Annotated in this window: 48 protein-coding genes, 2 tRNA genes and 1 other RNA gene (1 of these 51 running past the window's edge); 16 read left to right on the forward strand and 35 right to left on the reverse strand. The window is 44.1% G+C overall.

Features of this window, described 5'->3' with window-relative positions:
* Nucleotides 1-585 (forward strand): IS3 family transposase (locus B4240_RS09740; RefSeq protein WP_296238774.1); only part of this gene is annotated, 585 nt, incomplete at its 5' end.
* Between the two features lie 250 nt (nucleotides 586-835).
* On the opposite strand, the gene B4240_RS09745 is transcribed toward B4240_RS09740, so the two are convergent.
* The 4 genes from B4240_RS09745 to msrB all read right to left on the reverse strand — a co-directional run bounded on the left by B4240_RS09745 (nucleotide 836) and on the right by msrB (nucleotide 2,235).
* A tRNA-Asp gene (locus B4240_RS09745) sits at nucleotides 836-912 on the reverse strand.
* A 50-nt stretch (nucleotides 913-962) separates the two neighbouring features.
* A tRNA-Val gene (locus B4240_RS09750) sits at nucleotides 963-1,038 on the reverse strand.
* A gap of 159 nt (nucleotides 1,039-1,197) precedes the next feature.
* Nucleotides 1,198-1,683, reverse strand: a complete 486-nt coding sequence (locus B4240_RS09755; RefSeq protein ID WP_296238776.1) for a glutathione peroxidase — start codon at nucleotides 1,681-1,683, stop codon at nucleotides 1,198-1,200.
* 126 nt (nucleotides 1,684-1,809) lie between these two features.
* Entirely contained in the window at nucleotides 1,810-2,235 is a 426-nt protein-coding gene (msrB, locus tag B4240_RS09760) for a peptide-methionine (R)-S-oxide reductase MsrB (RefSeq protein ID WP_200663254.1), read from the reverse strand.
* Nucleotides 2,236-2,723: 488 nt separating this feature from the next.
* Between msrB and B4240_RS09765 the strand changes: the two genes are divergently transcribed.
* Complete coding sequence (locus B4240_RS09765) at nucleotides 2,724-4,355, forward strand: aminotransferase class I/II-fold pyridoxal phosphate-dependent enzyme (RefSeq protein ID WP_296238778.1); 1,632 nt, start codon at nucleotides 2,724-2,726, stop codon at nucleotides 4,353-4,355.
* Between the two features lie 145 nt (nucleotides 4,356-4,500).
* Here B4240_RS09765 and B4240_RS09770 read toward each other — a convergent pair whose 3' ends face one another.
* The 3 genes from B4240_RS09770 to B4240_RS09780 all read right to left on the reverse strand — a co-directional run bounded on the left by B4240_RS09770 (nucleotide 4,501) and on the right by B4240_RS09780 (nucleotide 8,705).
* Nucleotides 4,501-6,108 carry an inorganic phosphate transporter gene (locus B4240_RS09770; RefSeq protein ID WP_296238780.1) on the reverse strand — a complete coding sequence of 536 codons (1,608 nt, stop codon included), beginning with the start codon at nucleotides 6,106-6,108 and terminating at the stop codon, nucleotides 4,501-4,503.
* Nucleotides 6,109-6,800: 692 nt separating this feature from the next.
* Complete coding sequence (locus B4240_RS09775; RefSeq protein WP_296238782.1) at nucleotides 6,801-8,423, reverse strand: ATPase; 1,623 nt, start codon at nucleotides 8,421-8,423, stop codon at nucleotides 6,801-6,803.
* 117 nt (nucleotides 8,424-8,540) lie between these two features.
* Entirely contained in the window at nucleotides 8,541-8,705 is a 165-nt protein-coding gene (locus B4240_RS09780) for a hypothetical protein (RefSeq protein WP_296238784.1), read from the reverse strand.
* Between B4240_RS09780 and B4240_RS09785 the strand changes: the two genes are divergently transcribed.
* The 4 genes from B4240_RS09785 to B4240_RS09800 all read left to right on the forward strand — a co-directional run bounded on the left by B4240_RS09785 (nucleotide 8,704) and on the right by B4240_RS09800 (nucleotide 13,262).
* Nucleotides 8,704-9,414: an FFLEELY motif protein gene (locus tag B4240_RS09785; RefSeq protein WP_296238785.1), complete on the forward strand. Its 711-nt coding sequence runs from the start codon at nucleotides 8,704-8,706 to the stop codon at nucleotides 9,412-9,414. The two genes, B4240_RS09780 and B4240_RS09785, sit on opposite strands and share 2 nt — an antisense overlap.
* A 117-nt stretch (nucleotides 9,415-9,531) precedes the next feature.
* A complete protein-coding gene (gene ubiE, locus B4240_RS09790; RefSeq protein ID WP_296238787.1) occupies nucleotides 9,532-10,671 on the forward strand; it encodes a bifunctional demethylmenaquinone methyltransferase/2-methoxy-6-polyprenyl-1,4-benzoquinol methylase UbiE in 1,140 nt (379 codons plus the stop codon).
* Nucleotides 10,672-10,816: 145 nt separating this feature from the next.
* Nucleotides 10,817-11,512: a ubiquinone biosynthesis accessory factor UbiJ gene (locus tag B4240_RS09795; RefSeq protein ID WP_296238790.1), complete on the forward strand. Its 696-nt coding sequence runs from the start codon at nucleotides 10,817-10,819 to the stop codon at nucleotides 11,510-11,512.
* A 91-nt stretch (nucleotides 11,513-11,603) separates the two neighbouring features.
* Nucleotides 11,604-13,262: an ABC1 kinase family protein gene (locus B4240_RS09800; RefSeq protein ID WP_296238792.1), complete on the forward strand. Its 1,659-nt coding sequence runs from the start codon at nucleotides 11,604-11,606 to the stop codon at nucleotides 13,260-13,262.
* Between the two features lie 35 nt (nucleotides 13,263-13,297).
* On the opposite strand, the gene ruvB is transcribed toward B4240_RS09800, so the two are convergent.
* The 5 genes from ruvB to B4240_RS09825 all read right to left on the reverse strand — a co-directional run bounded on the left by ruvB (nucleotide 13,298) and on the right by B4240_RS09825 (nucleotide 18,713).
* Nucleotides 13,298-14,278, reverse strand: coding sequence for a Holliday junction branch migration DNA helicase RuvB (gene ruvB / locus B4240_RS09805; RefSeq protein ID WP_296238915.1), 981 nt, complete (start codon nucleotides 14,276-14,278; stop codon nucleotides 13,298-13,300).
* 334 nt (nucleotides 14,279-14,612) lie between these two features.
* Nucleotides 14,613-15,233 carry a Holliday junction branch migration protein RuvA gene (gene ruvA, locus B4240_RS09810; RefSeq protein WP_296238917.1) on the reverse strand — a complete coding sequence of 207 codons (621 nt, stop codon included), beginning with the start codon at nucleotides 15,231-15,233 and terminating at the stop codon, nucleotides 14,613-14,615.
* 102 nt (nucleotides 15,234-15,335) lie between these two features.
* On the reverse strand, nucleotides 15,336-16,373 hold the full coding sequence (gene fba, locus B4240_RS09815; protein ID WP_296238794.1) for a class II fructose-bisphosphate aldolase: 1,038 nt from the start codon (nucleotides 16,371-16,373) through the stop codon (nucleotides 15,336-15,338).
* Between the two features lie 451 nt (nucleotides 16,374-16,824).
* Nucleotides 16,825-17,211: a hypothetical protein gene (locus tag B4240_RS09820; RefSeq protein ID WP_296238796.1), complete on the reverse strand. Its 387-nt coding sequence runs from the start codon at nucleotides 17,209-17,211 to the stop codon at nucleotides 16,825-16,827.
* Nucleotides 17,212-17,510: 299 nt separating this feature from the next.
* Nucleotides 17,511-18,713, reverse strand: a complete 1,203-nt coding sequence (locus B4240_RS09825) for a phosphoglycerate kinase (protein WP_296238798.1) — start codon at nucleotides 18,711-18,713, stop codon at nucleotides 17,511-17,513.
* A gap of 438 nt (nucleotides 18,714-19,151) precedes the next feature.
* Here B4240_RS09825 and B4240_RS09830 point away from each other — a divergent pair, with 438 nt between their 5' ends.
* The gene (locus B4240_RS09830; RefSeq protein WP_296238800.1) at nucleotides 19,152-19,481 is read left to right on the forward strand and encodes a TraR/DksA family transcriptional regulator; all 330 of its coding nucleotides are present in this window, start codon (nucleotides 19,152-19,154) and stop codon (nucleotides 19,479-19,481) included.
* Between the two features lie 90 nt (nucleotides 19,482-19,571).
* Here the strand turns inward: B4240_RS09830 and B4240_RS09835 are convergent, their stop codons facing one another.
* Both B4240_RS09835 and B4240_RS09840 read right to left on the reverse strand, forming a co-directional pair.
* Entirely contained in the window at nucleotides 19,572-20,228 is a 657-nt protein-coding gene (locus B4240_RS09835; RefSeq protein WP_296238801.1) for a thiamine phosphate synthase, read from the reverse strand.
* An 80-nt stretch (nucleotides 20,229-20,308) separates the two neighbouring features.
* The gene (locus B4240_RS09840; protein ID WP_296238803.1) at nucleotides 20,309-21,400 is read right to left on the reverse strand and encodes a serine hydrolase; all 1,092 of its coding nucleotides are present in this window, start codon (nucleotides 21,398-21,400) and stop codon (nucleotides 20,309-20,311) included.
* A 453-nt stretch (nucleotides 21,401-21,853) separates the two neighbouring features.
* On the opposite strand from B4240_RS09840, the gene B4240_RS09845 reads away from it, so the two are divergent.
* The 3 genes from B4240_RS09845 to B4240_RS09855 all read left to right on the forward strand — a co-directional run bounded on the left by B4240_RS09845 (nucleotide 21,854) and on the right by B4240_RS09855 (nucleotide 26,321).
* The gene (locus B4240_RS09845) at nucleotides 21,854-22,489 is read left to right on the forward strand and encodes a response regulator (RefSeq protein WP_296238805.1); all 636 of its coding nucleotides are present in this window, start codon (nucleotides 21,854-21,856) and stop codon (nucleotides 22,487-22,489) included.
* Between the two features lie 115 nt (nucleotides 22,490-22,604).
* Nucleotides 22,605-24,440, forward strand: a complete 1,836-nt coding sequence (locus tag B4240_RS09850) for a sensor histidine kinase (RefSeq protein ID WP_296238807.1) — start codon at nucleotides 22,605-22,607, stop codon at nucleotides 24,438-24,440.
* Nucleotides 24,441-24,560: 120 nt separating this feature from the next.
* Entirely contained in the window at nucleotides 24,561-26,321 is a 1,761-nt protein-coding gene (locus tag B4240_RS09855) for a sigma 54-interacting transcriptional regulator (protein ID WP_296238809.1), read from the forward strand.
* Nucleotides 26,322-26,388: 67 nt separating this feature from the next.
* On the opposite strand, the gene B4240_RS09860 is transcribed toward B4240_RS09855, so the two are convergent.
* Nucleotides 26,389-27,948 carry a S41 family peptidase gene (locus B4240_RS09860; RefSeq protein ID WP_296238811.1) on the reverse strand — a complete coding sequence of 520 codons (1,560 nt, stop codon included), beginning with the start codon at nucleotides 27,946-27,948 and terminating at the stop codon, nucleotides 26,389-26,391.
* A gap of 352 nt (nucleotides 27,949-28,300) precedes the next feature.
* Nucleotides 28,301-29,959: a 2,3-bisphosphoglycerate-independent phosphoglycerate mutase gene (gene gpmI / locus B4240_RS09865; RefSeq protein WP_296238813.1), complete on the reverse strand. Its 1,659-nt coding sequence runs from the start codon at nucleotides 29,957-29,959 to the stop codon at nucleotides 28,301-28,303.
* Between the two features lie 261 nt (nucleotides 29,960-30,220).
* On the opposite strand from gpmI, the gene ssrS reads away from it, so the two are divergent.
* Nucleotides 30,221-30,416, forward strand: a non-coding RNA gene (gene ssrS, locus B4240_RS09870) — 6S RNA.
* Nucleotides 30,417-30,561: 145 nt separating this feature from the next.
* Here ssrS and B4240_RS09875 read toward each other — a convergent pair.
* On the reverse strand, nucleotides 30,562-31,182 hold the full coding sequence (locus tag B4240_RS09875; RefSeq protein WP_296238815.1) for an FxsA family protein: 621 nt from the start codon (nucleotides 31,180-31,182) through the stop codon (nucleotides 30,562-30,564).
* 153 nt (nucleotides 31,183-31,335) lie between these two features.
* Between B4240_RS09875 and ruvC the strand changes: the two genes are divergently transcribed.
* Nucleotides 31,336-31,920, forward strand: a complete 585-nt coding sequence (ruvC, locus tag B4240_RS09880; RefSeq protein ID WP_296238817.1) for a crossover junction endodeoxyribonuclease RuvC — start codon at nucleotides 31,336-31,338, stop codon at nucleotides 31,918-31,920.
* 154 nt (nucleotides 31,921-32,074) lie between these two features.
* Here ruvC and B4240_RS09885 read toward each other — a convergent pair whose 3' ends face one another.
* From B4240_RS09885 to B4240_RS09915, 7 genes are all read right to left on the reverse strand, one after another.
* Nucleotides 32,075-33,121: an META domain-containing protein gene (locus B4240_RS09885; RefSeq protein ID WP_296238819.1), complete on the reverse strand. Its 1,047-nt coding sequence runs from the start codon at nucleotides 33,119-33,121 to the stop codon at nucleotides 32,075-32,077.
* A 285-nt stretch (nucleotides 33,122-33,406) separates the two neighbouring features.
* Nucleotides 33,407-34,069, reverse strand: a complete 663-nt coding sequence (locus B4240_RS09890; RefSeq protein WP_296238820.1) for a glutathione S-transferase family protein — start codon at nucleotides 34,067-34,069, stop codon at nucleotides 33,407-33,409.
* Between the two features lie 275 nt (nucleotides 34,070-34,344).
* Entirely contained in the window at nucleotides 34,345-34,983 is a 639-nt protein-coding gene (locus B4240_RS09895) for a peroxiredoxin (protein ID WP_296238822.1), read from the reverse strand.
* 307 nt (nucleotides 34,984-35,290) lie between these two features.
* Entirely contained in the window at nucleotides 35,291-36,040 is a 750-nt protein-coding gene (locus B4240_RS09900) for a phospholipase D family protein (RefSeq protein WP_296238824.1), read from the reverse strand.
* A gap of 174 nt (nucleotides 36,041-36,214) precedes the next feature.
* A complete protein-coding gene (locus B4240_RS09905; RefSeq protein WP_296238826.1) occupies nucleotides 36,215-37,369 on the reverse strand; it encodes an RNA-guided endonuclease InsQ/TnpB family protein in 1,155 nt (384 codons plus the stop codon).
* Entirely contained in the window at nucleotides 37,366-37,977 is a 612-nt protein-coding gene (locus tag B4240_RS09910; RefSeq protein WP_296238827.1) for an IS607 family transposase, read from the reverse strand. The genes B4240_RS09905 and B4240_RS09910 overlap by 4 nt, the downstream gene beginning before the upstream one ends.
* A 347-nt stretch (nucleotides 37,978-38,324) precedes the next feature.
* Complete coding sequence (locus B4240_RS09915) at nucleotides 38,325-40,064, reverse strand: glutamine--tRNA ligase/YqeY domain fusion protein (protein WP_296238829.1); 1,740 nt, start codon at nucleotides 40,062-40,064, stop codon at nucleotides 38,325-38,327.
* 282 nt (nucleotides 40,065-40,346) lie between these two features.
* On the opposite strand from B4240_RS09915, the gene B4240_RS09920 reads away from it, so the two are divergent.
* Both B4240_RS09920 and B4240_RS09925 read left to right on the forward strand, forming a co-directional pair.
* Nucleotides 40,347-40,853, forward strand: a complete 507-nt coding sequence (locus B4240_RS09920; RefSeq protein WP_296238918.1) for a peptidylprolyl isomerase — start codon at nucleotides 40,347-40,349, stop codon at nucleotides 40,851-40,853.
* Between the two features lie 77 nt (nucleotides 40,854-40,930).
* Entirely contained in the window at nucleotides 40,931-41,773 is an 843-nt protein-coding gene (locus tag B4240_RS09925; RefSeq protein ID WP_296238831.1) for a UDP-2,3-diacylglucosamine diphosphatase, read from the forward strand.
* Between the two features lie 133 nt (nucleotides 41,774-41,906).
* Here B4240_RS09925 and B4240_RS09930 read toward each other — a convergent pair whose 3' ends face one another.
* From B4240_RS09930 to surE, 5 genes are all read right to left on the reverse strand, one after another.
* Entirely contained in the window at nucleotides 41,907-43,223 is a 1,317-nt protein-coding gene (locus B4240_RS09930; RefSeq protein ID WP_296238832.1) for a lytic murein transglycosylase, read from the reverse strand.
* A 174-nt stretch (nucleotides 43,224-43,397) separates the two neighbouring features.
* Entirely contained in the window at nucleotides 43,398-44,552 is a 1,155-nt protein-coding gene (gene tnpB, locus B4240_RS09935) for an IS200/IS605 family element RNA-guided endonuclease TnpB (protein ID WP_296238835.1), read from the reverse strand.
* On the reverse strand, nucleotides 44,552-44,947 hold the full coding sequence (gene tnpA / locus B4240_RS09940; protein WP_296238837.1) for an IS200/IS605 family transposase: 396 nt from the start codon (nucleotides 44,945-44,947) through the stop codon (nucleotides 44,552-44,554). The genes tnpB and tnpA overlap by 1 nt, the downstream gene beginning before the upstream one ends.
* 128 nt (nucleotides 44,948-45,075) lie before the next feature.
* Nucleotides 45,076-45,882: a peptidoglycan DD-metalloendopeptidase family protein gene (locus B4240_RS09945; protein WP_296238838.1), complete on the reverse strand. Its 807-nt coding sequence runs from the start codon at nucleotides 45,880-45,882 to the stop codon at nucleotides 45,076-45,078.
* A gap of 217 nt (nucleotides 45,883-46,099) precedes the next feature.
* Entirely contained in the window at nucleotides 46,100-46,912 is an 813-nt protein-coding gene (gene surE / locus B4240_RS09950) for a 5'/3'-nucleotidase SurE (RefSeq protein ID WP_296238840.1), read from the reverse strand.
* 545 nt (nucleotides 46,913-47,457) lie between these two features.
* Here surE and B4240_RS09955 point away from each other — a divergent pair.
* Both B4240_RS09955 and B4240_RS09960 read left to right on the forward strand, forming a co-directional pair.
* Nucleotides 47,458-47,805 (forward strand): MCR_0457 family protein, encoded by a 348-nt coding sequence (locus B4240_RS09955; protein WP_296238842.1) that lies wholly within the window; start codon nucleotides 47,458-47,460, stop codon nucleotides 47,803-47,805.
* 468 nt (nucleotides 47,806-48,273) lie between these two features.
* Nucleotides 48,274-49,440, forward strand: a complete 1,167-nt coding sequence (locus B4240_RS09960; protein WP_296238844.1) for a D-alanyl-D-alanine carboxypeptidase family protein — start codon at nucleotides 48,274-48,276, stop codon at nucleotides 49,438-49,440.
* A gap of 98 nt (nucleotides 49,441-49,538) precedes the next feature.
* Here B4240_RS09960 and B4240_RS09965 read toward each other — a convergent pair whose 3' ends face one another.
* From B4240_RS09965 to B4240_RS09990, 6 genes are all read right to left on the reverse strand, one after another.
* A complete protein-coding gene (locus B4240_RS09965) occupies nucleotides 49,539-51,497 on the reverse strand; it encodes a sensor histidine kinase (RefSeq protein WP_296238846.1) in 1,959 nt (652 codons plus the stop codon).
* Between the two features lie 236 nt (nucleotides 51,498-51,733).
* Nucleotides 51,734-53,152, reverse strand: coding sequence for a ribosome biogenesis GTPase Der (gene der / locus B4240_RS09970; RefSeq protein WP_296238847.1), 1,419 nt, complete (start codon nucleotides 53,150-53,152; stop codon nucleotides 51,734-51,736).
* A gap of 449 nt (nucleotides 53,153-53,601) precedes the next feature.
* Nucleotides 53,602-54,810, reverse strand: a complete 1,209-nt coding sequence (gene bamB / locus B4240_RS09975; RefSeq protein ID WP_296238849.1) for an outer membrane protein assembly factor BamB — start codon at nucleotides 54,808-54,810, stop codon at nucleotides 53,602-53,604.
* A gap of 247 nt (nucleotides 54,811-55,057) precedes the next feature.
* The gene (locus B4240_RS09980; RefSeq protein ID WP_296238851.1) at nucleotides 55,058-55,846 is read right to left on the reverse strand and encodes a YfgM family protein; all 789 of its coding nucleotides are present in this window, start codon (nucleotides 55,844-55,846) and stop codon (nucleotides 55,058-55,060) included.
* Between the two features lie 58 nt (nucleotides 55,847-55,904).
* Nucleotides 55,905-57,191, reverse strand: coding sequence for a histidine--tRNA ligase (gene hisS / locus B4240_RS09985; protein ID WP_296238852.1), 1,287 nt, complete (start codon nucleotides 57,189-57,191; stop codon nucleotides 55,905-55,907).
* Between the two features lie 72 nt (nucleotides 57,192-57,263).
* On the reverse strand, nucleotides 57,264-57,671 hold the 3' portion of the coding sequence (locus tag B4240_RS09990; RefSeq protein ID WP_296238854.1) for an IS30 family transposase. The gene runs 519 nt beyond the window's last position; only the last 408 of its 927 coding nucleotides appear in the window; its start codon lies beyond the right edge, outside the window; it ends in the stop codon at nucleotides 57,264-57,266.

Raw genomic sequence — 57,671 nt, forward strand, 5'->3', positions numbered from 1 at the left:
ACCACCAACAGCCGTGACGATCAAAAGGGCGCTGATGACTTGGTCAATTGTAACTTTAGCGCTCATCGTCCTAATCAGCTGTGGGTTGCAGATTTTACCTATATCAAGACGACAAGCGGTTGGGTTTATACCGCTTTTATCATTGATGTGTTTGCCCGCGCTATTGTGGGCTGGAAAGTCTCTAATCGCATGAATACTGATATGGTAATGGCGGCATTGAACCAAGCAATAGCAGATAGAAATAATCCCAAAGATGTGATTCATCACAGTGATCGAGGGGTTCAGTACTTATCCATTCGCTATACTGATAAGATGGCTGACAGCGGTGTTATTGCTTCTGTTGGTACAACAGGCGATTCATACGACAACGCATTGGCTGAAACAGTCAATGGACTCTATAAGTCTGAGGTGATTGAGTATCTAAAGGAGAGCTGGACTGGCGTTAATGATGTTGAACTGGCAACCCTTGAGTGGGTAGATTGGTTCAATAAAACACGACTGCATAGCACGATTGGATATGTGTCACCCTTTGAGTTTGAAAAGCGGTACTATGATAATTTAATCCTGTCAGGCATTGTTGCCTGACTCAAGTAAATCACTCTCCGATAAAGTCGGGGCGGTTCACCGATTTTCAAAAGATAGAGCTTATGCGCAAAAAATTATCATTCATGCATTGTTAAAGAGCAGACTATCTGATAAAGATGAATAGAGAGAAAGTATCCAGCCCTTATAAAGAAAGGGTTTAATAGGAAGATTAGACACAAAAAAACCTCAAGTAAACGAATACTTGAGGCAAAACTTGCTTAAACTCGAAAGTTTAAATTCGTTTTAAATATGGCGCAGCGGACGGGACTCGAACCCGCGACCCCCGGCGTGACAGGCCGGTATTCTAACCAACTGAACTACCGCTGCTTAGGTCGTTTTTAGCATTTCATCTTCTAAAAGACTCACTCGCTAATAAGTGGTGGGTGATGACGGATTCGAACCGCCGACATTCTGCGTGTAAGGCAGACGCTCTACCAACTGAGCTAATCACCCTTGCTGTGGGTGTGTATTATATACATTTACACATGGCTGTCAAACCCTATTTGCCGTTTTCTTGCGTATTTTTTCTTAATTTAGCCACAATTTATGCAAACCTATGTTTTTATTGGCTTTATATTTTCTTCAAAACCAATAATTTTTTTAGCTTATCGTTTATTTAGCTACTAGCGCGCGCTCGATGTCCGCTTTAAGGGCGTCAGGCTTGGTGGTTGGCGCATAACGGTCAATGACTTGCCCATCTGGTCCAATCAAAAACTTAGTAAAATTCCATTTAATACCGTCTGTCAGCAGTCCGCTCTTTTGGTTTTTTAGCCAAGCAAAAATTGGATGGGCATCCTTACCGTTGACATCAACTTTTGCCATCATCGGAAAGCTAACGCCATAATTCTTTTGGCAAAATGCCCCAATCTCATCATTAGTCCCCGGGTCTTGCGCGCCGAACTGATTACAAGGAAAGCCAATCACAACGAGTCCTTGCTCCTTATATTGTTGATACAGCGCCTCGAGCCCTTCAAACTGCGGCGTAAAGCCACATTTGCTGGCGGTATTGACGATTAATAATACTTTACCTTTATAATCGCTAAAGGCTTGCGAGGTGCCATCCATACGTTCAGCGGTAAAATCGTAAATAGTGCTCATATTCATCCTTAAATTGATTGTCTTGTTATTTTTATCATAAATTTACATGCTTATAAGAAAAAAGGAAGCACCATGTACTTCCTTTTATCAGCCTAACTTTAACTAAAATACTGACTATATTGATACTTACTCTTCAGCTTTATCCAAATCGATAGACACTGAGTTGATGCAGTAGCGCATACCTGTGGTCTCACGCGGTCCATCGGGGAATACATGGCCTAAATGCGCGCCACAATTGCTGCACGTCACTTCGGTACGGCGCATGCCAAGCGAGTTATCTTCGTGCTCATCGATAGCGCTATTATCGATACTTTGATCAAAGCTTGGCCAGCCACAACCTGCATCGAACTTGTTGTCCGACTCAAACAAACTTGCCCCGCAGCCTTTACAGCGATAGATACCTTTATCATTGACATCGTTATAGACACCGGTAAATGGGCGCTCAGTGCCCTTCTCACGCATCACATGGTACTCATCTGCAGTCAGGCGCTCTTTCCAATCCGCTTCGGTCAATTGGCTGATTTCTTCTTTGCTTAATTGATTGTCTTGCATTTTTTATCCTTATTAAATGATTGGTTATCTCATTTGCTGTATGCCATCTACTCACAAAATTTATCGTTCGTTTTTATAAAACGATAGGCTTTATCTGCTGCTTATCGGCTAACTATTCAAGGCAGTGCTTATAAAAGTAGTAAATCTACTAGCTTAAAGCCCAAGAATTTGAGACATGACATCAGAGATAGAAAAGTAAAATATAGCAAATTATGCCGCTAACCAAATGAGTAAAGTTGTAATTTTATTAAACGAGGACACTGTTCGCTTTATTTTATTAGTGAATTATTTAACGTAAAAATAGTTTTTAAACGGCAGAAAGGATTTCAAGCACTCAATCAACGATGATAATGCAAGTTATTCTTACAAATTAATATAGTTGTTAGATAAATATCATTATACTTATATCTTTACTTGCATTAAAAGACTATATGCAATAATATCTTGCATTATTACAAGATTATATTTAATAAAGGGTTTAAATAACAATGGCTGATAGCGAATTTCCACAAGCTCCTCAAAGCACGCAAGCCGAACGGCTGATACAGCTGCGCCGTGACAAAGGCATGACCGCCGAGCAATTGGCGCAAGCAATGACCGCAGCAGGCGCAAAGGTCAGTCGCGGTGCTATATCCAACTGGGAGCGCGGCACCAATGGTATTGTGTCATCGAAGCTGCCGACGCTCGCTCGCATCTTAGGCTGCAGCGAAGGTTACCTATTGCGCGGCGAGCTGGAACATGAAATGAATAACGGTACAGATTCAACCAAGAGCGTGTCTTCTAATAATAAAAATAAAACGCCCGCCAATCAAACACCAGAGATTACGGCAGCCTCAACCCCTACCCCCGTAACAAATTCACCAAACAACCCGATGAGTGGTCACTCTATGAATCCAATTAAAAAATCCGATAAATTACAAAACGTTTGCTACGACATTCGTGGCCCGCTTTTGCAGACAGCCAATAAAATGGAAGCTGAAGGTAAGCGCATTTTAAAGCTGAATATTGGTAACCCTGCGCCGTTTGGCCTAGAAGCGCCGCACGAGATTTTGCGCGATGTGGCGATGAATTTGCCAGAAGCGACGGGTTATTCAGACTCACAAGGGATTTTTGCAGCGCGTAAAGCGGTCTTGCAGTATTATCAGTCAAAGGGCTTACTCTCGGCTGTTGATGTGCGCGATGTGTATTTGGGCAACGGCGTCTCTGAGCTGATTGTGATGACCATGCAGGCCTTGATGAATGATGGCGATGAAGTCCTTGTGCCCATGCCCGACTACCCGCTGTGGACGGCAGCGGCCAACTTAGCAGGCGGTACAGCGGTGCATTATCGCTGTAATGAAGCCGACAATTGGCATCCTGATATTGAAGACATTAAAGCTAAAATTACCCCTAAAACCAAAGGCATCGTGGTTATTAACCCCAATAACCCAACGGGCGCACTGTATAGTGATGAGGTATTACTACAAATTACTGAGGTCGCAAAAGAGCATGATTTAATCATCATGGCTGATGAGATTTATGACCGTATTCTCTATGATGACATGGAGCATACGCCGATGAGCACCTTGACCGATGATGTGCTGGTACTGTCTTATAATGGTTTATCAAAGTCGCACCGAATCGCAGGTTTTCGAGCGGGCTGGATGATGGTTTCGGGTAAAAAAGACCATGCTGCCGACTTTATTGAAGGTTTAGACATGCTGGCATCTATGCGCCTATGTTCCAACGTTCAAGGTCAATATGCCATTCAAACGGCGATGGGCGGCTATCAAAGCATGAAGGATTTGACCTCTAAAACAGGACGTCTCTATAAGCAGCGCGAAATGGCGGTCACACGCTTAAACGCTATTAAAGGCATTTCTTGCACCATGCCACAAGGGGCGTTTTATTGCTTTCCAAAGATGGATCCTGAGGTTTATCCTATCAAAGATGACATGCAGTTTATGATGGATTTATTGATAGAAGAAAACGTCTTAATGGTCCAAGGCACCGGCTTTAACTGGGACGCACCTGACCACTTCCGTCTGGTATTTTTACCAAACTTGCATGATTTAGAAAATGCAATGGATCGCTTAGATCGCTTCTTTGCTAAAAAACGTAAGCAATTTGGTACCGATTAAGTTTTTCCAATTAAGATTTTCTTGGACATAAAAAAACGCTTATCGGCATCATGCTGATAAGCGTTTTTTGTTATAAAAGTAAACCGTAAGTTTTAGCGTTAACTTCTTAATTAAGAGCTATAAAGCTTTAATTTTACAAGTTGTTTTAGAAAATATTACTTAACACAACATAACTAATGGCCGACATCGAGGCGGCAGCAGGCAAGGTAATCACCCATGCTAGACCGATAGGCTTCATAAGCGCCCAGTTGGTATCTCGATTGACCATACCGATACCCAGTACCGCACCAACTAGCGTATGCGTGCTTGATACAGGTAGACCCATGGTAGAGGCGCCCATAACGACAGCAGCAGCAGCCAGTTCCGCTGAAAAGCCTGACGCAGGATGCATTTTTGCCAAATTGGTGCCAACGGTTTGGATAACTTCTTTACCGATAAACCAAAGACCGACGATAAGTGCGACGCCAAAGGTCAACATTACCGCAGGTGGTACCGCCGCTTCGGTCGCTATGCTATTGGTACGGATAACATCCATAATGGCGGCAAAGGGACCGACGGCGTTGGCGATATCGTTTGAGCCATGACTAAAAGCAAAGGCTGACGCGGTAAAGACCTGCATCCAGCTAAACATAATAAAGGTTGCTTTGGTCAAATCCTCTTTATGCTTACCGCGGATACTCTTGGTATAAATAAAGGTCGCAAGCCACACCAGCGCCGCTATCATGCCCATGATAAAAAAGCCTTGCAGCGTTGTCATGTTACTGTTGACATTCTTTAGGCCCTTAAAGACGACCAATGACGTCATGACCGCACCGCCAGCACCAGCGATGAGCGGTACCCACTGTTTAAGGGCTTTTAGGGTGTCAAGGCTACTACGTTCGTGCTCAATTTCATAAAGCTGTTTGTAATAATCGGTCTCTAAATCCTCAACATCGCAATCATCGTCTTTGTAGATTTCTTGATCACGCAGCATTGCTGATGTATACGCCAGTTGCTCTGACTCTGTCAGACTTTCCAAATACTCTTTGTGATTGTGCTTTAAGGTTTTTTTCTCGCCTTTTAGCGTTGCAATATGCGCCTCGGTTCTATCATTATATTCAATGATATTTTTCTTAATCTGTCCGTATAAAAAGTAAGAAAAAAAGCCACCTAGTAGCGGCGATATGACCCAAGAGATAGCAATTGTCCCAATCGTACCCCAATTCACGGCAGACAATGCCATGTCGGTACCACCTAAGGTGACACCTAGCACAATGGAGCTACCAACAACGCCGCCGATAATAGCATGCGTGGTCGAAACCGGCAGACCTTTTTTGGTGGCAAACAGCAACCAAAACGCCGCTGCGATGAGCGCTGAGAGCATCACATAAATAAACTGGTTGGGTGATACCGACAAGCCATCTAAATCAACAATGCCGCTGCGAATGGTATCGGTGACTTCACCGCCTGCCAGCACCGCGCCTGATACCTCAAATATCGCCGCGATACCTAGGGCTTGCGGCACCGTCAACGTCCCTGCCCCCACTGAGGTACCAAAGGAGTTGGCGACGTCGTTACCACCGATATTGAATGCCATAAAGACACCAAAAGCCGTCGCTACAATAAATAGCGCTGTCTGCTGATGCAACGTGTAATCTAGACCCCACCATAAAAAGTAAGCGGTCATCGCAATCAGTAAAATGGCAAAAAATAGATTGATTCTCATAGAACCGACGGCTTTGGTTGGTCCTCTAGAACTGCTGCTAATACCCATACGTTGATACGTCCTGCGTAAGCTGATTGAAATTATAGGTGATTGATAACATTGCGGCGCTATTGATGGTGTTGTTTTCACCACCCAACATTGTGATAGCGGGTACGCAACGTGTTTTTGAAATAACGGTTTGAAAATTGGCTTGAATGTCTTTCTTAAATTACTGTTTTAATCTACTGCTTTGAACTATTGCTTTAAAGAACTGATTTAAAAAACTGGTTTAATAACGGCCTTGCAATATATTATTAATATAGCGACCTGCTAGTTTGTATGGTTATTGCTTCCTCACGTAGCTTGCTCACAATAAATACAGCAGATAAAAACCATCACGCAAAATGTCATAAAGCCGCAAGTGATATTGCCAAATCGTCCGATTACAGCATCTTGCGGCTTAGTTTTTTCTAGTGATAACGTTGGTTGTGACAATTCTGTTGGTAATAACCAAAGCATTTTTATAAAAGATGCCCTAGCCGACTGCTCTGCTATTTTAGTAGCAAGCCGAATTATTACGCGCCTATTATATTAAATATAGACACATAATGCATGATGATATTGCAAGATTTGTAACCATACAGACACAGTGCCGGAAAGCCACAAACTTAGTGAAAAATTGTTGTTAAATTCTATAAATTTGCTGAGCAAAAATAATAGCAGTCATCAAGCTTGCATAAATTTTTCATCTATATTCGCGTTTAACTCTCAATGTTAGAAAGTGCTGTAGATAGCTGATCAATCGCATGGTCTAACACATCTAGGCGCGCTTGCCGCTTTTCATTGGTGGCGATGATGGCCCAAGGAGCGTCCTTGGTGTTGGTACGAGCCAGCATATCAGCGGCCGATTGCACATAATCTGACCACTTATCACGATTGCGCCAGTCATCGTCAGTCAATTTAAACTGTTTATGCGGCGTATCTTCACGCGCTTCAAAGCGCTCGAGCTGTTCTTTTTTATCAATAGCCAGCCAATATTTAATAACGATCGTCCCAGCTGCCACTAAATCTGCCTCAAAGCGATTGATTTCATCATAAGCGCGCTGCCATTTGTTATCAGTAGCCAAACCTTCAATGCGCTCAACCAATACGCGCCCGTACCACGTGCGGTCAAAGATGGCGATACGGCTGATACGATCGGTTTGCTCGTTCGGCAGTTTGGTCCAAAAGCGCCATAAATAAGGGTGCTGCAATTCATATAACATCGGCGCGCCAATATTATAAATCTGATACTCACGGGGGTCGAGCGGCGCCACCAGTCTTTTAATAGCGCCGCCTTTACCAGCGGCATCCATCCCTTCAAAGGCAAATACCACATGCCGACCTTGGCGCGCACGCAGCAACTCAGCAAGGCGGGCTTGCTTATCGGCAAGCGCTTTATGATATTTATCCTTATCTATCTCGCTATCGTCGATATTTATTAGGGTTTGAGGGATTTTTACTGGTTCAAACTTTGTCATCTTTTTTGACTTTTCACTTTCTGCTTTACTACTTGCTTCTTTACTACTTGCTAATGCGGTTTGCATCGCTTGCAAGACTTCATGACAAAAATGGGTAGCAGCCTGTGATTTATCAGCACCATCGATGATAATCCAATCATTTTGCTGGCGTAATAGCGCTGTTGCTACCTCATTAAAGGTCTCGACGACCTGTTTACTTTTCCAGTCAATTTGATACAGAAATTCTGGCTCAACCTCGTCGTCATTAAGCCGTGCCTGCAAGGTGTCAATATCGACACGAAACCAGCATTTCAAAAGCTTGGTTTGGTTGGCAGCAAGGTCTTGCTCAAAGGCTTGTAGTTTGGTGAGTTCTTTTTTTAAATAGTCTTGCCATTGGCCAATAGGCAAAGTTTTATTTTTCAGCTTCTTATTATGCTTATCCTCACTTTTTTTAACATCATTATCTTCATCTTCTTGGGTTGCCATCCTCATGACGTTATAAAGCAAATCAGCGTACCAATTGCCGAAATACACCATCACATCGCCGTGGCGCGGCAACGCTTTGGTGTGCACCTGCCAAATCGGCTGATATTCTAAAGGGCAATCTCCAATAGTTGCTTCAACCTTAAGTAAGCGCGGGTCAACCCACTGGCGCAGCTGCGTGACCGCTGTGCCCTTCCCTGCTTGCTCCATGCCATTGACCAGCACCAAGAGTCCCGTTGGTTTATTAGTGTTTTTCGGTGATTGTTGCCGCGTGGCGCGCAAGGCAAACTGCGCGGTCACCAATGCCAAGCGCAGGGCATCTTTGTCCATCGAAAATTGCTTACTAACGGCTTGTGCTTCTTGTGCTTCTTTGGTTTCAGTCGTATCCTCTTGTTTGCTCATGTCCATGCTCGCTTTATTATTAGATAATGTTTTATACAGGTCTTATTTATGGTTTTTATAAACTCTCTTCTTTATACAGCTAATCATAACATTGAGACAATTTGGTAAATAACCCTGCTATGTAACAGTTTGGCATTTGTATTCTGCTTTATTTTCTTTTAAGGTGAACAAAATCTTGCGAGCATGCTTTAATATGCCCAAGATCCCAGCCTGTAGTACCACTTGAACCTTTTTATCATCAAAATAATTGCCATTTTTACTTTTTATAGGATGACCTTCCATGTCTGCTTTAGCCAATTTACAACAGCACTTAAACCGTTTTTGGGCGCTGCCACATCATGAAAATGCTGCCTTAAATACTAAGCTTAAAGAAGTGCAAGCATGGCAACAAGCGCGTATCAAACGCACCCATAGCGCGCTGTTTGAACAACCAAAAAACCAGCCAATGGCAGAGTATTTTTTGACGCAGCTATACGGTGGTGACGAGTTTAAAGTATTGGCAGAGCAATTAGGCCGCATCCTTCCTAAAGCCAAAAAATTAGAGCGCCTTGCTAAAGAGGCTTCTTTAGAAGCGGGCAGCATGGGAATTCAGGCGTCGATTTTAGCCATTGAGTTGGATTTACATTTGGCCGAGTGGTTGGTGGCGCAAGACTTAGCGGTTAATGAAGAAAATATGCTCGCTGCTTACCGCGCGGTTGATGAGGCAAACGAGCGCCGCGTGCAAATTAACAATCTAAAAGAGGTCTGCTATCGCACCGATAAAGATTTGAACTCATTTATGCTCAAAAAAGCCTTTGGTCTCGCAAAAGGCGCGGCTTATCGCCATAATTTCCAGCCGCTTTACGACTTTATTGACTCAGGTTTTAAAGCGATGAAGCCGCTAAAAAGTGTGAGCAGCTTTATCGAACCGTTTTGTGAGCGTGAGCTTGAGATTATTGATGAGGTTCATAATACGGATAATGGCGGTAAGCCAGCAGCGTTTGGTGTATGATAGGGTCAATAATGCTCGTGGCTAACTGCGCGGCACAGTGTTTAAACCCTGCTCAAATAATGCTTAAATACGCCATCATGAAAACGAATACATAAAAACGAATAATAGGATAATCGTATGACTGATAACTCAAATAACAATGTCGACACCAATGCCGAAATCAATGCTACCTCTCATGGCCATCTACAAGATAAATTGGTCAAAGACAGTATTGCCAATAATCAAAATATCACCGACCAAGTAAAAGCCCGTCAAAGCTCTGGTTCTAGTGCATCACTTAATGCAAATGCCGCAGTCGATAGCAGCAATAATAATAACTTTACTCAAGTGCAAGACTTACCAACTGGAACGCCACAAGGTCAACAAACGACTATGCCAAACACGATAAACAACAACACCAACCCTACTTTAAATGACCGCGCAAGCACGACTTCTGCGCAGGCACAAACCACCAAACAAACGCTATTTAACCAGCGTGATGACATCAATAATCCGCATACGCCCGATACCGATGGCAATGAGCAAACCCATTTTGGTTATAAGACGGTCAATAAAGCGGAAAAACAAGCGCGTGTTGCCGATGTTTTCACCTCAGTTGCCAAAAAATACGACATTATGAATGACTTAATGTCATTTGGTATTCATCGCTTATGGAAGCGCTACGCGATTAGCTTATCAGGCGTGCGTTCGGGTCAACACGTCCTTGATATTGCAGGCGGTACGGGTGATTTGGCCAAAGTATTTAGCCGTGAAGTCGGTCGCAATGGTCATGTGGTGTTATCAGATATCAATGCGGCGATGTTAGAAGTTGGCCGCGAGCGCCTTATCAATGCTGGCTGTAACAACGTTGATTTTGTCTTAGCAAACGCTGAAACTTTAGCGCCCTTTGATGATGAAAGCTTTGATTTGGTGACCATCAGCTTCGGCCTGCGTAACGTCACAGACAAGGACGCTGCCCTAAAAGCTATGTACCGCGTGCTCAAGCCAGGCGGTCGATTACTGATTTTAGAATTTTCAAAACCTGTGTTTGAGCCATTATCAAAAGCTTATGATTTGTACTCATTTACGGCGTTGCCAATCATGGGTAAGCTGGTCGCTAACGATTCTGAAAGCTATCAATACTTGGCAGAATCGATTCGTATGCACCCTAACCAGCAGACGCTTAAACAAATGATGCAGCAAGCAGGTTTTGAAAATTGTGACTATCATAACTTGACGGCTGGTATCGTTGCGGTGCATCGCGGTTTTAAAGCTTAACTATAAAAAAGCTTAATTACAAAAAGCTTAGTTATAAAAGATATGACAATGGCGTCAAAAACGCTACTGCCTAATATTCGCAACTTCTAATCTGAGTAGAATTGGCGCTTTTTAACAGGCGCTTAACTAAATATATGAGAACCTTATGCTGACTGTCTTACTTTTGGCGGGTGCCGAAAAGCTGATTAATATCGCCATTGCCAGCGATGAGATTACCAAAGCTGGGCTAGCACCGCTTGCGGGCAAAGTGCTGCGTCTAAATATGTCCATGCCTGAGATTCATTTGGACGTGTTATTTACCGATGAGCGCTTACGTTTTGAGCCTGTCACTACTGAAAGCGTGTTTGAGCCAAGCGGCAATATGGATGAGCGCCAAAGAGCCAGTTTAAATAAAGCACGTATCGGTCACAGTCGCCCAGATTGTGTCGTGACCGTCGACAATCCAGCCCAGCTGCTTAACCTAATGCGCGGTACCGAAGGCAACTTGCCTATCGCTGGAGATTATAAGGTGTTGATGCAGTTAAAACAGTTAGTTGCAGGATTTGATCCTGATGTTGCTGGACAGCTTGAACCTTTTATTGGCAAACCGATGGCCAGTCAATTGCACCTGCTTATATCACAGTTAAAAAGCAGCTGGCGTCATAGCGCCAAACGCGCTTTTGATGACGTCAGCGACTGGGCCAACGACGTAGCAGGCAATAGTACTCCTGACCCGATGGACATGACTGAGGTGAGTGATCTAAAGCAGCAATTACTAAAACTGCGCGTGGATGTCGAGCGTGAAGAAGCGAGGCTTGCGGCGATCAAAGATGAGCAAGCACGTTTAACCAATCATAGATAATAATAAATAGCGGCTATGATTGCTTACAGGCTGACTGTAAACAGTCATAGACTTTGCCCTATTTTTGACTTTTTTAGAGTAACCATACCTCATGCTACTATCTCATCGCGCCCGTTTACTTGAACTTTGGCGTATCGCCGCCGCCTATCGTATTGATACCCATCTTTCTGTTGAAGAAGCACCGCAGCTACAACCTTTGGCGCGTTTAATTCGTCTGCATCCTGCAGCTTGGGGCAAAAAACACCAACCAAACGCCATCAAGTACGCGCTTGAAGATATGGGGACGCTGTTTTTAAAACTGGGACAACTGCTGTCAACGCGTCGCGACTTGGTGCCGCCTGAGATTATTGAGCAATTGGTGCAGCTGCAAGATAAAGTCAAACCTTTTGATTCGGACGTCGCCATTGCCCAAATCCAAGATGCCAAATACGGCCTTGGTCAATCTATCGACACCTTATTTGCTCGTTTTGATGTTAAGCCACTAGCAGCCGCATCCATCGCCCAAGTACACACCGCTGCCTTACACGATGGGCGTGAAGTGGTGGTAAAGGTGGCTCGTCCTAATATCCGCGCCACTATTGTGGCAGACTTTGAGCTGCTGCGTGAGCTTGCCAATTGGGCATCGGCGCGTATCGAAGCGGCGCGCGCCGTACGTATCATCGATATTGTCGAAGATTATCGCCAAGTCATGCTAAATGAATTGGATTTGACCTTAGAGGCCGACAATACGACGCAGATGCGCAATAACTTTTTGGGCTCAGCCCTCATGTATGTGCCTGAAGTTTATAACGCTGCCAAAAACGTCATGGTGATGGAGCGTATCCAAGGCGTCCCTATCTCGCAGGTTGAGGTGTTTGACAAGCTTGGTTATGACCGTGCAACATTGGCAGAAAAAGGCTTAACGATATTTTTTACCCAAGTATTTCGCGATAACTTTTTTCATGCCGATATGCATCCGGGGAATGTCTTCGTAGAGACGCCGCCAATTAAAACGCTCAGCGCGGATATGACAGCGGTTAACTTAGGTCATGAGCCGCGCTATATCGGGCTTGATTGCGCCATTATGGGCACCTTATCAAAGGACGATCAGCTTATTGTGGCGCGTATGCTGTTATCGGTAATGAATAACAACTTTACGGCGATGGTTGATATTGTCAGCCGTGCTGGTTGGATACCACCCAACACCGATAAGCACGCCTTGATGCGCGATATGAAACGCACGGTCGGGCCTATGCTGCAAAAATCCATCAATGATATTGATTTTGCTGGGGTGTTGATGCAAATTTTAGACATTGCGCGTCGTTATCATATGAGCATCCCGCCGCAATTGATGCTGCTGCTCAAAACCTTGGTGCATGTCGAAGGACTTGGCCGCGATTTATATCCTGAGCTTGATATCTGGTCGCTTGCTAAGCCTATTTTAAGCGGCTGGGTTAAAGAGCAGCTCGATCCGATGCGTAACTTGCAACACTTACGTCAGCAGTTGCCAGAGCTTTTATTATCAACGACTGATATTCCTAAGCTGCTAGACCAAGGTTTACAAAGCCTTGCCTCTCAAGGCTCGCGTCAAGACAGTCAGCTGCGAGAAATACAGCAAATCCGTGCTGATATGCTCAATGACCGTCGCCGTGATTGGCTAGCGCTGTCAGGCTTTGCCGTGTTTATTGCTATTGCCACGCAGGTTGGTTGGTTTGCGCCAATTTTTTATCTACTGGCTATTATCGTCGTTATTTGGCGTGTTTTGGCGTAAATTGCATTCTTATTTTCTAAGATTTTGATTTCAAACTATAACATTTGGTCGATCGCCATTTGCGTCAAAACGCGACCGCGCGCTGTCCGCAGCACATAACCTTGCTGAATAAGATATGGCTCAATCACATCCTCAAGCGTACCGCGATCCTCAGCCATCGCCGCTGCAATCGCTTCGACGCCTGCCGGACCACCATCAAAGCGCTCATGCAATATCTCGATATAACGTCTGTCTAAATGATCAAGACCACGCCTATCAACGGCAAGCATATCGAGCGCACTACCTGCTATCGCGCCATTAATACTGCCATCGCCTTTGACTTCGGCATAATCGCGCACGCGGCGCAACAAACGGTTAGCAATCCTTGGCGTACCACGTGAACGGCGAGCAATCTCCACCGCGCCATCTTCACTCATCGGCACCCGCATCAGGCGCGCAGCACGGCTAACAATCGTCGTCAGATCTGCAATATTATAAAACTCTAAGCGCTGTACAATCCCAAAACGATCACGCAGTGGCGAAGTTAATAGTCCTGCTCGCGTGGTTGCGGCGACTAAGGTAAACGGTGGTAAATCAAGCTTAATAGAACGCGCCGCAGGCCCTTCACCAATCATAATGTCGAGCTGAAAATCTTCCATGGCTGGATAAAGAATTTCTTCAATCACTGGACTTAAACGGTGAATCTCATCGATAAAGAGCACATCACCCGCTTCTAAATTGGTCAGCATCGCTGCCAGATCGCCAGCGCGTTCAAGCACGGGGCCTGAGGTTGAGCGCAAATTACCGCCCATTTCGCGAGCAATGATATTAGCCAGCGTGGTTTTCCCAAGTCCCGGCGGACCAAAAATCAAGGTATGGTCTAAAGCCTCATCGCGGCCGCGAGCAGCGCCAATAAATACTTCCATCTGCTCGCGTACCACTGGTTGTCCGATGTATTCAGCCAATAACGCTGGTCGAATATTGGCATCAGGCGCATCACCGGCCCCTTCGAGCGGATTAATCAAACGATCTTGCATCATAGGTTTTATCATTTATTGAAATCATTATTTTTAAAAGACTAGGTAATAAACAGCATAACCAAACGCCGCGTATAAGTCATGCAAAACATCATAAAGCAGCGAGTCAATAAAGCACAGCCTAAAACAAAAATAAGCGACAATGACTGTCGCTTATTTGTTTAGGATTGCTGACACCATAAAGTACCGAGTTACAATCAGTTAAAAGTAAAACTGTCATAAGTTCAGAGGCGATACAGGGATAAATTTTCCTTGCTTGCTGCGTTCCCAGAGGCTGCGCAAAATTCATCCCTGTATCGCTGTAACTTTTTTAATTGAATCTACTATAACAGGCTTAAAAGCCAGATAACTGCTGCAAAGTGGCTTTTAACAGGCTTTGCGTATCGGCAAAGGTATCGCCGTTACTTTTTGCTGCCTTAATCGCTTGCTGCGCTTCTCTTTCTTTATAACCCAAACTAATCAGCGCACCTTCGACTTCAGCGATGATACTGCCTTCAGCAGAAACGGGTGCAGGCTGCAGCGCAAATTCTAAATTGCTGTTATCGACTTCGATATTTTTCAGCTTGTCTTTTAGCTCAATCAATAGACGCTGTGCGGTCTTTTTGCCAATGCCCGGAATACGGGTCAATGCAGTCTCTGACTCTTGTTCGACGTGCATTTTTAGCTCAGCGGCTGACATTGCCGATAGCATCGCCAGCGCCATTTTTGCCCCAACGCCATTAATTTTAATCAATTGACGAAAGACATCGCGCTCTTTACGATCGATAAAACCGTAGAGCAGCTGCGCGTCTTCACGCACATGAAAATGCGTCCAAATGCTCGCCTGCTCATTAAGACGCAACTGGCAAAATGACGGCAGCGGCAGCTCTATATCGTAGCCTACGCCAGAGGTGGTCATGACACAGGCAGTCGGCGCCATCAAATACTGCACCTGTCCGCTAATCAATCCAATCATCATCTACCACCTTTTATAAAATATGAATATAAAAACTGTTTATAGAACTTGCGAAAAAAAGCCGCTTTGCTGTCATTAAATCAGCATATCTGAGCAACAATTTTATTGATAAAAATCGACCATACCTTCAAGGCTAGTTGGGCGAATTTTATGCGCTTGACCAGCAGAACCAAAAGCTTCAAAACGATTGGTACAGATATCTGACATCGCAACCATAGAAGCTTTAAAGTATTTACGAGGATCAAATTCGCTTGGGTTTTCTGCTAAAAATTTACGGATAGCGCCCGTTGATGCCAAACGCAAATCAGTATCGATATTAACTTTACGTACGCCATGCTTAATCGCTTCAACGATTTGCTCGACGGGAACACCATAAGTTTCACCGATATCACCGCCGTTTTCATTGATGACTTTTAGCCATTCTTGCGGCACTGATGATGAGCCGTGCATGACTAAATGGGTGTTTGGAATACGCGCATGAATCTCTTTGACGCGCTCAATCGATAAGATATCGCCTGTCGGTGGACGGGTAAATTTATACGCGCCGTGACTGGTACCGATTGCAATAGCGAGCGCATCAACATTGGTATCTTTAACAAACTGCTCGGCTTCATCGGCACTGGTCAATAGCTGCTCATGATCAAGTACGCCTTCTGCGCCTGAGCCATCTTCTTCGCCCGCCATACCCGTTTCAAGGCTACCCAAGCAACCAATCTCGCCTTCGACAGAAACGCCGCACGCATGCGCCATCTTAACGACTTCGCGGGTCACACTGGCATTATAATTATAATCCATTGGCGTTTTGCCGTCTTCTCCGAGCGAGCCATCCATCATCACCGATGAAAAACCTAGCTGGATTGAGCGCTGGCAGATAGCCGGTGACATGCCATGGTCTTGATGCATGACGACAGGAATGTGTGGCCACTCTTCGATAGCAGCAATAATCAGATGACGCAAAAACGCAGACCCTGCATAATTACGTGCGCCCGCACTGGCTTGCACAATGACGGGTGAATCACAGGCGTCGGCCGCCATCATGATGGCTCGCATCTGCTCTAAATTGTTGACGTTAAAGGCAGGGACACCATAGCTGTGCTCAGCGGCATGATCCAAAAGTTGACGTAAAGATATTAAGGCCATAAAACGCTCTCTGATTAGATTTTAAAATAAGTACTTGTAAAAGATAGGTGATTACAAGTGTTCTATCATCGCTGCAATATTTAAGACTGCAAGACATTTAAGACTACAAGACATTTATGCAGGTAGGCAGCATGATAGAGCGGGTGGTAAAAAATGCCGCATTTTTGCTAGCAATTATTAGGCGCAGATTATAGCAAATTTTGCCTGCGCTTCGTAGCCGTTGCGCGACTATTTGTTGAGCGGACGGGTTTGGAGAGACTGATTACTTATGGCATGTTTTAGCTTTTCAATTGTTAAAACGCAAAAAGCCTTGGCAATTACCAAAGCTTTTTATTACTTCAAGGGTTTATAAAATAGTTGTCTATCAGAGCGCTACTCATGCAAGTTAATTATTAAAATAATATAACTTAAAGTCATACAACTTAAAGTAGTATAACTGCTGCGCAACTAATTAGTACTGCTGCTCTGCTTCTACGACGTTTTCATTGGCTTTATCCTCAACAGCAGCGGCGCCATCGGCAACCACGCCAGCAGTGTTGGCAACGGCTTCATTTGCGCCTACCACAACCGCTTCACCAGCATTTTGTGTGGCTTCGCTTGCTTCCGCGCCAGCCACTTGTGCGTCATCAGAGAGCTCTTGGCCAGTAGTTTGTGCAGCTACTTCAGCATCAGCAGCAGCGGCTTCTGTTTCAGCGGCAGCCTCTTGAGTGTTGGCAGCAGCATCATCACCAGCTGACTCAGCAGCAGCCTCAGTTTTATCTTGTGTTTCTTGGCTACATGCCGTGATTGCAAAAGTACCAGCAAGTACACTAGCAAGTAACAAATGACGTTTTAACATAACAAACCTCCTGTAAATAAAGCATGCCAAATGCATGATTTGCGCTATTTTATAGAGTGCAAATTGGGCACGCAATAATAATTTTCAGTATAGAAACAAATAATTACCACTTAATAATAATTAGCGACCATCTACGCCTATTATCTTCATACTGCTACTTTCAGACTGACAAGTTAGAGATGAAAGAAAAGACAAACATGACGGTTAGCGGTCACTTTATTATTTTCATAGCCTACCCCAGATGCTCACGCTAGGTTGTACGTCTAGTGTTACTCAACTGCTGAAGTATCGTTAAAAAGTTACGCGTCAATTTGTAAGGCAGCAACAGCCGGCAGCACTTTACCTTCTACAAACTCCAAAAACGCCCCGCCACCTGTTGACATGTAGCTTACCCCGTCAGCCACTTGATACTTGTCAATCGCCGCCAAAGTATCGCCGCCGCCTGCAATCGAAAAACCTTGGCTGCTCTTCACCGCATTTGCTACGATTTGAGTACCTTGGCCAAAAGCATCGACTTCAAAAACACCGACTGGCCCATTCCATAAAATGGTTTTTGCCTTGATGATAGCATCAGCCAATTGCTCAGCACTTTGTGGCGCGATGTCTAATATCATGTCATTCTCGCCAATCGCATCGACAGACTTAATGGTAGCGGCCGCTTCTTGTAGCGAGCCAGTAAAATCTGCAAAATCAATCTCACCTTTATCGACAACAACGACATACTCGGGCAATAAAATCTCAGTTTTACCCATAATATCGCGCGCTGTATCTATGAGTTCCGCTTCATATAGTGAGGCGCCAACGCTATGACCCTGCGCCGCTAAGAAAGTATTGGCAATACCGCCGCCAACGATAATTTGCGAGCATACTTCAGCCAAACTGTGTAGTACTTCAAGTTTGGTCGAGACTTTTGAGCCACCAACAATTGCAAGCATGGGCTGGGCTGGCGTTTCAAGCGCAAGGCTTAACGCATCAAGCTCGGCCGCCAATAAAGGTCCAGCGCAAGCGACTTTGCCCGCTTGCTGCATGGCTTGGGTCACGCCTTCCGTGGACGCTTGCGCGCGGTGCGCCGTACCAAACGCATCCATGACAAAAACATCGCATAAATCCGCATATTTCTGCGCCAGCGCTGCATCATTTTTCTTCTCGCCTTTATTAAAACGCACGTTTTCTAGTAGGACGACCTCGCCTGCATTGATTGCCACGCCCTCAGCCAGATAGTCATTGTTTAAGCATACCGGCGCTTGTAATTTGTCGCTTAAATAGTCAGCAACTGGTGCAAGCGAATAGATGGCCTCAAGACTACCTTCCGTCGGACGACCGAGGTGTGAGCACACAATCACCGCCGCGCCTTTTTCTAGCGCCATTTTAATGGTAGGCAAACTGGCTTGCAGGCGCGCATCGCTTGCGACTTTACCGTCTTTAACAGGCACATTTAAGTCTTCACGAATCAACACCACTTTATCCGTTAAGTCCAGCTCACTCATACGCAAAAAATTCATTACCTGCTCCTATGCATCATCTATGGTTAATCTACAATATGGCTGTTTGCTAACTGCTAAACATTTTTATTAATTAGTCATTTTAAAACGTATGTTATGGTTCATTCTCGCGCTTGGTGTTATAAAACTGTCCAAGCAAGAATTTAAAGCGGTGTATTCTAGCAGTTTTTAGTAAGCACTCATAAACAACCTACGATAAATTTTGCTCAATAGCCTTTATTACTAAAAAATGGCCTAAATTTCTATCATAAGCGGTAACTTTAAAAATCAGTAACATTTCGTGGTGGTACTTCATCGTTAGGCTGTTTATGATGCAATAAGTGTTTATGCTAAGCGCCGCCTTTTATAACAAAGCGGCCAGTTATAATAACCAGCTATAATAACCAGTTATAATAAATAATAACCCTAACAATAAAAATAACCCATTAGGAGAAACCTATGAGTATCGATATTGACGCTGCCAAACAAGACCTATTAAACCTAAAAGAAGAGTATGAAACCCGAATTGATAAAATCGAAGATCATATTCAAAATCCACCAGATGACCTCAATGAACATTGGGAAGATCAAGCCATCTCATACCGTCAGAATGATATGCGCGCAAGTTTGATGGATGAGGCGCGCCAAAGCCTCATTTATGTCGAAAATGCGCTAAGCCGTATTGAAAACGGCACCTACGGCGAATGCGAAGTATGTGGCAAACAAATCGAAGAGCAACGCCTAAAAGCTCTGCCCTACGCGACTTTATGTATGAAACATGCCGAATAACGTTGCAGCGCTGTTCAAATAAAGGCTACTTAAATAAACACGATTTCAAAAATGTCATTATTTTAAATTGAACTCTTATTCAGCAGGCACTTACCAATTGCTAAGCGCCTGCTGCCATTGCTGACAACGCGCGGCAATTTGCTGCACGGGCAAATCCATAATATCGCCGACGACCGCCACATAAGCAATTGGCAATCCTGCGAGCTCGGTTATATTCTCTGCCGTTAATCCCCCTATGACGCAAATATCAATCCCTTGCTGACAGCCATCTATGAGCTGCTGGCGAGATATGGTATTGGCATTGGGTTTGGTTTTTGAAGCAAAAATAGCGCCCATCGCGGCATAGCTTGCGCCCGCGTTTTTTGCTTTTTTAACCAGCGCTACATCGCCATGACAAGTACGACCAATCATTTGATTAGGCGCCAGACGACGTCTAGCATCAGCAATTTCACCATCTTGCTGACCTAAATGCACACCGACACCCAGTTTTTCGGCAAGTTTACTATCGTCGTTGATGACGACGGGGACATTATAGGTTTTGGCTAAGCGGGCGATTTGCTGTGCTTCCTCATAAAGCTTTGCTTTGCCATTTGCCGATTGTAAGGTTTTTTTGCGACGGATTTGCAATAGCGCTATCAACCCTGTCGCCAATGCTGCCCTTAATTTGGCATATAAAATGGTAAACTCATCGTCATTGGTGAGTAAGTATAGCTTGGGCGCTGACGTGACAGTCGATGCTTGAATCATGTTGATTTCCTAAATTTAACACAATAAAAAAGCTGTTATATCGTATAACAGCCTTTTTTCACAAAACTAAAACTGCAACCTTACACCGTACGGCGAGTCGCCAAACTGTTTAAAATGTTTTTAGCATCGCCCCAACGCGTCGCTGAGCTGTTTGCGCCCAAAATCACGATAATCGCAGGACGATTATTGACGCGCGTTTCCATCACCACACAACGACCTGCTTCATTGATAAAGCCGGTTTTTGAGATACCGATTGGATAATCGCCCGAACGAACCAAGCTGCTGGTGTTATTGGCTTTATAAGTGCGGTTACCGCTTGAGTAGTTAGAAACATAAAAATCATAGCTTTTGGTGGTAGAAAAACGACGAATCACGTCATAGTTACCAGCAGCGCGAACCATTTTAACCAAATCATTTGATGAAGCAACATTACGTTTATCAAGACCTGTTGGATCGCCAAAAAAGGCTGTGGTCATGCCCAAGTCTTGAGCTTTACGGTTCATTGCGCGCATAAAGGCACTGTAGCCACCTGGATAATTGCGCGCTAGGCTTTTTGCTGCTGGATTTTCTGATTTCATCAATGCCATGAGCAGCATCTCAGCACGGTTTAAACGATCACCTGACTTTAGGCGTGAGCTGGCGCGTTTTGGCCCGACGAAATCTTCTGGATCAAGGGTAATCTCTTCCCGCATATCAAGCCCAGCGTCCAATACCACCATCGCTGTCATGAGTTTAGTAATACTTGCCATTGGACGGGCAATATCAGCATCTTTTTCGTAGATGGTTTCACCTGTTTCAGCATCGATGACCGCGACACTACGCGAATCGGTGCTGATTGGAATCATACTACCGCTGTTAAAACCGCCCCGATAAGCAGTGTTGTAGCTGTTGGTATTATTAAAGCCATTATTACTACTACCAAAACTATGGGTATTCGTAATATTGGTCGCGCCATAGCCGTTGTCTACTTTTTTAATCGGCGAGCTATTGCTGCTTTTGTACATAATCTTTCGCGCTTCAGATAAGCTGTCGGCACCGCCCCAGCTTACACGAGCGCTAGATTCAGCGCTAGAACTACCATTAATGGTCAGTGCCGCTTGTGCAACACTGCCCAAACTCAATGAAATCAGAGCAGCGATTAATTGCTGTTTGGTTAATGGTAGTTGCTTCATTATGCCTCCTGCAGCCGTGCTGCTGTTAGTTAGAGAACCAGTTTAGAAAATCAGTTACATACTAACTAACATCAACCACGTACGTAGCGTTTATAGATGTGTTTGTAGATACTCACATAGAGTTTTTGTATTTTTAGTGTATCATGGTTTGCATTTAAGTTTAATCTACTAAATCAATTAGATGGCATTTTTTCATCACATTCAAATTTTACTACATTTACTTTATATTACAGCAATACTAATTAACATTAGCGCAATATAGTCTTACATTGATGCTGATAACCGCTGTATTGCAAAGTTAATATTAAAGTAGGATGCTTAATATAAGGGACTTTGTGAATGCATCCCTTTATAGTAGTTAATTTAAGCGGAATTGGCTTTTATAATAAGAAAATAAGACAGTTTGCGTTTAGCAGCGCGCCTTTATTCTGACCGATAGAAAAGAGTATGACTATGATTCGAGTATTAGTAGTAGATGATCATGATTTGGTGCGGATGGGTATTAGCCGTATGTTGGCAGATAGTGCCGATATCGAAGTCGTTGGCGAAGCAGATAGCGGTGATATGGCAATTAAACTAGCAAAACAGCTGCGTCCTGACGTGATATTGCTCGATGTCAATATGCCAAACATTGGCGGCCTAGAAGCAACCAAACGCCTTATTCAGCTTGACATGGGCTTTAAGATTTTGGCCGTCAGCAGCATGTCAGCGCAGCCTTATCCTTCGATGCTTATTAAAGCGGGCGTCAATGGCTACATCACTAAAGGGACGCCACTGGATGAGATGATTCGCGCGGTAAAAAAAGTCTATCAAGGCGGGCGTTATTTTAGCCAAGACGTGGTCGAGCAGTTGGCAGATGTGCTGTTATCTGATAACGCCAGCTCACCGTTTGACTTATTAAGTGATCGCGAAAAACAGGTTGCGATGATGGTGGTAAACTGCCAAAGTCCACAGCAAATCGCCGACCAACTATTTGTCAGCGTCAAAACCATCAATACCTATCGTTATCGTATTTATGAAAAAGTTGGCGTCGATAGCGATGTGAAATTGACTCATTTGGCCATTCGTCATGGTCTTATTCAACCGTAAGTCGCTAAGCGCGTTAAGCCCTTCTCCGTTTATTCCGGTCAATTTATAAAGCCTTTAAAGCCTGTGAAAACTTTAACGCTTACGAAATCTTAAAGCCTATGAAATCCTAAAGCCTATGAAATCTCTGCACTCTGCGTCGTCGTCAAAACCTATGAAATCTGCTAGGAGCATCATAGCGACTGTTACTCACTATTTACAGCGCGACGAGACCTTACCTCTGCCGCAGCTGCGCAGGTTGGGGCTGATTTATAGCAGCTATCGCTTTATCGTTAGCCTGTTTTCTATGCTGATGGTCTATATCACGGCGCGCGCAAGCGATGGCTCATCATTGCCGAGCTTTTTGCAGCAAACCGCGCTCAGTTTTTATGTCCTGCTAAGCCTAATCTTACTGGGATTATTTTATGTGGTGACAAAGCATTTGCGGCGGCAGTTGGCTTTTGGTTTGGCAGTAGATGTCATCATTTTAAGCTTACTGCTTTATACCGCTGGGGCACCCGATTTGCAGTTGACTATGCTCTATATGGTGGTGGTTGCCGCAAGCTTTATGCTGCTGCACAGCTCGCAAGCGCTCATTATCACGTTGCTGGCGATTATCTTTGTTATCTACCAACAGTTTTTTTATGCCATTGCCAATAGCATGAGTTTGGCAAATTTGGGTGATGCGCTCCTGATGTCAGCCAGTTTTTTGGCAGTTGGTGGTTTAAGTTGGACTATCTCGCAGCGCTTGGTACAAGCCGAAAAAGTAGCCGCAAGCCACGCCAAAGAAGTCAAACGCTTAAACGTCATCAATCAAGAAGTCATCGCGCAAATGGCCAATGGGGTCATCGTCATGGATTGCGAGCAGGTGGTTTTAGCCAACCTTGCCGCCCATCAGCTGCTTAGCATTCCAAATCCTTCGGTGTTGATACTAACAGAAAATCTCGATACCAACAGCACGTTAAGCAGCTCGCCAAATGACGGCGTCGAAAACACTGCAAATCATATCGATAATAAACTGCTATCGGACTTTCAGCAGCAGCTTCGCGAGCAACATTTGCAGCTTTTTGAAGCCTGCTTATCCATAGAGACTGGGCAATCTCGCACCTTTATTTATGAGTTACCCGCTGTTGCCAATGCCTCCGTCTTCGGTAAGCTGCGTGTCGAAATCATCCCGTTAAAAGATGATAGCAAACTAATCATTCTAGAAGATTTGCGCCGTGAACAAGCCGGTGCCCAGCAATTAAAACTGGCCTCTCTAGGGCAGCTGACCGCCAGCATTGCCCACGAGATAAGAAATCCTTTAGCCGCTATCTCGCAAGCCAGTCAATTATTAATAGAAGATATCGAAGAAAGCCAGACAGCAGACAATGAGGCGAGCGTAAATAATGACATGGCTGGCAACCATGAGCTTTATAAAATGATATTTACGCAAACAAAACGCGTCAATCGTATTATAGAAGACGTTTTAAAACTGTCGCGCCAGCAGACCGCCAATAAGCAAATGATTGACCTTGCTGACTGGATGCCAACCTTTTTGGCAAACTATTTTCAAGGCCACGATGTTTTTTTACGCATGAAGACGCAGCCGACCATCTCGTTCGACCCGCATCAGTTAGAGCAAGTTTTTATTAATTTAATCAATAATGGCTTACGTTATAGCAGCTATGCTCACCCTCATGCTGTTGTGGAAATCGAGATTTATTGTGCCGATAACGATGTTATAATTGATGTATTAGATGATGGCACGGGCGTTAGTAGCGCAGATTTAAACCACTTGTTTAATCCGTTTTTTACCACCGATAAGGCTGGTACAGGATTGGGATTATATTTATCGCAAGCATTTTGTGAGGCCAATCATGCACGCTTGCTTTATATTCCTGACCATAACAAAACCTGCTTTCGCCTGATTGCACCCGCCATTTATACTGACGTCCCTGAGAGCGCTGACGAAGCGTTTTCCGAGCAGTTGTAAAAATAATGGTAAAAATGGTAAATAGGCAGGCTTGTTATAAGCACCATTATTGATACTTTATAAACCCTGTCACGGTTATTTTTAACACCCTTGTAGTACTTGAAGACGATGAGATAATGTATGACCACAACCGCGCTAGTCGTTGATGATGAAGTAGATTTATGCCGTTTGATGCAAATCACCTTAACCAAGATGGGTATCAAAAGCGATGTGGCTTATACCTTGTCACAAGCAAAATCCTATTGGCAAGAAAATGACTATGATTTTTGCTTAACCGATTTAAAGTTGCCTGACGGTTCGGGATTAGAATTGGTCAAGCACATCAGCGCCAGCTCGAGTACGCCCATCGCGGTGATTACGGCGCACGGCAGTATGGATTTGGCCATTGAAGCGTTAAAACTGGGCGCTTTTGATTTTGTTAATAAACCGCTTGAGCTGCCACGTCTGCGTCAATTGGTCGAAAACGCCCTCAAGGTTATTCACCAAGATAATACTGCCAAGTCCACCCCTGAGCGCTCACCTGAGCAGGAGATGCTCGATAGCCGTCTGATTGGCGACTCCGCGGTGATGCATCCGCTAAAAAATACCATTTTAAAATTGGCACGTTCGCAAGCGCCGGTTTTTTTATCGGGCGCGTCAGGGACAGGTAAAGAGGTGGTTGCGCGCTTGATTCATGATTTAAGCCCGCGCCGAGATGGCAGCTTTGTGCCAGTCAACTGCGGCGCGATACCATCAGAGCTCATGGAATCAGAATTTTTTGGTCACAAAAAAGGCAGCTTTACCGGCGCTGTGGCCGATAAACAAGGGCTGTTTCAACAGGCCAATGGCGGCACGCTTTTTTTAGATGAGGTCGCCGACTTGCCGTTAGCCATGCAAGTTAAATTACTCCGCGCTATCCAAGAAAAAACCGTGCGAGCAATCGGCGATACCAAAGAAATACCGGTCGATATACGCATTTTATCAGCGACGCATAAAGATTTAAATCAGCTGGTACAGGCAGGAAGCTTTCGCCAAGATTTGTACTACCGCATTAATGTCATTGAGCTTAAACTGCCAACGCTAAATGCGCGGCGTGATGATATCCCGGTCTTAGCCAAGCACTTTTTGAGCCTGATTGCGGATGAATGGCAACTAGAGGCGCCGCCAACGCTGACTGACGATGCTTGTGCGCGCCTGCAACACCATGACTTTGCCGGTAACGTTCGCGAATTACGTAACGTCCTTGAGCGTGCAGTCACCTTAGCAGAGACGTCTACTATCGATGCCAGTCATTTAGGTTTGCCTGATTTAGATAACCATCAAAACTTAGATAACCGTCAATTAAACCAACAATTAAACCATCAAGAAGCCATCACTCCAGTAAGCCAAAATATCAGCGCCAAACCAGCGACCACCTCTACCGTTTCTCCTTTAGATAAAAAAGAGAATCTAGTAGCGGAAACGACAAAAGACAACTCAGTAAAGGACCATGTAGCAACAGAGAGCGTGCAGCAAGCGAAAACCAATATACATCCTTATCGCACCACTACTCAGCACTATCCTTCAATGACCGCGCCTTCAATGACGGCGCGCGCAGTGCCCAGTACTGTAGAAAAAACTGCTAAACCCGCATCTAACGCTCTACCAGAACCGTTAAGAAACGACGCTGATAAGCAAGAAGCATTAAAACAGCCCATAAATAAAGAAAATGGTGCCACTGGTCAATTACCAGCTCAAGGATTAGAACACTATCTGCAAGAACAAGAAAGACGGCTTATTATAACGGCGCTTAAGCAAACGGGCTGGAATAAGACCCAAGCGGCCGAACTATTAGGCACGACTTTTCGTTCTCTGCGCTATCGTATGACAAAACTAGAGATTGCTGAAGATCAGGCTGAGTAGTAAACGTTCATTTCCGCTAAAGCGATGCTTTAATTAACGCTAAGCCTCAATTTAAACGCTATCTAAATTAAGGCTTGTCTTTGGCAGTCGGTTTATCAATCACATGATCGATAACCGTATTGTTTTGAGAGGCTTTATTTTTAGTGTTTCTGCCATCTCGATTGGCACTGCTTGCCGCTTGGGCCTTACGGACAAAGCGGATACCCGACGGCAGTGCCTGCTGCTTGAGTAAATCAAGCGCCTGCTGCTCCCACGTGCTCTCATTATCGGGTAAAATCATATCAGGCTCTACCCCAACCCCGTCGATTTTTTTGCCCAAGGCAGTCATATAATTGGCAACGGTAAGCTTAACCGCCTGCTCGTCATTAAGCGGTATAACGGACTGGACGGAGCCTTTACCGTAACTGACTTCACCCAAGATAGTCGCGCGCTTTTGCGCTTGCAAACTGCTGGCTAATACTTCCGCAGCTGAAGCGGAATAACGATTTTGTAATACTACGACTGGCAGGGCTTCTAATAACGCTGCACCTTGGGTCGATAAGGTGCGCGAATTACTTTGGCGACCTTTTACTTGTACCACATCAGTATCAGTCATAAACAAGCTAGCAACGCTCACGGCCGATGCCAACACCCCACCTGGATTATCCCGTAAGTCCAATAAGATTCCTGAGACAGGCGCGTCCAAATCAATCAATCCTTGCAAAAGCTTTTCGCGGCTATTGTTTTGAAACGCGGGCAATCTAATAATCGCCATACCATCGACCAGCCGAGTTTCAATGATTTGTGGATGATTGTGATTGCGCTGTAAAGTCGTAGTATGCTTACGGCGACCGGCCTTTGATGTCACCACATCTACTTGCGTGCCCGCAATGCCCGTTAACAGCTGCTCGATATCATTACTTTCTTCTTCCTCGCCAAGTTTAAACTCATCCACCTGATGCAAATAATCGCCAACGGCAATGCCTTTTTTATCGGCAGGTGAGCCATCAATTACCTCAGTAATCACCCAATAACCCTGTTTTGGATCATACTGCACCTTGATACCAATATCACCGACGTCGCCTTCGGTAAAAGCGCGTAGATTCTCATAGGCCTCTGCATCCAAAAACTCAGCATGGCTATCGAGCTTGGTCAACATACCACTCATGGCATTGTTAAACAGCTCCTCATCATTCACCGTATCGACATATTCGCGGCGCACCAAATCAATGACAGCGACAAAGGTTTTTAGCGTTTCAGGCGCAATCGCTTTTAAAGATACCTGCGCGACTTCTGCTGGAATATCTGTATTTATAGTGCCTGATTCATTATTCAACGCGCTTTCATCAGCGATGGCATCTATTGAGTCATCGACTTGATCGGCAGACTCCAGCACCTCTGCAATATCTGATAAATCGTCCGCGCCATTATTTACTGGCACATCATCGGCATTAAGACTGATTAACTGTACGCTTGCGGTAGGATTTTTGCCAGTATGACTAATCTTATCATTATTATTGATAGCAGCTTGTGATGACACACTCACGGCGCTCAAACCCAGTAAGCTGGTCATAAGCACTGGCTTTAATAACTGAGGACTCATAAAGGTAACGCTAAAAGTTTTAGAACGAGCAGATAGTGGCATCATGAGGTTCTCCAATCTTTTAGACAGTAATAAGGATAAAGAGCGGGTCGGGCGCATAAAAAAAATCACTCAAAAAATTGGTTTGGTTTTTATTTTTATCACTTTTTAGATATATAACGTTATTATATGGCTGTTTACAATTATAAAGTTATTCGTTAATAATATCGTCTAAAATACCATCAAGCTGCTAACGACGACTAGGACAATATTGCAAATAACTTTGGCAATATGTATCAGGCAAAATGTATTGAGAGCATGGCAGCAAAAACATTGAAAAAAACACATAAAAAAAGGAAAGATAGGCTATATCCTCCCCTTCTTTACAAAAATTAGCTAACAACATTAAATGACTGACTTACGATGCTGGAACCAGTAAGTTTTCACCAGTCATCTCATCTGGCTTGTCTACTTGCATCAACGCCAAAATAGTTGGCGCGATATCACTGAGCTTACCGCCGCTACGGACTTTTACGGCTTGCTCACCAATATAAATCAATGGTACGAGCTCAGTAGTATGCTGCGTATGTACCTGCCCGCTTTCGTAGTCTTGCATCTGCTCACAGTTACCATGGTCAGCGGTGATAAGCATATCGCCGCCCGCAGCGCGTACCGCTTTCTCTACGCGTCCAATGCACACGTCTAATGCTTCTACCGCTTTAACCGCTGCATCAAAGATACCTGTATGTCCGACCATATCGCCATTGGCGTAGTTGACCACGAGCACGTCGTATTTACCCGACTCAATAGCCGCTACCAATTCATCGGTCACTTCAGGTGCGCTCATTTCTGGCTTTAAATCATAAGTGGCGACATCAGGCGATGGCACTAAAATACGCGTTTCGCCGTTATATTCTTCCTCACGGCCGCCGCTAAAGAAAAAGGTCACATGCGCGTATTTTTCAGTTTCAGCGATACGTAGCTGGGTTTTGCCTATATTTTGCAAATATTCGCCAAGCGTATTGGTTAAGGAAGTCGGATAATAAGCAATGCTGGTTTTTGAATTGTCTGCTAGCACGTCAGAATACTTCGTCAACATCACAAACGCAGCAAGCTTTGGTTGTTTATGACGGGCAAAACCAGAAAACTCATGATCTGGGAGCACAAAGGCCTGCGCAAGCTCACGGGCGCGGTCGGCACGGAAATTCATAAAGATAAGTGCGTCGTTATCATCGACGGTATATGGCACTTCGTCGCGACCAATAACGGTTGTTGGATTGATAAATTCATCGGTTTCGCGGGCTTTATAAGCGGCCTGTATCGCGCCATCTGCGCGCGTTGCTAGGCGATCCGCTTTTCCTTCGGTAAGCAGCTCATAGGCTTTTTGCACGCGCTCCCAGCGATTGTCACGATCCATCGCATAATAACGCCCGATGATACTGGCAATTTGGACGCGGCCACCTTCGTAATGGTCATTGAGTTTTGCAATATGGTCACGTAAGCGGTTGATATACTTATCAGCAGACTTTGGCGGCGTATCACGGCCGTCTAAGAAACAATGCACAAAGACATTTTTAGCACCGTGTACCAATGCTGAATGACACATCGCTTCGATATGGTCTTGATGCGAGTGGACGCCGCCATCCGATAATAGCCCCATGATATGTACATTACCGCCGCGCTCATTGGCCGCTTTTACCGCATTAACCAGCGCTTCGTTCTTGTAAAACTCACGATTGGCCACTTCATTTGAAATACGGGTTGAGTCTTGATAAAGGACGCGGCCGGCGCCCAAATTCATATGCCCCACCTCTGAGTTACCAAACTGACCGTTTGGCAAACCGACATCTTCCCCTGAAGCCGATATTAAGCCATGTGGATACTGCTGATAAATCTTATCCAAATTTGGCATATTGGCGGCAGCAATCGCATTATCCTTATCGTCTTCACGATGTCCAAAACCATCTAATATCATTAAGACATGCGGCACTTTTTTATTTTGCTCGCTATCCTGTTTATTATTGAGCTGAGCCTGACTATCGTCGATAAATTCTGCTGGTTGCTGATTATTGGTCATGGATTACCGCTCCTCAAGTGAATGAACGCCTACAATGCTATATTAGCCTATAATGCTATATTGAGTTGTTTAAAGGCTCTATATTAACACACATCTCAAAATAGCTGAAAAATTGCCTCTAAGAGCCGGTAGTTAGGCGTTTGTAGCGTCTTATCTTATAAAATTATGCTTAGCACTCACCATTAATAATGCTGCAAATTAACCCTACGTATCAATCTGTAAAACGTACTTGCAATCACTCAAGTCATTGGTTAAGATAATTATATTCTGAAGTGTTGGCTAGTAGATGTATATTCCCTGAGCCGATAATGCTTTACCAGGATGTGGTACCTATTGCCTCATTGTGTATGCCTGCACCGCTTGCGGTGTATCAGGAAACCTGCAGAGGCAGTGACGCATCCGCCCTGAACTTCACGGTTCATGGGTCACCATCTTACGGCGGCACTTCGGTTGTTCCATTTGTTATTGACTGTTTTTTATTGGATTTATTTATAAATATTCGAATCAAAAAAATAGTTTTTAACCCCTAAAAAGCCCTTTTTATCATTGATAAAGGGGGCTTTTTTTATGTCCGCTTATTCGTTTACTTAACAATAAATCGATTATTCATCGTTAGCAGATTTGGTAATTTTCTTCACATCTTTAGGGACGTTTTTAGCAGTACCATCAACCGTTGTATGCTGTTTAAACACATTGCCGAATGGGTTTTGTGGCTGCTGACCAAACGGGTTTTGGTTGTTCATGCCGCCTGCGCCGCCAAATGGGTTTTGACCGCCCATGCCGCCAAACGGATTTTGGCCGCCCATTTGTCCACCCATCTGTTTTGCCATCATCTCCATCATTTTTTGCTGATTGTTCATGACGTAGTTATTGGCCAAGTCTTTAAGTTTCTTTTGTACCGGCGGCAATACCACCAATAACGCCAACAAATCACTAAGCACACCTGGAATGAGGAGCAAAATACCCGCGACCGCCATAGCCACGCTTTTAATCATGGTAGATTCTTGCGGACGCATAGCAGGGTTCATCATACCGCCAGCTTTCATTTGTTGTGCCATTGGATTGAGTGCTGCCATGCCTTTACGCACGAGAGAGATACCGATGACGGCGGCGATAATAAACCACATAAACACCCACCAACCGCTCATAAATTGAGCAAGTAAATACCACAGTAGCATCTCGATAATAAACCAAACGATGGCAATACCAACTATCTGACCCATAAAGTGTCGTCCTATAAGATAAAAGCTAAAAAATTAAGCGCCATGCAAATTAATATGGCTAACATATGATGTATATGGGGATTGATTGCTATACTATCAAACTTACGGCTGATTTTTAAGCCATAAAACAAAATGTAAGCAAGACGGAATACTATGGCAATTATTATCGGGATTGACCCGGGTTCGCGCATGACCGGTTATGGCATTGTCCAACAAACGGGCGATAAACTAACCTATATTGACGCGGGCACCATCCGTACGGATACCAAAGAGATGCCTGAACGCCTAAAGCGTATCTTTAATGGTTTGACGCGCATCACCCAGCACCATTTAAAATATAGCGATGAGCCTATTTATGCGGCTATCGAGCAAGTATTTATGGCAGAAAACCCAGACTCAGCGCTAAAGCTTGGGCAAGCTCGCGGCGCGGCGATTGCTGCAATGGTCGCCTTAGATTTGGAAGTATCAGAATATACGGCGCGTCAAATTAAACAAGCCGTTTGCGGTTATGGCGCCGCAGCAAAAGAGCAGGTACAAGAAATGGTCTGCCGCATCCTGTCTTTAGAGGTTGTACCGCAACAAGATGCCGCCGATGGACTTGCCTGCGCTATCTGTCATGCACACTCAAGCCACTCAATGAACAAGTTAATTTTAAATAGTGCCATGCGCGGTCGCGGTGCTTCGAAGAAAAAAGGCCGCTGGCGTTTGACGGAAGAAGACTTAGGAAATTTGCGTTAAAGTAAGAAGGCCTTGCAGTAATTGGTAAAGCTAACAAGCATAAAAAAAACACGCGTGCAAATGGCGCGTGTTTTTTATTTAAACTATCAGCAGTATTGTCACTATTTTTTCACAGTTACCATGAAATAGTTAACGAATCCGCTCTAACAAGTCACTAGTCTACTACGGCGCTTTCAATCACCGCGTCTAGTACATAAGCATATTCTTCATCTTCTGCACTCTCATTACCATCTAACTGATAACGCTGCAAACGTAGCACTTCATCATGCATACCATCAGGCTGATAACCATCGATTTCACCGTTAAAGGCTGTCCATTCACCTTCGCTAACCTTTATACCTTGGTCATCATAAGTAATGGGTTTTACTTGTAAGCACATCTCTGAGCTATTATCGGCGCAGGCTATTTTTTTAGCATTTACTGCCCAAAAAACGGTTTCACCTTTGCTGTTATATTTTGCTTGTGAGGTCAGTTTACCTTCCCAAATTAGCGTCGCGCCATCGCTAGTGACCTGCGTTAATATTGGCTTATTACTCTTAACAATGTTACTCTCAGAGTTGTCGTCTTTCGCGCTTTGCTCGCTAGAATCGCCATCTTTAGCATTGGCATCTTTAGCACTGCCTTCTGTCACTAATGCCAATTGACTCGCTCCTTGCATCAGCTGACTTAATTGGCTTTCCGCCTTATCAAGCTCACCGCAGGACATTTTGGTACTCATACCGTCTCCGACAGTTAAAGTCTGGCCTTGCAGCTGATAACTTGCGCTCATGGTATTGCAGCCAACGCTATAATTTAGGCTATTTTCACCTTGGTATTGGTTAAAGGATAAACGCACTTGGTCCTTGATATCTAACAACGGATTTAATGGCTGTGCATCTTTATTTTCAGCAGACATGAGTGTCCAGCGGTAACGTGACAGACGGGCTATCATTTGTTCTTCAGCGCTCATCTTATCTGTTACGGCCTCATCGTTTGTCATAGCATCAGACGCCGTAACGCTACCATCTGCACCGCTAGTATTCATACTACCCTCGTCTTGTACATCATTTGCATTGAGTCTAGAAGCATCTTGGCACGCCCCTAACGCCAAACTTGCTGCTAGGATACTGGGTAATAAAGCCAATCTAGCTAGTGAAGTAATAAAAGATGATTTTGTAGAAGACAGCGTTGCAGAAGATAGCGTTTTAGAAGACGAGGTCATAACAGTCATACCTTGTGGTTAAACTTTTCATAATCTATTTTTACAATACAAGGAGTGATTATATCCCCTTATTTAAAGCCAGTTACCTAAAGCGTAATAATTTGACTACTATAGCGCTGATGACCACTGTCGTTGTTACAAAGTGTTTAATTTTATAGATTGATAGTAACTATTTATGAGTGTTTTTCTAATTTAACAATTAAAAAAGCCTTAAGTAGCTGCCAATCACAGCGGCTACTTAAGGCTATAGAAATATACTACCAAATTTATAAAATATCGTTTAATTTACTCACTTTTATAATCAGGTTGCGCCTTTGCCATGTTCTTAATACTAAAGCGTTCATGCATCATGTGATAAAAACGGGCAAGATTTTCGCCGTGTTCATTTGGATTTACTTTTACGGCTTTGCCAAAATCTAAGCCTAAATAGAGCACGATATCGGCAAAACTTAACTGGCCACCAACCAAATACTCCTGCCCCTCTAAGGCGTTTTCAAAATACGACAGCGCTTTGACCCCGCGCGCGATGGACGGTGCCACAAACTCTGGCACTTGTTCAACACGCTGAGCCTTGGACGGATGACTGTGCTGAAACGCGAGCATAAAGTTATACAAGACTTCAAACTCAGCAATACGGCGCATCGAGCATACTTGTGCCCGCTGTACCACATCATTGCCCATCACCGAGCGCTCGCCATAGACACGGTCAAGATATTCGCACACAGCCTGTGAATCATTAAGCACCGTACCGTCATCCAAGGTTAAAACAGGGACCGTCTGCATCGGATTGATTTTGGTAAACTCAGCGGATTTTTGCTCATTAGCAGCAAAATCGATATCTACCACATCGATGTCATCCATATCGTCGACATCAATACCCTTTGAGGCTAATAAAATAAGCGCTTTACGTGGATTGGGCGCAGTACGGGTAACGTATAATTTTTTCATGACAAACTCCTTGTAAGATGGTCTCAAAAGCGGCTCAGCGCTGATAGATTTTATGATGATTATGGCATTAACGCGTATGGATAAGGTTATAGATATGCTGTTTAATAGTCATAGACTGCTTTTGCCATCATAGCAAAACCTTATCAAACGTGCTCTTTTAATAACAAAATGAACTGTAAAAAGCGAAAAAACAAAAGCCCCATAACTTGACGTTATAGGGCTCACTGCTTTTAAATAACTGCTTTAATCAACTGCATCAGTAAAACACGTTCAATTTATTTATTAGGTGCAGGGGTGGTGCGTAAATATGGCTTAACTTCGGTATGACCTTTAGGATAATTGGCGGCGATATCTTCATTTTTCACGCTTGGTGGAATGATAACGTCATCGCCTTCTTTCCAATCAACTGGCGTTGCGACATTATACTCATCAGACAATTGCATCGCATCGATAACACGGACGATTTCATCGAAGTTACGGCCACAGCTGGCTGGATAAGTCAGGGTTAAGCGTACTTTTTTGTTTGGATCAATGATAAACACACTTCTGACCGTCGCGGTATTGTCGGCATTTGGATGAATCATGTCATAAAGATCGGCCACTTTACGATCTGAATCGGCAATGATAGGGAAGTTAACAGCGGTGCCTTGGGTTTCTTCAATATCCTTTGCCCAGCCTTTGTGATCTTCTAAGCCATCGACAGATAACGCGATTGCTTTTACATTGCGCTTTTGGAACTCGCCGCCCAATGCTGCGGTACGGCCAAGCTCAGTGGTACATACTGGCGTATAATCTGCAGGATGCGAGAATAATACTACCCAGCTGTCCCCTGCCCAATCATAAAAATTAATATCACCTTCGGTGGTTGAGGCGTCAAAATTTGGTGCGGTATCACCCAAACGTAAATGTGCCATGCTTCATTCCTTATTTATGATTTATGTTAGTAATGAGCCCTGAGACCTAAAAGTATCCATGCGCTCTATTGTTATAAACGTACCTAGTTATAAATGTACCTAGCTATAAACGTACCTAGCTACCAACGTACTTGGTCAATACTACACAATAACTTAAAGTACGTCAGCTAAAATTCTCTTCCATCTTAGCAAACTGGTTATGAATGTCTTGTGATGGATTGTAATGCGCTTATGCCGTTTATTACTAAGTAATTTAACATGAGAATATGTGCTTATTGGGTGATTAAACGGCAACGCTCAAAGATTATCAGATCACCATTCCCGAGTCCCATAAGCAAAACTCGCCGAATTTACCACGTTTGCTAGTACCGCCAGCGGCGCGTCCTGCATCCGTTAATACGAGCTCGCCGTCTTGCTCTTGTAAATAGCCAACAGCGAGTAACTTATCATTTAACTCTTGTGTCTTTAAGCCTAAATCTTTGGCAAGCTTTGCAGTTGTCAGCTTCGAATAATTAGGCGTTTCGTTAGAATTAACAGTAGTTTTTGCAGCAGGGCTTTGAGATGAGGTATTAGCATTGATCGTATTGTCTGAACTACTTTCGGACTCAGTTACTTTCTCAAGCGACATACGCACTTCATCACTGATACGAATAATACGCTGGGCTTCTTCATACGTATCCGCATAGAGCTTGGCGTCTTCATTGCGGTAAATCAGTACGCCCATCTCATTATTATTGACTTGGCTAAATTCATAAAGATTTAAACTGGTAATAATGCATTCATTTTCGTTAAGGTAGCATTTGGCATGTAAATTCTTACAAAAGCTGGTACGAATAAAGGTTAAATTTTTAAGCCAATTTATTTCTTCAGGGTGCAAGTCATTTTTACCGTAAACGATTCTAATATCAATTTTTAGACGATTGCGGTCTTCTAGTAGCTCTTTAATACGCTCATTCAGCTTTAGATACGGGCTAATGATAATCAACCTGTCAGACGCATTTTTAATCAATTCTTCTAAATGATAAGTCGTGCCACTACTGTTTAAAAACTTTGCCATTTAACTGCCGTTCCAAAAATCTTACTCAAACCTAGCCAATATTGACTATTAGATAGGTTTGACGTTTTCTTTCTGCTTCATTGTCACGCGCTATTTCTCATTTGAGATTTAGACTGACCACGACTCCACAGACTTTTTTAATTGGCGATGGAACTCACCGTCCAATAAACAGGATTATGCAGCTGTTAAAATAACAGTCGCGTTATTTAAAATATTGATGCTGGCGTTGAGGTCACGGTCATGAGAAACCTGACAGTTAGGGCACAACCACTCACGCATTTTCAATGTTAGCTCATCTTTACCAAGGATATGATTGCAGTTTGAACAGGTTTTTGAGCTTGGGTAGAAGGGTCCGACTGATTTCACAACCTTGCCTTGCTCAGTGGCTTTGTAGATAAGCTGTCGCTTAAACTCAAAGAAACCCAAGTCACTGATAGCTCTTGATAGCCGCCTGTTCTTAACCATACCTTTGACATTCAAATCCTCAATCGCAATCACATCGAACTCATTAACCAGACTTGTTGTGATTTGATGGAGAGAATCTTGCCTAATACACCTGATCTTATAGTGCAAACGAGAGAGCTTGGTTTTCGCTTTTTCTCTGTTTTTACTGCCTTTTTTAGTGCGACTGAGCGCTTTGTTTAGCGTTCTTAGTTTTTTAAGGTTTGCTTGAAGTGGTTTTGGCGCTTTAATTTTAGTGCCGTCTGATAAAACCAGTAAGTCGGTAATACCAAGATCAACACCAACGCTTTTACCTGTCTTTTTAGTAGGAATTACAGCTTTTTGTATTTCAACAGCCACACTAACAAACCACTTACCGCCACGTTTAGAGATGGTGGCTGACATGATCTTGCCGTCAAAACGTAAAGCTTCTTTTAAGCGAACCCAGCCCAAGTTTGGGATACGAATGGATTTACCTTTAATGGCAAATTGGTCGTTGGATAAACTGAATCTATCGTCACGGCCTTTTTTACGAGCGGTTGGGTATTTCGCTAAGCCTTTAAAGAAGTTGTTATAAGCATCACCCAACTGCATGATTGCCGCCTGCGGAGCGCATTTGGTCACTTTCAGCATATAGGGGAATAATTCACGCTTAATGGCGTTCAATTCGCGTCTGAGCTTCGCCTGTGAGGGCTTGTTTAGATTTTTAGTATCAACCTCAACGCCTGCGGCCAAACACGCATCACGGTACGCTTTGTCAAGCGCATACTGCCGCTGCCACTCATGCAAAGCCCAGTTGTAGGCTTTTCTCGCCACGCCACAAGCACGAGCAAGGTGATTTGCCTGTACGTTGTTTGGCTTGAGTTCGATAATGTGTCCACGGATCATAATGCTTTTTTAACCGCCTCTATTAATTGTTGGTTTTTCTTGCTGCGAGAGCCGTATAGCCTCGCTGAAAATACGGTGATAATCTCCAATACATCTTGGGCTAATTCTTGCTCAAAACTCAACTCTTCACCTTGATTGATTATTACCACTTCAACGTCACGAGCCTCACACAACATGAAAACCAGTTCTGCACCAAATCGTAAAAGCCTGTCTTTATGGGTAATTACCAGCCGTTCAATTTTATTACTCAGTATGTCATCAAGCAGGTTTTTTAAGCCTGTCTTTTTATAATTCATTCCACTACCAAGATCGGTAATCGTCTCAAAAGTCCAGCCTTGCCTGGCACAATAAAGTTCCAAAACTTGAGACTGGCGAAGTAAGTCGTCTTTTTGATCACGACTCGACACACGAGCATAAGCAATGGTTTTTCGGTCTAATTTAGGTGGTGTATTCAAGGAATGCGGTCTGATTTCACTTAAATCATATCGCCTATGCCCGTTTTCGGTTCGCTTGGCGACTAACGTACCATCCTCATCCCAACGTCTTAATGTGGATTGAGCAACCCCGAAATGTTTGGCAGCCTCCCCAATACTAACCAGTTTCCCCATAACTTGCTCTCTATATTATAGATATAATCTATCTATAATATAGTAATAAATAGGTAGGTTTGTATATGTTTTATTTAACTGTTTGCAACCCTCACCCTCTATTATTAAAATCCATACTTATACAAAAAAGCCCATCCCTAGCGTACTAGAAATGGGCGAATTTGCAAACTACTATTGTTCAGTAATGTCTTAAATACTGGTTCAAAACAGAATCGATAAATCAATAACGATGTGCGCCTGATATAAATTTTCCTTGCTTGCTGTTATCACAGAGGCTACGAAAAATTCATCTCAGCCGCACTGTATCGTTAATGTGAGTTCACTATAGTAGAACCAGTAGCCATAATTTAAGCCGGCTTATAGCTATCACGTAAGCTCACGATTTGATTAAATACGGGCTTGTCACTGCTGTGATCTTTACTATCGGCAATAAAGTAGCCCTCACGCTCAAACTGAAAGCGCGTACCAGCATCTGCATTTGCCAATGACGGCTCAACCACGGCATCGAGCTCAGTCAATGAATTAGGATTTAGGGCTTGATGGACGTCGGCAACGCTGCCTGGATCTTCAGCACTAAATAGTTGCTCATACATACGCACGGTCGCGGGCACGCCTTGGCTTGCTGATACCCAATGAATCACACCTTTAACCTTACGGCCTTCAGGGTTGTTGCCTAGGGTTGCCGGATCAATCGTTGCTTTAAGCTCAACCACATTGCCTGCGTCATCTAGCACATGCTCGGTCACTGCCAAGACATAGGTATTACGCAGGCGAATCTCATTTTTTTCTGGCGACAAGCGCTTATAACCTGCTGGCGGTTCAATCTCATAATCGCCTTGGTCAATATAAAGGGTTTCGGTAAACGGAATCTCGCGCTCGCCCATATCGACATTTGGATGGTTTGGCTGCGTGAGCCATAAAGTCTGTGCGTTCTCATCCCAGCGCGCATTGACGCTATCGGCTTTTTGTGACTCCCAACTGCTAACCGCATCGCTAAAGTTGGTAATCGTTACTTTTAACGGCTTAAGCACCGCCATCCCGCGCGCCGTCGTCGTCTCTAGCGACTGACGAATGCTAAATTCTAACAGGCGAAAATCAACGACGCTGTCCACTTTGGTTACGCCAACACGCTCACTAAAGTCGCGTAAACCCTCAGGCGTATAGCCACGGCGACGCATGCCAGCGATGGTCGGCATACGCGGATCATCCCAACCGCTAACGATACCTTCGTCGACCAGCTGCTTTAATTTGCGTTTACTGGTCAATGTATAATCAACATTTAGGCGGCTAAACTCGTATTGATGCGGCGGTACATCAAAGCCAATTTTTTCAACAACCCAATCATAAAAGGGACGATGATCCTCAAACTCTAAGGTACACAGTGAATGAGTAATGCCTTCGAGCGCATCAGAGAGCGGATGGGCAAAATCATACATTGGATAAATACACCATTTATCACCCGTTTGATGATGAGCTTGATGCATCACGCGGTAAATGACCGGGTCACGCATGTTCATATTTGGGCTTGCCATATCAATCTTGGCACGCAGCACCGCTTGTCCTTCGGCAAACTTGCCTTCTTTCATGTCATTAAAAAGCTTTAAGTTTTCTTCGACACTGGCATCACGCTGCGGCGAAGGCGTGCCAGCTTCATTAAATGAACCACGGTTATCGCGGATTTGCTCAGGCGTTTGCAAGTCTACATAAGCATCGCCTTGTTCAATCAATTGCACGGCCCACGCATACAACTGATCAAAGTAGCTTGACGCATGGTGTGCATTCCCTGCCCATTCAAAGCCAAGCCATTTCACATCATTTTCAATATTGTCAATGTAATCTTGCTTTTCTGCGGTTGGGTTGGTGTCATCAAAGCGCAGATTACAAACACCGCCAAATTCTTTAGCCACGCCAAAGTTTAGGCAAATAGATTTGACATGACCTAGATGCAAGTAGCCGTTTGGCTCTGGCGGAAAACGCGTCACGATTTGCGGGTATTTTTGCGCCTTGACATCGTCGCGAATGATATTACGAATAAAATCGTTTTTTTGTTCGTCTTTTTGTACATTATTGCTTGAGTGCTCACTCATTACTCATTGCTCCTAGCGCAAATTTTCAGTGTATAACGCGCGTCATTACGCTTTATAGAAGGTTCAAATTAATAAAGTTAAAATAATCAATCAAAAATCGCTGATAAAAGATAAAGTTGCGTTATTCTATCAGCTTTTGCAAAGGCATTAACAGCCTGATACATGACAGACGACAAAAAAGCCGTTAGACTAGCCATAACTTTTTAGTCACCAACTTTTCAGCCACCACTTAACAGCGTCATTTTAGGCGCTATAATTAAAAAGGAATATCACATGGTAGACATGCCACCAGTAGTCGAACTTGACACCAACATGGGTGCGATCGTTATCGAACTCAATGAAGAAAAAGCGCCAAAAACGGTCGAAAACTTTTTAAACTATGTCAAATCTGGTCATTACGACGGTACGATTTTTCATCGCATTATCGACGGCTTTATGATTCAAGGCGGCGGCATGGACGCTGATATGAAAGAAAAAGCAACCAACGCGCCCATTGAAAACGAAGCGGACAATGGCTTAAAAAATGATAAAGGCACCATTGCAATGGCGCGTACGCAAGACCCGCATTCAGCGACCAGCCAGTTTTTTATTAACGTGAAAGACAACGACTTCCTAAACCACACTGGCAAAAACATGCAAGGTTGGGGCTACACCGTATTTGGTAAAGTCACCAGCGGTATGGACGTCATCGACAAAATGCGCAGCGTTCCTACTGGTCGCTTTGGCATGCATGCTGACGTGCCAAAAGAGCCAGTGGTGATTAACTCAGCGACTATCGTTTCTCAGTAATCTTTTCTTTATGAAAAGATAGTTACCAAATAAGCGTGCTTAACAAAGCTTATGAGACGTCACGAGGATAAAGATACATGCAAACCTTTAATCATTTAATCACGACCTGCCCTCATGAGGTGCGACAAGTTTTGATTAGCGATTTGCATTTATCGCCCGAGGAGCCTGCCCTAGTGCAGGCTTTTTTGGCACTGCTTGATGATTGCCTTGCTCTGCCTCAGCTTAAACGCTTATTTATCTTAGGCGATTGGTTTGAAGTATGGATTGGCGATGATGCTTATTTATCATTGTCAGAAAACGCGCGCCGTACGCACTGGCTCACCCCGCTTATCGTTAAATTAAAAAAACTACGAGTAGCTGGCTGTGAGATATTGGTCATGCATGGCAACCGTGATTTTCTCTTAGGGCAACCATTTTGCAGTCTATTCGGCGGCGAGCTGATTTATGAGCCGTATACGTTAACCGTCGGACAGCAAAATTATCGCTTGGAACACGGTGATGCGTTGTGTACTGATGATAAAAAATATCAGTTTTTTCGCAAAATGATGCGCAACCGTTTGACCCAGTGGTATTTGCTCAGTAAATCTTTAGAGAAACGCTTAGCGATAGCCGATAAAATGCGCCAAAAAAGCCAGCAAAATAACGCCAATAAAGCCGCTTATATCATGGATGTCAATGATAATGCGGTGCTACAAGCCATAACGAATAGCGATGCCTTACTACATGGGCATACCCATCGTCCAGATATACATCAAGCGACGACAGATAAAAAACGCTACGTGCTTGGGGATTGGCGCTTGTTAAATAAGGATGCACGCCAGCCAAAAGTCAGCGCGGTGATTGGCGCGGTGACGGCAGATAAATATTTAGATGATAATAGTGCTGAGTTTGGGTTGGTTGAGTTTAATATCACTATCTAAACTGCGGCGTATTTAAAAAAACCACCAATAAAAAACTCCGTCATTAACGGAGTTTTTTTATTCATCAATGTCATTATTTTTTAAACAACCGCCTAAAATAATGGTTATCCAAAAACAGCGACTTTAATTTATCTCACCATCCCGCCAGTGAAGACGCTGTGCGTTGGGTAATAAAGCCGTCTGGGGTTTGGCCATTGTCCGCTTGCCAGCGCTGGAACGCTTTACGAGTATTGGTACCGACGATACCGTCAGCGCCTTTAGTATCATAACCCATGCTGGTCAAACGCTGCTGTAAGTTACGTACTTGTGCGGTCGATAATGGTCGCTCATAGCGCGGCCATGATTTTTGTAAGCCGCCTTGCCCGGCAATGGCTTTACCCAACAAGCTGACGCCGAGCGCATAGTTTGATGAGTTGTTATAAACCTTGATGACATCGAAATTTGGGCTAAGTAACAGGACTGGACCATCTTTACCCGCAGGCAGCCACAGCTCCATTTCGGTATTGGCATCCAAATAGACATCGGCTATGGTATCAACGCCCATTGCCGCCCATCTAGCAGCAGGCTGCTTGGTGCCAACCGTTGAATAATCAAAAGAAGCTGGCACTGTCGCTTCATAAAATGGCGCAAGTCCACGCACCCACCCTGAATTGCTCAGATAATTGGCCGTAGACGCCAAGGCATCGCTCGTTGACCATGGGTTACGGTGACCATTACCGTCACCATCAACGCCGTGCTTCAGCCACGTATCAGGGATAAACTGCGTCTGTCCCATGCCGCCCGCCCAAGAACCATCAAGCTGTGACCAAGAGACATCACCGCGCTGCAATAATGTCGCTAAAGACAATAGCTGAGTTTCAGCAAACTCTTGGCGGCGACCATCATAAGCAAGGCTGGCAAGTGAGCTTGGGATACTGCTATTGCCAGTGACAGCGCCATACGACGATTCCATACCCCAAATCGCGGCGATGATTTCTGCATTGACGCCATACTGCGATTCTAACTGCGATAAAAACGCCCGTTGCTCAGCAAATTTGCGCTTACCCATGCTCACGCGCCCATCTGATACGGCAGAATCGGCATATTCCCACGGCATCTTAGAAAATTCTGGCTGTCCTGAATCCAGCGAGATGACTTGCTGGTTTAAGTAAGCGTAATCAAGCAAACGGCGCACCGTTGAGGCATCATGACCCGCTGCAATCGCGCGCATAGAAAAATCAGACTTCCAATCAGAAAAACTGTTATAGCTTGGCTTGGCGACGGGCTGCGGCTTGACGACTGGCACGGGCGCTGGCTTTACCTGAATGGTTTGGGTTTGGGTAATTTGCACATTACCTTGGCGCACAGGTTTACTCGGCTTTTGCATCGCCTGCTGACTGGTACAGCCGACCATGATTAAGGCTGGAAACAAGGCAGAAAACCCAGCAAGGTATTGTTTTTTTAATAACATAAAATTCTCAAATATCAATAAGTAAAGTAGCCGAGCAATTAAAAGCGACTAATAGCAACTAAAAAATAACAGCAATGTAACGTCATGAACTACCCACTACCTAAAGAGGTAGGGGTTTCTTAGGTAATACCCATACTTGATACGGTATCGTGTATCAGTGGTTAGGTAAGTTTACTAAGCTAACCCTGTCGCACCGACAGTTTTTGATTGTTTAGCCAGTATCAATCCTTGATGTAAGATATTGATACTAGCGTTGAGGTCGCGGTCATTTTTCTGCAAACAATTTGGACAATTCCACGTTCTGACCGATAGCGGTAATTCAGCTTTGGTCAGTAGGTGATTGCAGTTTGAGCAGGTTTTAGAGGACGGATACCATCGGTCTATTTTCACTAGCGTTTTACCGTACCATTCCGCTTTGTAGCTCAGCATAGTAGTGAATGACGACCATGAGCTGTCACTGATTGCCTTTGCAAGTTTGCGGTTTTTAACCATACCTTTGATGTTCAAATCCTCAATAGCAATAACATCGTGGTTTTTGATGATATTGAATGAAAGTTTGTGTAGAAAGTCGCGGCGGCGGTTGGTTATTTTTTCATAGACTCTAGCCACTTTAAGTTTTTGCTTCTGATAATTACGGCTCTCTGACAGCTTGCGTTGATCCGCTTTAGCAACTTCTCTACGTTTGGCTAAAATCTTTTGTTCACGCGTAAGCTTGTCTTGCAACTTCGATAAAAACTTAGGATTGGCAACTTTCGTACCGCTTGATAAGACGATAAAGTGGGTCAATCCTAAATCAATGCCGATGTTTGATTGGGTTTTTGGTAGTGGCTTAGTGATAGTTTCAACCAGTAGGCTGACAAAATATTTACCTGACGGAGTGCGGCTGATGGTCGCACTCTTGATCAAGCCGTTGATTTTATCGGAGAACTTGGCGGTGATATGACCAATCTTAGGCAGTTTAACAGTGTTGGCTGTTATCGCCACAGTGCCTTTTTGGTTGTTGGTGGTGTAACTGTCTTTAACGCCTTTCTTTTTGAAGTTAGGAAAACCTGTGCCTTGTTTGAAAAAGGTGTTATAGGCAGCTCTTAGGTTTTGCTGCACATTAGCCAGTGCCAAGCTATCAACTTCCTTTAACCATTCAAATTCTTTTTTATACTGAGCAGGAGTGTTATTTAGAGCGGTCTTTGTGGTTTTGTAGTGTTCTATTTTGTCACCAAGCATCTTATTCCAAATAAAACGACTACAGCCAAACGACTTAGCAAAGAATATCTGCTGATCCTCATTTGGATATAATCTAACTTTATAAGCCTTAAGGATTTGCTTAGTCATTATTTACCTTGATCAATGATATATTGCTTAATAACTTCAAGAGGTGCGCCACCAGTCGTGATTAGGCAGAATGATTGCGACCAAAATCTATCTTCCCAAAGCTTGGTTTTAATCTTAGGAAATTCTTTTTTTAATAAGCGACTGCTTGCTGATTTGTAGGTATTAATAAATTTACTAATTTCTGTCTTAGGGTGTGCCTTGAATAAGATATGGACATGATCTTTATCGTGATTCCACTCAATGACCTCAATTTTATAGTCAGGTGCAATACGCTCAAAAATAGCTTTTGCCCTGTCTGATACTTTGTCATCAAAAACTTGTCTGCGGTATTTAGTGACTAAAATTAGATGATAATTCAGCGAAAATACTGAATGGGAATTAGTATCTAAAAGCATTTGATTACAAGACCTTCACATAAATAGACTGAATTATTTATTTATCATATAATAATAATTATACAAGGTCAAACGCATTCATCCCACTACCTTAGAGGTAGGGGATTTCTGCGGTAAAATGTTAAAATTTAGCGCCCTAGCACCGCACGCGGGTCGATAGGATTACCGTTTAAGCGCACTTGAAATTCCAAGCCAACTTGATTGGTTTCGCCGCTGCTCCCCATATTTGCAATACGCTGACCGCGCTCTACCGCCTCGCCTTCTCTGACCAATAGCGCACTGTTGTGCGCGTAAGCAGTAATATAGTTATCGCTATGACGAATCATAATTAGGTTGCCATACTCGGGCAGTCCGTTTCCTGCATAAAGCACAGTGCCTGATTGGCTAGCAAGAACGGGATCGCCAACATTTCCTGCAAACCACATTCCCATGTTGCCGGTGGTAGCATCAAAGTTACGGATCACTTGGTTACGGCTTGGATACTCATAACCTGAGGTTGCGTTAGCCGTCACTTCATAGACGGGAGGTTGTGAATAATTTGGGGTGCTGGTCACAGGCGGCGTATAGGTTGGCTGCGGTCGTGTCTGTGCAGGCGCAGGTGCATTGTAACGATTATTATTGGTAGCCCGTACAGGCTCACCTTGCCATAATTTGAGCCATTGGCCAGTATAAATCGTATATTTGCTATCTAAACCATTTAGCGCGCCGATTTGACGATAATTTAGACCATAGCGCTCGGCAATTTGGCTGACGGTATCACCGCGCTGTACATGATGATAATTGGGAACGCCTTGTCCGTTGGTGATAATCCTAGGTCCTTGATTTGGGCCTTGATAAGTGGGCTTGGTGGCACAGCCGGCCAGCGTCAATGTTGCTGCTAACGTACCCATCAAGGCCACTGTTGCCATGTGCGATCCAGCAATAAGCTTCTTCATACAGATTTCCTATTCTTTACGTTACTCACAAACTCCTTGTGTTACTCACAAGCATTTTGCTAACTGTTATACCGTTTAATATTTCGCCAATAGTCATTAACAAATGAACAGTCAATGGCTTAATGACGCTTTTGTGTCTATTTGCTCATACCGACATGTTTATAATTTGCGATTATTTATAAGTTACGTTTATGGCTACTCACTTATAAAACCAACCTTACAAAACCAGCGCCGAAAGTGCTTCTAATGCTGTGTCTGGCGTATGATGCAGGCGCACAGGCGACACACTAATATACCCTGCTGCCACCACTTGGTCATCCGTCATCTTTACAATTGATGAGTCAATGCTTTTACTTTCTGCTGATAACTCTTGTTGGCGTTTGCGTAGCGATAACCAGTAGGCATCACGCCCACGCGGGTCAACCATATGATGGACAGGACGCGCTATCTGACTATGACCGAGCGCCGTTATTTTTCGACCTTTAATCGCAGCAGCACTTTTAACATCAGGAATATTAACGTTTAATACATGATAGGGCAAATTTTTGCAAGCATCTAATATCGGTGTATCCGTCAAGAGTTTGACTATCTCATTTGCCGCCATTTGATAATGGCCGACCTGCTCTTGCCCTTCACCGTTAACGCCGCCGCCCACTAAGGAAGTGGCAATTGCTGGTATGCCAAAAAGTTGTGCGGTCAAAGCGGCACCAAAGGTACCCGAAAATAAAACGTCCTGCCCGAGATTGGCACCTGAGTTGATGCCCGTAATTACCCAGTCAAAACTCGCATGACGATAGAGTTCATGTAATGCCAAGTAAATGCAATCAGCGGGCGAACCATTCACCGCAATAAAACCAGAATCGAGCTTGTGCGTATATAACGGTGCTGAGATACTCAAAGCACTTGCAGAGCCGCTTTGCTCATTACTTGGCGCGACCACCACGACCTCTGCGATAGTAGACAATGCCTGATAAAGTGCTAATAATCCTGGAGCGTGTACCCCATCATCACTACTCATTAAAATTTTCATGGTTGCTCAATTTTGCTTAAATCCGTTATTAGTGACCGTCTGTCCACTTTTCTACTTTCTTATCGTAAAACCGCTATAATCACGCCTGCCGATACCAAGACAATGATTATAGCGCGTGAGATTTTGGGCGATTATACCCTACTAGCAACCAAAGACGAACCCAGCCTTTTGATTAAATCGCCTTAACGCTTGTTTTTATTAGCAATTTTTTGGCAGTAATAAGTACTTTTTAGCATAAAAATATAGCGTTGAGGTTACAGTGGGCAACAAGCGACAACATTAATAATTGATACTTTTATGTTGAGGTAACGTAGCTCGATATAATGCTGATATGTTGCTGGAAACCCGGCTCGGCTCACAATATATCTACACACAAATCAATATTTTATGTGACTTTTGTTTTTTTACCGATTAACATAGCACCATCAAACAAAGATAAGCGAGTGTAATACTGAATGAAAAATCAATCGATATTATCTATAGCTTCTGTGCTAGCAAAGACCGCGTCAAAGGTGGGTCTTGCAGGACTGATAACGTCTATTGCTATGCTGTCTCAAGCGACCCAAGCCGCGTCCAATTCGTCGACGACTATTCCACTAGATTTATCAGGTGTCAATATCACCAAGCATGAGATTGCTGTGATGCAAGTGCTATCAGAGATTTGTCCGCCGATGTTAAATGGCAAACAAAAACAGCGCTTTTATAAATCTTACAACGTTCAGCTTCATGAATTGATGCCGTCGTTAGAAGACCCAAAAGCTGCCATTCAATATCTGTCTACCCAGCAGGATTACCGTCAAATCTTACAAGGCATCCGCAGTTGGACGATGGGCTTCTCAAAGCAAGAAAACAGAGCCTTGTGTGAAGATTTGGCCAATGCTGAATATCATTAATCAGCATGGATAAAGCAGTCGTTGTTTTACCGTTATTTGACCATAACAAACTATTGAATATAATAAACTCTAGCTTCTAGTCAGCGCAAAAAATCACCCTTACTATTAACGATAATAAAATACGGGATGTTTTTACGTTGTAGATGCTGGATTGACCTAGCATAATCCGCTTGCTGTATCGTCTGCTCTCAATGGACGCTACAGCAAGCTTTTTTGTGCTTATAAAAAAATAGCTATAAATCCATTTTTTCATTAGGGCTTATTTTATTTTATTTATCATTTCCCCATCGGTCGGCATTTTGCTAAGATAAGGCGTTAATTTTATGTCCATCGCTCAGTCGTCAAGGCTTTCAGCAAAGATCTGTTCTGACGCTTCAATTTTCAGCGTTTTATGAAAGATTAACCATGAGATTTGGCCTAAGATAGCAGCGATAGATACATTTGGTTTATGATGCGGTGTAACAATCTATGACAGTAAAGCATGTGAAAAAACAGCTTGTACAGCTGGTAGTGGGCGTTAGTGTTTCTATGAGTGCAATGATGGCGGGCGCAGCCATTCAGCCACCTGAAATGGACAATACCGCCTATGTATTAATGGACTATAACACGGGTGAAATACTGGCGCAGAAAAACGCCAATCAACCACTGCCGCCGGCGTCTTTGACAAAAATGATGACCAGCTACATGATTGAGCAGCGCTTAGCATCAGGAGATCTTAAAGAAGACGAACAGGTGCTCATGAGCGCAAATGCTTGGTGCCGCGGCAGTAGCAGCCAGTCATGTATGTATGTACCGGTCAATAAAACCGCCAGTGTCATCGATATGCTACGCGGCATTATCATTCAATCAGGAAACGATGCCTCAAAAGCCATGGCGGAACACATCGCTGGTAGCGAAGCTTCGTTTGCGACCTTGATGAATGAAGAAGCCGAAAAAATCGGTATGGAAAATACCCATTTTGTCAACGCGACGGGTATGCCTGATGAAGGCCACGAAGCATCGGCTTTAGATTTGGCAAAATTGGCACGCGCTATTATCAAAAATAGCGGCAACTACTACGGTATTTATGCAGAAAAAGAGTTTACCTATAACGGTATCACGCAGGGTAACCGTAACGCCCTACTGGCTACCGACCCGACGGTTGATGGCTTAAAGACTGGCCATACCGATGCGGCAGGCTATTGCTTGGTAGCATCAAGCAACCGTGACGGTATGCGCCTTATCTCTGTCATCATGGGCACAAAAAGTCAACAAGCCCGCGCCGATCAATCACGTGAACTATTAAACTGGGGTTTTGGCCACTTTACCACCGTGACGAAAGCACCTGCTGGCCAGTTTGTCAGCAAAGTACCGGTTTGGTTTGGCGAAGCAGACGAAGTGGAGCTTGCGACGGGCGACAGTTTGCAAATCTTGACCAGCAAAACGCAAAAAAATAAAATCACCACCGTGGTCGATATTCCTGAAAGCCTAGAAGCACCGATCAAAAAAGGTCAAGAAATCGGCAAAATGATGGCGGTGATTGATGGTAAAGCGATTGCCTCAGTGCCCGTTGTTGCTATGAGCGATATTGAGCAATCAGGCTTTATGAGCCGTATCTGGCAACGTTTTACGCGCTGGGCACAAAACTTGTTTTAAGCGCGTTACTCAGTAACTTGTAATAAAAAAGACGCCTTTTAACGGGCGTCTTTTTTATTATTCTGTTTTTAACTTTATGTTGCTTAATAGGGTTACTTTTAAGACCAAGCCAGCCAGCTTTTTAACAAATTGCTAAGTGCTTTATCTTCATAGCCCGCCACCTGACAGTAATCTATCCCAGCCGCTTTCAAGCCGTGCTCAAAGCTGTCTAAATGTAGTGCCTGCTGCTGTGAATACCAGTACACCAACAAAGCCCGATGCTCGGTTTCAGATGCCCGAATACGCTTTGCCAAGGCTTCAGCGCTGCTTGGTAATACGTCTTCAGCAAACATTACCATGTCAAATTTTTTGTTGTTTACTTCATCAATAACCAGCTGTTCATGCTGACAGCAAACGACATGCGCGCCGAGGCGCTGTAACTCATCCGCCAAAGCGCCACTATCTTGATAGTAGTAATACACAATATCTAGTCCGGTCAGCAAGTATTGCTGGCGAGATTGGCGCTGGTTAGACATCTGAAAGGTAACAATAAACTCAGTTCCTACTCCTAGCTTACTGTTGACCTCAATACTCGCGCCCATCAGCTGCGCCATTTGCTTAACCACGGGCAAGCCAATTCCCGTACCTTCATACTCACGAGTTTGCGATGAATCTACTTGGAAAAACGGATTAAAAATATCTTCTATAAAGCTGCTATCGATGCCGATACCCGTATCTTTTATTCGAATTTGCCAGCGATTGCTATGATCGAAATGGGTCAGCTGCGAGATAATGCTAACTTGCCCTTTTGGGGTAAACTTAATGGCGTTACTCAGCAATATCGACAATATTTGCTGGATTTTTTCGGCATCGCCTTCGAGGCTATAATCAATATGATGAATATGACTGCTTAACGTGAGACCCTTTTGCTGGGCAATAGGTTCAAATTCTGCCAACAGATCTGAGATCAATTGCAGCGGATTAAACGCACTGATTTGTAGGCTAATTTGCCCTTTTTGAATCTGATTGAGCTGGATAATTTGATTAAGCGCTAAGACCAGTTTATCACTGCCGTTATAAATAATATCAACCGCGTCTTTTTGCTCATCGTTTAGATCTCCTTCATCTAACAGCTGCAAACCGCCTACAATGGCGTTCAGCGAGGTTTTTAACTCGTGGGTAATCATGCTTTGAAAATTATGCAGCTGCACATCGAGCGATAAATCTTTTTGATGTAACTGCTGCTCAAAAACCGCCAGCGCTTCATAATCTTGTTTCGACGCTTGCAGGCGATTAAATAAAGTCACAAATGCCTGTTTAATCTGTACCAATTCTTCAAACTTAAAACGCTGCGGAATCGCGGGTAGCTGCTCAAGCTCAGGGTTTTTAAGCACAATATCACAGACTTCTGTAAGCGCGGCAATGTCTTTTGATGGCCAGTTTAATTTGCGCAAAATAAACAGCGCCCAAGCAATCGCCAACGCAGTCGTCATTAACCATAACCATAAATTGCTTTGCACCCAATTTGAGCGCAGCGTCGCCACATTTAAGGTGATATTGATATAACCTACTAAAGCCGTATCAACTGTAGCAGATGCTGCTTGTCTGATCGAGTTTGATTCAGATTTAATAGCGGGCAATGCCTTAAAACCTTGCTGATTGCCGTTTAGCCTATTACTGTCTATAGAAAGCGTACTTTTGCCATCGGTATAGTCGCCGACAACCGGATAATTAAGACTGACTGTATTGGCAAATAAAGCATTTTTCCAGTCATCTTTGGTTAGATTGCTATCGGCAATAGGCTGAGAGGTGGTATAAAATAAAATGCTTTCGATACTCTGCTCATTTTCTAACAAAAAGCGTACTTGCTCAGCGACGACCTCGTCGCCATCTACGCTCGCCGCGCTAAGTGTCAGCAAGTTTGCCAACTGCCGAGTATGCTGCCGTTCTTCTTTATAGTGCTGTACCAGTCCATAGACAAAAGACAGTAAAAAGCCCGCCAGTACAGCCAAAATCATGGTCTGCACGATAGATTGCCAAACGAGCATGGGGAGGGTTTGCACCGGACGGTTGTTCATATGACTCAACTGAGTGAAGACAACTTGTGATTATAGTACAGCTATTTTATAGGTAGGATAAGGGCAATGCGACATTTTAATGTAACTTAACACTGTCTTAAATTAAAAAATACCATGACGACTGATATAGTCATCATGGCATTTTATATTACAGAAAAAGCTAAGAATAGAAAAACAGCGAATGAGAGCGTCTTTGTTTGTCACAGCAACATAAAAACGTTCATTATCTGGCCAAATTAACGCTTTTTATCTTTGGTGGTAAATTTCTGCGCGCGATTGCGTTCACGTTGACGTAGCTGCTGGGTCTTCGCTTTGGTCGGTGTGTCGTTTTTCTTGGCATATGGATTGTCATTTTGTCTAAAGATAACATTGAGCGGCGTCCCTTCAAGCTTAAACACTTGGCGGAATTGGTTTTCAAGATAACGCTGATAGCTCTTGGGTAGCGCAGACGTCTGGTTACCATGAATGACAATCACAGGCGGATTATGTCCGCCGATATGTGCATAACGTAGCTTAATGCGGCGACCGGCAACCGTTGGTGGCGGGTTGGCAGTGACGGCATCTTGCAAAATCTGCGTCAAACGGTTGGTTGACACTTCAAACATCGACGATTGATAAGCGCGCAAGATGGACGGATATAAATTACCTACGCCAGTACCGTGCAGCGCTGAGATCAGATGCACTTTGACATAAGGAATAAAGTTAAAACGGCGATCCATCTCAATTTTGATATAGTTCTTTTGATCTGGCGTTAATCCATCCCATTTATTAATAGCAACCACCAACGCGCGCCCAGCATCTAGCGCATAACCAATCATATGCAAGTCTTGGTCAACGATACCTTCGTGCGCGTCAATCACAATCACGGTCACGTTAGAATCTTCAATCGCCTGCAAGGTTTTAATGACCGAGAATTTTTCTACTTTTTCATCGATTTTACCGCGGCGGCGAACACCAGCCGTATCAATTAAAACGTAGTCTTTGCCATCGCGTTTATACGGAATATAAATACTATCGCGCGTGGTACCTGGCATATCAAATACCACCACGCGGTCTTCGCCCAATAAACGGTTGACCAGCGTTGATTTGCCAACGTTTGGACGACCGATAATAGCAAGCTTTAAACCATCGGGCTCGACAACATTTTCTTGCGGCGGCATGTCAGCGGTCAAAACTTCTAGCAAGTTTCCGACGCCGCGACCATGACTGGCTGCCATTGGATACGGCTCGCCAAATCCCAATGCATAAAACTCGGCAGGCGCCGCTTCATGGACACCATCAACCTTATTGGCTGCAACATAAACCGGCTTGCCAAGGGTGTGCAAAAACTTGCCAATCTCGGCATCGGCGCCAATCATACCAGCTCGCGCATCAACGACAAAAACGATAATATCGGCTTCATGAATGGCGGTGTGCGACTGCTCAGACATGTAGTCATCAATATTGCCGCTGCCGTCATCTGCTTCACCAATACCGCCGGTGTCGACCACGATAAAGGATTTGTCTTCATAGGTCGCATCCCCGTATTGGCGGTCACGAGTCAGCCCTGATAAATCAGCAACCAATGCCTGCCGACTTTTAGTGAACTGGTTAAATAAGGTAGATTTACCGACGTTTGGACGACCAATTAAGGCGACCACAGGCTTGATACTCATGGGTTACTCTCAGTGAAAGACACAGTGAAGTGTACAATAGCAGGCGCTGCGTTTACTCTTATATTAAGAATAATAGTCACACTCGACCGCAAATTTAAATAAATGATAAAAATAAAAGGATGGCGAATAATAATAGGCTTGTTACGCTAAGCAGTTGCTATAAATAAGGGTTAAAATATTTAACTTTTCAGTATTTAATCACGATGACAACTTAATCATAAAGACTTATAGCATTAACGCCTATCACGCATCGGTCGCATAGAGTACGCGAAAGCGTCTATTTAAACAAGCAATTTACACAAGGCACGAAACGCTGACAAAGCAGCGTTTTTCTTGAGCCCATCATCAGTCTGCTTATTTAACGCCTCATTCAACGCATAGCTTTGACACATAGTTTTAACACATCGCTTTAAAACATACGCGGTTAAATAAGCAGCAACTCATAAAAATTAGCGTACCAATTGCCAAATCGCCACTTGTCCTGCAGCACTTTGGGTCATTAACAGGCTGCCTTGCACTTGCAAATTGGTTAAGGCGCCTTTGGTCTGCACACGGCTGACGATTTTACCGCTTGCAGGGTCAAATAAATGCACCACCCCATCAAAGTCGCCGACAGCAATATAATTGCCAATCATCACAGGATTGGTGAGGTGACGATAAGCCAACTCTTCGCTTTCCCACAACACCTCGCCATTGTTACGATTATAAGCAACGACTTTACCATCTAAACTGGTGGCAATAACTTGCTGATTGTTGACTGCAAGCGATTTTAAGCTGGCAAGCTCATTAACGAACATGACTTGACGCGATGCTAGGTCAATACCAAGCAGCTGACCGCTATAACTGATGGCAAATAATTGGTTATTATCAACAACTGGCATGCCATCGACATCGCTCATGCGCTCAACTTCGCTGCTGCCTGCACCGATACCAACGCGGCGTGACCACTGCGGTAAGCCATTATCAATAGTGATAGCATGCAAGCGGCCATCAGCTGTGGCTAATAACGCCGTTTGATCATCTAAGAGCGTTGGCGCAGCAGTACCGCGTACACTGATAGGAGGTACTTGGGTGGCAAACTGCCAAACAGACTGTCCCGTTTGTAGCGATAAACCATGCAAGAAACCATCATTGGCCGATAAAATTACCCGATTGTTAGTAATTAACGCTGGCGTTAAAACCGTACCCGTTAATTGCTGCTGCCAGCGTTTAGCGCCAGTTGCACTGTCAAATGCCATCACCAAACCGCTGCGGGTACTCACAATAGCGGTCTGGCTCAAAGCATCCAACGCCACGCCGCCGGTGATTTGATCGCCAACATTTACCGACCATAGGCGTTGACCCTTACTATCAAAGCCAGTCAAATCACCACCGCGTGAGGCCGTGACAATTTGTGAGTTGGCATAGCCCACTTGCAGGCTAAGCGGATCTTTATTACTGGCTTTTTTGCTACCAACATCGGTACTAAAAACAGGCTGCAACACGCTAATTGGCTGCGCAATTTGCACCAATTTTACAGGTTCATTGACGACTGGTTTGATACCTCGATTACACCCAACGACTGCGGTTGCCATCACTGCAATGACGGCGACATGCAGGGCCGTCGTTTTGATGGTTTTAGCGTTTATAGTTTTGTTAGAGCAAATAGCTTGAGTCATTATAGGTTCTCACTACCAATAAAGTAATCATGAATAAATTAGCCATCAGCAAGTCAGCGGCGCACAGTAACAAGTACATAAAATGAGCACTTATTATCAATACTACCTTTCTAACTTACTGCGCTACTTAGTTTGTAGGACAGTTTGTAAAATGGTTTGAGGTATTGCAAACTTTATTTCTTTATAAAACGTTAACGCTTTTGCTATTTTTTTAATATTTGGTTTTGGTATCTTTTTAACAACTAGCTTATGCGCCAGTGTTTACTGCATTTTCATCTTCGGCTACGACTGGCTGTGCAGGCATGGCAGGTTCTTGAATAAGATTTGCTTGCGGCGCAATAGGTTCAGGCACAACACCAAGACTTTCCATTTTCAATGCCAATACTGCACGCGTTTCTTGACGGCTACGTAACAATTCCCAAGCATTATTGTAAGATTTAATCGCCGCGTCTTTATTGTCTTGCGCTAGATAAATATCACCGAGCAGCTCCTGCTGGCTTGCTTCAAACGAGCTTGGCATATCGTTATTGGCTTCAGCTAAGGCGGCATCAGCATCACCCGCTGCCAATAGCGTTTTAGCATAGCGCAGACGCGTAATCGCTTCTAATCCTGCATCGCCCAAGTCGATTGCTAAGGCTTTTTTAAAGGTTTCGCCCGCCCCTTTAAAATCATCGCTATCGACTTGCTGACGCGCTTTAATCATCAGCGCCTGCCATGCATAAACAGAATCGCCATGCGTACTTACTAACGCATCAATATCTTTATCTAACTGTTTACGGCTCTCTGCGAGCGACGCTTGCGCTTCTGCTTCTAAATCTGGATTTTGCGACGCTAGGCTGACTTCTTCATTTAAGCGCTGAATATCGGCATAATGGTCGGCGGCAACCGTATCAACGCGAGCATGATTGTCTTGCCAATACGTCCAGCCGAAATAGGCGGCCAATGCCAATAAAATCGCAGTGACAATATAGCTGCCATATTGCTGTAACGCTTGCATTGAATTGTCTGCATTGGGCGAATTGGGTGTCAGAGCCATATATTTTTACCTGATAAAATTGATATTAAATTGCTAACGCTAAAACCACAATCGCTTATTAACGAACGAAGTTGTCTTTAATTGATAACCAATCTTGCGCAACCTTTTTTTGCTCACCCGTCTGCATGTCTTTGATACTAATGGTATTATCATCGAGTTCCTGCTGGGCGATAATGACCGTTAATGCCGCGCCCGATTTATCCGCCTTTTTCATTTGCGCTTTTAAGCTGGTTGCGCTCGCCATTTTTACGCGCAGGTCAGGACGGCTATAACGCAAATCTTGCGCATAACTGATACCTTCACTATAAACTTCCGGATGAGCAACCACAAAAACATCGCAAGCAGGCAATTCTGCAAACGGTGCCACGGCGTCGATAAGCAGCAATAAGCGCTCAAGTCCCATGGCAAAGCCAACGGCAGGCTCAGACTTTACAGGTTTATCATCAGAGGTGCCGATAGATTTTAACTGGCCAACCAAACCATCGTAACGACCACCCGCACAAACGGTCGCTTGGCTACCAAGCTTATCAGTGACCCACTCAAATACGGTTTTATTATAGTAATCAAGGCCGCGTACCAAGTGCGGATTAATCTCAAACTCAATACCCAGTGCGGTCAAATACGCTTGCACCTGCTCAAAATGCGCTTTACTTTCTGCACCCAAAAACTCAACAAGTTTTGGCGCCTCTGCCAATAGCGCTTGGGTATTGGCCTCTTTACTGTCTAAGATGCGTAATGGATTGGTGGTCAGGCGGCGTTTACTATCTTCATCTAGCTGATCTTTTTTATCGGTTAAATAAGCCACCAAAGCTTCGCGGTAAGCGTGACGCTCATCAAGCTCGCCCAAACTATTCAGCTCTAAGCGCATCTCGTCCTTTAAACCAAATGCCTGCCACATCAAATGCGTCATGGCAATTAGCTCGGCATCGGCATCGGGTAGCGCACTACCAAAACTTTCGACTCCCAATTGATGGAACTGACGGTAGCGCCCTTTTTGCGGACGCTCATAGCGAAACATCGGGCCGATATACCAAAGTTTTGGCGTATCACCGCGCAGCAAGTTGTGCTCAATGACCGCACGTACTGCCCCTGCTGTACCTTCTGGGCGCAATGCTAAGGGCGTTGGCGGCTCAGATTTATCGGTAAAGCTATACATCTCTTTTTCGACGATATCGGTTGCGCCACCGATAGCACGCGCAAACAAGTCGGTTTGCTCTACAATAGGCAAGCGAATATGCTCATAACCGTATCTGCCCAATACATCTGCCAATATCGACTCTAAGTGCAGCCATTTTGCGGACTGCTCAGGCAAAATATCATTAAACCCTTTGATTGCTTTAATCATAGTACGGTCGCATCCTTAAATTTTTAACAAGCTATCTCTAATACTTCTTAGATTAACACACCAAGTGCAACGCTAAATTATATTATAGAACACCTGATTGGGCGTCTTAAACCCTAAGCGTTTTCTTGGTCTGTTGTTTAGTTTATCCTCAATGGCTTGCATATCATCATCAGAGACTTGTCTAAAGTCACAACCCTTAGGCAAGAACTCTCTGATAAGGCCATTGGTATTTTCGTTGGTTCCTCGCTGCCATGACGCATAAGCATCGGCAAAGAAGAAAGGGCTAAAGAGCTTTTGTTTCACCTTCTTATGCTGAGCAAACTCTTTACCATTGTCAGAGGTAATGGTCTTAACCTGCAACCTCACTGGTGCTAAGAGCTCTATCATTGCCTGTGATACTTGCTGTGCTGTTTTATGACCCACACGCTTCATCTTCAGTAGCCCTGTTTTACGTTCAACGAGCGTGACAATCGCTTGCTT

The sequence above is a fragment of the Psychrobacter sp. UBA5136 genome (genome assembly GCF_002414005.1).
In the GTDB taxonomy this organism is placed as follows: Bacteria; Pseudomonadota; Gammaproteobacteria; order Pseudomonadales; family Moraxellaceae; genus Psychrobacter.

Bases quoted from the DNA above. Each gene is read 5' to 3' on its own strand.
- B4240_RS09755 (WP_296238776.1), bottom strand. From the start codon at position 1,683: ATGAGCACTATTTACGATTTTACCGCTGAACGTATGGATGGCACCTCG.
- msrB (WP_200663254.1), bottom strand. From the start codon at position 2,235: ATGCAAGACAATCAATTAAGCAAAGAAGAAATCAGCCAATTGACCGAA.
- B4240_RS09765 (WP_296238778.1), top strand. From the start codon at position 2,724: ATGGCTGATAGCGAATTTCCACAAGCTCCTCAAAGCACGCAAGCCGAA.
- B4240_RS09770 (WP_296238780.1), bottom strand. From the start codon at position 6,108: ATGGGTATTAGCAGCAGTTCTAGAGGACCAACCAAAGCCGTCGGTTCT.
- B4240_RS09775 (WP_296238782.1), bottom strand. From the start codon at position 8,423: ATGAGCAAACAAGAGGATACGACTGAAACCAAAGAAGCACAAGAAGCA.
- B4240_RS09785 (WP_296238785.1), top strand. From the start codon at position 8,704: ATGTCTGCTTTAGCCAATTTACAACAGCACTTAAACCGTTTTTGGGCG.
- B4240_RS09780 (WP_296238784.1), bottom strand. From the start codon at position 8,705: ATGGAAGGTCATCCTATAAAAAGTAAAAATGGCAATTATTTTGATGAT.
- ubiE (WP_296238787.1), top strand. From the start codon at position 9,532: ATGACTGATAACTCAAATAACAATGTCGACACCAATGCCGAAATCAAT.
- B4240_RS09795 (WP_296238790.1), top strand. From the start codon at position 10,817: ATGCTGACTGTCTTACTTTTGGCGGGTGCCGAAAAGCTGATTAATATC.
- B4240_RS09800 (WP_296238792.1), top strand. From the start codon at position 11,604: ATGCTACTATCTCATCGCGCCCGTTTACTTGAACTTTGGCGTATCGCC.
- ruvB (WP_296238915.1), bottom strand. From the start codon at position 14,278: ATGCAAGATCGTTTGATTAATCCGCTCGAAGGGGCCGGTGATGCGCCT.
- ruvA (WP_296238917.1), bottom strand. From the start codon at position 15,233: ATGATTGGATTGATTAGCGGACAGGTGCAGTATTTGATGGCGCCGACT.
- fba (WP_296238794.1), bottom strand. From the start codon at position 16,373: ATGGCCTTAATATCTTTACGTCAACTTTTGGATCATGCCGCTGAGCAC.
- B4240_RS09820 (WP_296238796.1), bottom strand. From the start codon at position 17,211: ATGTTAAAACGTCATTTGTTACTTGCTAGTGTACTTGCTGGTACTTTT.
- B4240_RS09825 (WP_296238798.1), bottom strand. From the start codon at position 18,713: ATGAATTTTTTGCGTATGAGTGAGCTGGACTTAACGGATAAAGTGGTG.
- B4240_RS09830 (WP_296238800.1), top strand. From the start codon at position 19,152: ATGAGTATCGATATTGACGCTGCCAAACAAGACCTATTAAACCTAAAA.
- B4240_RS09835 (WP_296238801.1), bottom strand. From the start codon at position 20,228: ATGATTCAAGCATCGACTGTCACGTCAGCGCCCAAGCTATACTTACTC.
- B4240_RS09840 (WP_296238803.1), bottom strand. From the start codon at position 21,400: ATGAAGCAACTACCATTAACCAAACAGCAATTAATCGCTGCTCTGATT.
- B4240_RS09845 (WP_296238805.1), top strand. From the start codon at position 21,854: ATGATTCGAGTATTAGTAGTAGATGATCATGATTTGGTGCGGATGGGT.
- B4240_RS09850 (WP_296238807.1), top strand. From the start codon at position 22,605: ATGAAATCTCTGCACTCTGCGTCGTCGTCAAAACCTATGAAATCTGCT.
- B4240_RS09855 (WP_296238809.1), top strand. From the start codon at position 24,561: ATGACCACAACCGCGCTAGTCGTTGATGATGAAGTAGATTTATGCCGT.
- B4240_RS09860 (WP_296238811.1), bottom strand. From the start codon at position 27,948: ATGATGCCACTATCTGCTCGTTCTAAAACTTTTAGCGTTACCTTTATG.
- gpmI (WP_296238813.1), bottom strand. From the start codon at position 29,959: ATGACCAATAATCAGCAACCAGCAGAATTTATCGACGATAGTCAGGCT.
- B4240_RS09875 (WP_296238815.1), bottom strand. From the start codon at position 31,182: ATGGGTCAGATAGTTGGTATTGCCATCGTTTGGTTTATTATCGAGATG.
- ruvC (WP_296238817.1), top strand. From the start codon at position 31,336: ATGGCAATTATTATCGGGATTGACCCGGGTTCGCGCATGACCGGTTAT.
- B4240_RS09885 (WP_296238819.1), bottom strand. From the start codon at position 33,121: ATGACCTCGTCTTCTAAAACGCTATCTTCTGCAACGCTGTCTTCTACA.
- B4240_RS09890 (WP_296238820.1), bottom strand. From the start codon at position 34,069: ATGAAAAAATTATACGTTACCCGTACTGCGCCCAATCCACGTAAAGCG.
- B4240_RS09895 (WP_296238822.1), bottom strand. From the start codon at position 34,983: ATGGCACATTTACGTTTGGGTGATACCGCACCAAATTTTGACGCCTCA.
- B4240_RS09900 (WP_296238824.1), bottom strand. From the start codon at position 36,040: ATGGCAAAGTTTTTAAACAGTAGTGGCACGACTTATCATTTAGAAGAA.
- B4240_RS09905 (WP_296238826.1), bottom strand. From the start codon at position 37,369: ATGATCCGTGGACACATTATCGAACTCAAGCCAAACAACGTACAGGCA.
- B4240_RS09910 (WP_296238827.1), bottom strand. From the start codon at position 37,977: ATGGGGAAACTGGTTAGTATTGGGGAGGCTGCCAAACATTTCGGGGTT.
- B4240_RS09915 (WP_296238829.1), bottom strand. From the start codon at position 40,064: ATGAGTGAGCACTCAAGCAATAATGTACAAAAAGACGAACAAAAAAAC.
- B4240_RS09920 (WP_296238918.1), top strand. From the start codon at position 40,347: ATGCCACCAGTAGTCGAACTTGACACCAACATGGGTGCGATCGTTATC.
- B4240_RS09925 (WP_296238831.1), top strand. From the start codon at position 40,931: ATGCAAACCTTTAATCATTTAATCACGACCTGCCCTCATGAGGTGCGA.
- B4240_RS09930 (WP_296238832.1), bottom strand. From the start codon at position 43,223: ATGTTATTAAAAAAACAATACCTTGCTGGGTTTTCTGCCTTGTTTCCA.
- tnpB (WP_296238835.1), bottom strand. From the start codon at position 44,552: ATGACTAAGCAAATCCTTAAGGCTTATAAAGTTAGATTATATCCAAAT.
- tnpA (WP_296238837.1), bottom strand. From the start codon at position 44,947: ATGCTTTTAGATACTAATTCCCATTCAGTATTTTCGCTGAATTATCAT.
- B4240_RS09945 (WP_296238838.1), bottom strand. From the start codon at position 45,882: ATGAAGAAGCTTATTGCTGGATCGCACATGGCAACAGTGGCCTTGATG.
- surE (WP_296238840.1), bottom strand. From the start codon at position 46,912: ATGAAAATTTTAATGAGTAGTGATGATGGGGTACACGCTCCAGGATTA.
- B4240_RS09955 (WP_296238842.1), top strand. From the start codon at position 47,458: ATGCTGTCTCAAGCGACCCAAGCCGCGTCCAATTCGTCGACGACTATT.
- B4240_RS09960 (WP_296238844.1), top strand. From the start codon at position 48,274: ATGACAGTAAAGCATGTGAAAAAACAGCTTGTACAGCTGGTAGTGGGC.
- B4240_RS09965 (WP_296238846.1), bottom strand. From the start codon at position 51,497: ATGAACAACCGTCCGGTGCAAACCCTCCCCATGCTCGTTTGGCAATCT.
- der (WP_296238847.1), bottom strand. From the start codon at position 53,152: ATGAGTATCAAGCCTGTGGTCGCCTTAATTGGTCGTCCAAACGTCGGT.
- bamB (WP_296238849.1), bottom strand. From the start codon at position 54,810: ATGACTCAAGCTATTTGCTCTAACAAAACTATAAACGCTAAAACCATC.
- B4240_RS09980 (WP_296238851.1), bottom strand. From the start codon at position 55,846: ATGGCTCTGACACCCAATTCGCCCAATGCAGACAATTCAATGCAAGCG.
- hisS (WP_296238852.1), bottom strand. From the start codon at position 57,191: ATGATTAAAGCAATCAAAGGGTTTAATGATATTTTGCCTGAGCAGTCC.